General features: G+C 71.4%; 46 protein-coding genes. 17 read left to right on the top strand and 29 right to left on the bottom strand.

The window, feature by feature from the left end; translation table 11 throughout:
* Nucleotides 1-52 precede the first annotated feature (52 nt).
* Nucleotides 53-715: a helix-turn-helix transcriptional regulator gene (locus AVW11_RS08120; RefSeq protein WP_007267191.1), complete on the top strand. Its 663-nt coding sequence runs from the start codon at nt 53-55 to the stop codon at nt 713-715.
* A gap of 125 nt (nt 716-840) precedes the next feature.
* Complete coding sequence (locus tag AVW11_RS08115; RefSeq protein WP_030847660.1) at nt 841-2,124, top strand: HRDC domain-containing protein; 1,284 nt, start codon at nt 841-843, stop codon at nt 2,122-2,124.
* Between the two features lie 39 nt (nt 2,125-2,163).
* On the opposite strand, the gene AVW11_RS08110 is transcribed toward AVW11_RS08115, so the two are convergent.
* Nucleotides 2,164-3,357, bottom strand: a complete 1,194-nt coding sequence (locus tag AVW11_RS08110; RefSeq protein ID WP_079250554.1) for an alpha/beta hydrolase — start codon at nt 3,355-3,357, stop codon at nt 2,164-2,166.
* A 331-nt stretch (nt 3,358-3,688) separates the two neighbouring features.
* On the opposite strand from AVW11_RS08110, the gene AVW11_RS08105 reads away from it, so the two are divergent.
* From AVW11_RS08105 to AVW11_RS08095, 3 genes are all read left to right on the top strand, one after another.
* On the top strand, nt 3,689-4,915 hold the full coding sequence (locus AVW11_RS08105; RefSeq protein ID WP_030847655.1) for a thiolase family protein: 1,227 nt from the start codon (nt 3,689-3,691) through the stop codon (nt 4,913-4,915).
* The gene (locus AVW11_RS08100; RefSeq protein ID WP_076043628.1) at nt 4,912-7,041 is read left to right on the top strand and encodes a 3-hydroxyacyl-CoA dehydrogenase NAD-binding domain-containing protein; all 2,130 of its coding nucleotides are present in this window, start codon (nt 4,912-4,914) and stop codon (nt 7,039-7,041) included. Before AVW11_RS08105 ends, AVW11_RS08100 begins: the two co-directional genes overlap by 4 nt.
* 92 nt (nt 7,042-7,133) lie before the next feature.
* Complete coding sequence (locus AVW11_RS08095; protein ID WP_060179838.1) at nt 7,134-8,174, top strand: LCP family protein; 1,041 nt, start codon at nt 7,134-7,136, stop codon at nt 8,172-8,174.
* A 97-nt stretch (nt 8,175-8,271) separates the two neighbouring features.
* On the opposite strand, the gene AVW11_RS08090 is transcribed toward AVW11_RS08095, so the two are convergent.
* The 6 genes from AVW11_RS08090 to AVW11_RS08065 form a co-directional block, all read right to left on the bottom strand.
* Nucleotides 8,272-9,759: an amino acid permease gene (locus AVW11_RS08090; protein ID WP_030847647.1), complete on the bottom strand. Its 1,488-nt coding sequence runs from the start codon at nt 9,757-9,759 to the stop codon at nt 8,272-8,274.
* Between the two features lie 117 nt (nt 9,760-9,876).
* Entirely contained in the window at nt 9,877-11,793 is a 1,917-nt protein-coding gene (dxs, locus tag AVW11_RS08085; protein ID WP_030847644.1) for a 1-deoxy-D-xylulose-5-phosphate synthase, read from the bottom strand.
* Nucleotides 11,794-12,055: 262 nt separating this feature from the next.
* The gene (locus tag AVW11_RS08080) at nt 12,056-13,342 is read right to left on the bottom strand and encodes a sugar ABC transporter permease (protein ID WP_030847639.1); all 1,287 of its coding nucleotides are present in this window, start codon (nt 13,340-13,342) and stop codon (nt 12,056-12,058) included.
* A 26-nt stretch (nt 13,343-13,368) separates the two neighbouring features.
* Nucleotides 13,369-14,157, bottom strand: a complete 789-nt coding sequence (locus AVW11_RS08075; RefSeq protein WP_030847635.1) for an ATP-binding cassette domain-containing protein — start codon at nt 14,155-14,157, stop codon at nt 13,369-13,371.
* A gap of 161 nt (nt 14,158-14,318) precedes the next feature.
* Nucleotides 14,319-15,431: a sugar ABC transporter substrate-binding protein gene (locus AVW11_RS08070; protein ID WP_060179839.1), complete on the bottom strand. Its 1,113-nt coding sequence runs from the start codon at nt 15,429-15,431 to the stop codon at nt 14,319-14,321.
* Nucleotides 15,432-15,548: 117 nt separating this feature from the next.
* Nucleotides 15,549-16,763: an ROK family transcriptional regulator gene (locus tag AVW11_RS08065; RefSeq protein ID WP_076043627.1), complete on the bottom strand. Its 1,215-nt coding sequence runs from the start codon at nt 16,761-16,763 to the stop codon at nt 15,549-15,551.
* Nucleotides 16,764-17,348: 585 nt separating this feature from the next.
* Between AVW11_RS08065 and mgtA the strand changes: the two genes are divergently transcribed.
* The gene (mgtA, locus tag AVW11_RS08060; protein ID WP_107423250.1) at nt 17,349-20,069 is read left to right on the top strand and encodes a magnesium-translocating P-type ATPase; all 2,721 of its coding nucleotides are present in this window, start codon (nt 17,349-17,351) and stop codon (nt 20,067-20,069) included.
* 204 nt (nt 20,070-20,273) lie between these two features.
* Complete coding sequence (locus tag AVW11_RS08055; RefSeq protein WP_076043626.1) at nt 20,274-21,158, top strand: hypothetical protein; 885 nt, start codon at nt 20,274-20,276, stop codon at nt 21,156-21,158.
* 11 nt (nt 21,159-21,169) lie between these two features.
* On the opposite strand, the gene AVW11_RS08050 is transcribed toward AVW11_RS08055, so the two are convergent.
* The 5 genes from AVW11_RS08050 to AVW11_RS08030 all read right to left on the bottom strand — a co-directional run bounded on the left by AVW11_RS08050 (nt 21,170) and on the right by AVW11_RS08030 (nt 28,750).
* Nucleotides 21,170-22,096 (bottom strand): carbohydrate ABC transporter permease, encoded by a 927-nt coding sequence (locus AVW11_RS08050; protein ID WP_076043625.1) that lies wholly within the window; start codon nt 22,094-22,096, stop codon nt 21,170-21,172.
* Nucleotides 22,097-22,109: 13 nt separating this feature from the next.
* Nucleotides 22,110-23,054: a carbohydrate ABC transporter permease gene (locus AVW11_RS08045; protein WP_030847621.1), complete on the bottom strand. Its 945-nt coding sequence runs from the start codon at nt 23,052-23,054 to the stop codon at nt 22,110-22,112.
* A gap of 41 nt (nt 23,055-23,095) precedes the next feature.
* Nucleotides 23,096-24,520, bottom strand: coding sequence for an N-acetylglucosamine/diacetylchitobiose ABC transporter substrate-binding protein (gene ngcE / locus AVW11_RS08040; protein WP_030847619.1), 1,425 nt, complete (start codon nt 24,518-24,520; stop codon nt 23,096-23,098).
* A gap of 324 nt (nt 24,521-24,844) precedes the next feature.
* Nucleotides 24,845-27,562: an aconitate hydratase AcnA gene (gene acnA / locus AVW11_RS08035; protein WP_076043624.1), complete on the bottom strand. Its 2,718-nt coding sequence runs from the start codon at nt 27,560-27,562 to the stop codon at nt 24,845-24,847.
* 324 nt (nt 27,563-27,886) lie between these two features.
* Nucleotides 27,887-28,750: a haloalkane dehalogenase gene (locus AVW11_RS08030; protein WP_076043623.1), complete on the bottom strand. Its 864-nt coding sequence runs from the start codon at nt 28,748-28,750 to the stop codon at nt 27,887-27,889.
* 96 nt (nt 28,751-28,846) lie between these two features.
* On the opposite strand from AVW11_RS08030, the gene AVW11_RS08025 reads away from it, so the two are divergent.
* From AVW11_RS08025 to AVW11_RS07990, 8 genes are all read left to right on the top strand, one after another.
* The gene (locus tag AVW11_RS08025) at nt 28,847-29,335 is read left to right on the top strand and encodes a MarR family winged helix-turn-helix transcriptional regulator (protein WP_060179842.1); all 489 of its coding nucleotides are present in this window, start codon (nt 28,847-28,849) and stop codon (nt 29,333-29,335) included.
* Between the two features lie 114 nt (nt 29,336-29,449).
* Nucleotides 29,450-30,979, top strand: a complete 1,530-nt coding sequence (locus AVW11_RS08020; RefSeq protein WP_030847610.1) for a helix-turn-helix domain-containing protein — start codon at nt 29,450-29,452, stop codon at nt 30,977-30,979.
* A 435-nt stretch (nt 30,980-31,414) separates the two neighbouring features.
* Nucleotides 31,415-32,011 (top strand): hypothetical protein, encoded by a 597-nt coding sequence (locus tag AVW11_RS08015; protein ID WP_076043622.1) that lies wholly within the window; start codon nt 31,415-31,417, stop codon nt 32,009-32,011.
* 214 nt (nt 32,012-32,225) lie between these two features.
* Nucleotides 32,226-33,104: an AraC family transcriptional regulator gene (locus AVW11_RS08010; protein ID WP_076043621.1), complete on the top strand. Its 879-nt coding sequence runs from the start codon at nt 32,226-32,228 to the stop codon at nt 33,102-33,104.
* Nucleotides 33,105-33,229: 125 nt separating this feature from the next.
* On the top strand, nt 33,230-33,748 hold the full coding sequence (locus tag AVW11_RS08005; RefSeq protein ID WP_076043620.1) for a GNAT family N-acetyltransferase: 519 nt from the start codon (nt 33,230-33,232) through the stop codon (nt 33,746-33,748).
* Between the two features lie 273 nt (nt 33,749-34,021).
* Complete coding sequence (locus AVW11_RS08000) at nt 34,022-35,494, top strand: cytochrome P450 (protein WP_076043619.1); 1,473 nt, start codon at nt 34,022-34,024, stop codon at nt 35,492-35,494.
* Between the two features lie 24 nt (nt 35,495-35,518).
* Nucleotides 35,519-36,238, top strand: a complete 720-nt coding sequence (locus tag AVW11_RS07995) for a hypothetical protein (RefSeq protein WP_143568820.1) — start codon at nt 35,519-35,521, stop codon at nt 36,236-36,238.
* Nucleotides 36,239-36,249: 11 nt separating this feature from the next.
* On the top strand, nt 36,250-36,762 hold the full coding sequence (locus AVW11_RS07990) for an FBP domain-containing protein (RefSeq protein ID WP_030847592.1): 513 nt from the start codon (nt 36,250-36,252) through the stop codon (nt 36,760-36,762).
* Nucleotides 36,763-36,794: 32 nt separating this feature from the next.
* On the opposite strand, the gene AVW11_RS07985 is transcribed toward AVW11_RS07990, so the two are convergent.
* On the bottom strand, nt 36,795-38,357 hold the full coding sequence (locus tag AVW11_RS07985; RefSeq protein ID WP_030847589.1) for an MFS transporter: 1,563 nt from the start codon (nt 38,355-38,357) through the stop codon (nt 36,795-36,797).
* Between the two features lie 83 nt (nt 38,358-38,440).
* On the opposite strand from AVW11_RS07985, the gene AVW11_RS07980 reads away from it, so the two are divergent.
* Entirely contained in the window at nt 38,441-40,498 is a 2,058-nt protein-coding gene (locus AVW11_RS07980; protein WP_076043617.1) for a S9 family peptidase, read from the top strand.
* Between the two features lie 315 nt (nt 40,499-40,813).
* Here AVW11_RS07980 and AVW11_RS07975 read toward each other — a convergent pair whose 3' ends face one another.
* A complete protein-coding gene (locus tag AVW11_RS07975; protein ID WP_076043616.1) occupies nt 40,814-41,164 on the bottom strand; it encodes a DoxX family protein in 351 nt (116 codons plus the stop codon).
* Nucleotides 41,165-41,260: 96 nt separating this feature from the next.
* On the opposite strand from AVW11_RS07975, the gene AVW11_RS07970 reads away from it, so the two are divergent.
* Nucleotides 41,261-41,692, top strand: coding sequence for a winged helix-turn-helix transcriptional regulator (locus AVW11_RS07970; RefSeq protein ID WP_076043615.1), 432 nt, complete (start codon nt 41,261-41,263; stop codon nt 41,690-41,692).
* Nucleotides 41,693-42,057: 365 nt separating this feature from the next.
* Here AVW11_RS07970 and AVW11_RS07960 read toward each other — a convergent pair whose 3' ends face one another.
* The 15 genes from AVW11_RS07960 to AVW11_RS07890 form a co-directional block, all read right to left on the bottom strand.
* A complete protein-coding gene (locus tag AVW11_RS07960) occupies nt 42,058-42,378 on the bottom strand; it encodes a hypothetical protein (RefSeq protein WP_143568819.1) in 321 nt (106 codons plus the stop codon).
* Nucleotides 42,371-43,753: a hypothetical protein gene (locus AVW11_RS07955; protein ID WP_063898575.1), complete on the bottom strand. Its 1,383-nt coding sequence runs from the start codon at nt 43,751-43,753 to the stop codon at nt 42,371-42,373. The genes AVW11_RS07960 and AVW11_RS07955 overlap by 8 nt, the downstream gene beginning before the upstream one ends.
* Before the next feature lie 5 nt (nt 43,754-43,758).
* Entirely contained in the window at nt 43,759-44,100 is a 342-nt protein-coding gene (locus AVW11_RS07950) for a hypothetical protein (protein ID WP_037833678.1), read from the bottom strand.
* A 120-nt stretch (nt 44,101-44,220) separates the two neighbouring features.
* Complete coding sequence (locus AVW11_RS07945; RefSeq protein WP_060179853.1) at nt 44,221-45,225, bottom strand: ABC transporter ATP-binding protein; 1,005 nt, start codon at nt 45,223-45,225, stop codon at nt 44,221-44,223.
* On the bottom strand, nt 45,222-46,220 hold the full coding sequence (locus AVW11_RS07940; RefSeq protein WP_030849564.1) for an ABC transporter ATP-binding protein: 999 nt from the start codon (nt 46,218-46,220) through the stop codon (nt 45,222-45,224). The genes AVW11_RS07945 and AVW11_RS07940 overlap by 4 nt, the downstream gene beginning before the upstream one ends.
* Nucleotides 46,220-47,206: an ABC transporter permease gene (locus AVW11_RS07935; RefSeq protein ID WP_060179855.1), complete on the bottom strand. Its 987-nt coding sequence runs from the start codon at nt 47,204-47,206 to the stop codon at nt 46,220-46,222. The genes AVW11_RS07940 and AVW11_RS07935 overlap by 1 nt, the downstream gene beginning before the upstream one ends.
* A complete protein-coding gene (locus AVW11_RS07930; RefSeq protein ID WP_060179856.1) occupies nt 47,203-48,168 on the bottom strand; it encodes an ABC transporter permease in 966 nt (321 codons plus the stop codon). The genes AVW11_RS07935 and AVW11_RS07930 overlap by 4 nt, the downstream gene beginning before the upstream one ends.
* 22 nt (nt 48,169-48,190) lie before the next feature.
* Complete coding sequence (locus AVW11_RS07925; protein WP_076043613.1) at nt 48,191-49,933, bottom strand: ABC transporter substrate-binding protein; 1,743 nt, start codon at nt 49,931-49,933, stop codon at nt 48,191-48,193.
* Between the two features lie 198 nt (nt 49,934-50,131).
* A complete protein-coding gene (locus AVW11_RS07920) occupies nt 50,132-51,151 on the bottom strand; it encodes an arylamine N-acetyltransferase family protein (RefSeq protein ID WP_078095309.1) in 1,020 nt (339 codons plus the stop codon).
* Between the two features lie 203 nt (nt 51,152-51,354).
* Nucleotides 51,355-52,065 carry a GntR family transcriptional regulator gene (locus AVW11_RS07915; RefSeq protein WP_037833669.1) on the bottom strand — a complete coding sequence of 237 codons (711 nt, stop codon included), beginning with the start codon at nt 52,063-52,065 and terminating at the stop codon, nt 51,355-51,357.
* Nucleotides 52,066-52,136: 71 nt separating this feature from the next.
* Nucleotides 52,137-53,045, bottom strand: a complete 909-nt coding sequence (locus tag AVW11_RS07910) for an ornithine cyclodeaminase family protein (protein WP_030849550.1) — start codon at nt 53,043-53,045, stop codon at nt 52,137-52,139.
* A gap of 83 nt (nt 53,046-53,128) precedes the next feature.
* Nucleotides 53,129-54,148 (bottom strand): proline racemase family protein, encoded by a 1,020-nt coding sequence (locus tag AVW11_RS07905; protein ID WP_060179859.1) that lies wholly within the window; start codon nt 54,146-54,148, stop codon nt 53,129-53,131.
* Nucleotides 54,145-55,149 carry a proline racemase family protein gene (locus tag AVW11_RS07900; RefSeq protein WP_030849548.1) on the bottom strand — a complete coding sequence of 335 codons (1,005 nt, stop codon included), beginning with the start codon at nt 55,147-55,149 and terminating at the stop codon, nt 54,145-54,147. Before AVW11_RS07900 ends, AVW11_RS07905 begins: the two co-directional genes overlap by 4 nt.
* Before the next feature lie 20 nt (nt 55,150-55,169).
* On the bottom strand, nt 55,170-56,084 hold the full coding sequence (locus AVW11_RS07895; RefSeq protein WP_030849546.1) for a dihydrodipicolinate synthase family protein: 915 nt from the start codon (nt 56,082-56,084) through the stop codon (nt 55,170-55,172).
* 75 nt (nt 56,085-56,159) lie between these two features.
* Nucleotides 56,160-57,590, bottom strand: a complete 1,431-nt coding sequence (locus AVW11_RS07890; protein WP_076043650.1) for an FAD/NAD(P)-dependent oxidoreductase — start codon at nt 57,588-57,590, stop codon at nt 56,160-56,162.
* Nucleotides 57,591-57,671: the final 81 nt, after the last annotated feature.

Raw genomic sequence — 57,671 nt, 5'->3', positions numbered from 1 at the left:
ACCGGCTTCCTTCCCCGAGCCGGCCGTCCCGCCACTCCCCCAGGAGGCCTAGGTGTCCGTTCTTCTCGAGCAGCCCGCAAGCCTGGTCGCCTACCGCCCGAACAAGCCGACGGCCATGGTCGTCGTGGCCGACCCGCGCGTCCGTTCCACCGTGACCCGCCATCTGTGGGCCCTCGGAGTCCGTGATGTGATCGAGGCGTCGTCCATCGCGGAGGCCCGCCCCCGCGTCGGCAGCCCGCGCGACATCTGCGTGGCCGACGTACACCTGCCCGACGGTTCCGGTCTCACCCTGCTCTCCGAGACCCGCGCCGCAGGCTGGCCGAACGGCCTGGCCCTGTCCGCCGCCGACGACATCGGCGCCGTGCGCAACGCCCTCGCGGGCGGCGTGAAGGGCTACGTCGTCACCGGTACCCGGACCAACATCGGGCTCCCCACCCGGCCCGGCGCCGCCCCCATCGGCGCTGCCGCCGCCCGCATGCACCGCCGCCCCCCGGGTGCCCCGAGCCACCCGGGCGGCTACCGGGAGCTCTCCGGCCGCGAGGTCGAGGTCCTGCGCCTCGTCGCGGAGGGCCAGTCCAACAAGGCCATCGGCGTCTCGATGGGCCTGTCCGCCCTGACCGTCAAGTCCCACCTCGCCCGCATCGCCCGCAAGCTGGGCACCGGTGACCGCGCCGGAATGGTCGCCGTGGCCCTGCGGACCGGGATCATCCACTGAACGCGGGCCGGAGCGCACGAATACACGTCCGGCAATACCCACGGAAAACTTCCCGCGTACTCACCGCGCCCGTCGACGGAACGTTCCGGCGACGGGCGCGTCGTATACACGGATACCCTTGACCGGTGACCGACGCCCAAGAGACCGCAGCAGACCTGCGCACCACCACCGGGGGCGGCCCCCCGGACGACGTCGTTGTTCCGCCCGGTGGGGTGCCGATTCCTTTGCTGGAGCCCCGTGAGGGGATTCCGCCGGTGGTCGCCGACGCGGACGCCCTCGCCGAGGTGGTCGCCGCCTTCGCCGCCGGCACCGGCCCCGTGGCCGTCGACGCCGAACGCGCCTCCGGATACCGCTACGGCCAGCGCGCCTACCTCGTGCAGCTGCGCCGCGAGGGTGCCGGGTCCGCCCTGATCGACCCGGTGGGCTGCCCCGACCTGTCCGCGCTGGGCGAGGCCCTCTCCGGCACCGAGTGGATCCTGCACGCCGCCACCCAGGACCTGCCGTGCCTGCGCGAAATAGGCATGGTTCCCACCTCGCTGTTCGACACCGAGCTGGCGGGCCGGCTCGCCGGCTTCCCGCGCGTCGGACTCGGCGCGATGGTCGAGAGCGTTCTCGGCTACGCCCTGGAGAAGGGCCACTCCGCCGTCGACTGGTCCACCCGCCCGCTGCCCGAGCCGTGGCTGCGCTACGCCGCCCTGGACGTGGAGCTGCTGGTGGACCTGCGGGACGCCCTGGAGAAGGAGCTGGACCGGCAGGGCAAGCTGGAGTGGGCCCGGCAGGAGTTCGACGCCATCGCCGCCGCTCCCCCGGCGCCGCCCCGCAAGGATCCGTGGCGCCGTACGTCCGGGATGCACAAGGTGCGCCGCCGCCGGCAGATGGCCGTCGTACGGGAGCTGTGGGAGTCCCGGGACCGGATCGCGCAGCGGCGCGACGTGTCGCCGGGCAAGGTGCTGGGCGACGCCGCGATCGTCGAGGCCGCGCTCGCGCTGCCCGCGAACGTGCACACCCTCTCGGCCCTGCCCGGCTACGGGCAGCGGATGGGCCGCCGCCAGCTCGACCAGTGGATGGCCGCCGTGGACCGGGCGAAGGCGCTGCCCGAGAACGAGCTGCCGCAGCCGGGCGCGACCCCGGCCGGACCGCCCCCGCCGCGCTCCTGGGCCGACAAGGACCCGGCCGCCGCGGCCCGGCTGGCCGCGGCCCGCACCGCGGTCTCGGCGCTGGCGGAGCAGCTGAACCTGCCCCAGGAGAACCTGATCACCCCGGACACGGTCCGCCGCCTGTGCTGGGAGCCCCCGCAGCGGCTGGAGGCCGACGCGGTGGCCCAGGCCCTGGCCCTGCACGGCGCCCGGCCGTGGCAGATCGAGCAGGTGACCCCGGTCCTGGTCACGGCCCTGGCCGCGACGGCCTGACCGGGCCGCGGCCGACGCCGAGCCGGACCGGCGGGGTCCTCACTCCTGCGAAGTGAGGACCCCGTCCTCGTCCCGGTAGAAGCTCCCGCCCTTCTCGCCGAACACCTTGCCGTTCTTGAGCCATTGCTCCGACATGGCGTGGAGGTGGGTCGCCGCCCGCTCCCAGACGATCTGGTGACCCGCGCAGGCGAGCCGGAACATCAGCTTCTTCTTCCCTGGGATCAACCGGTACAGCTCGGGCACCGAGAAGTACAGCAGCCCCAGGTCCGGCGCCGTGTTCACGATGGAGTCGTGCTCCCCGTACACGAGGCAGACGGGCACCGTCTGGCCGAGGACGTTGTGCAGCGGCACGGTCGTGGAGTTCCACCCCCACCAGTACGAGTTCCGCACCCTGACGAACCCTGTCGGTGCTCCGGGCGTCGGACCGCCCCACGTGGCACCGAGCGCGTCGACGTCCTGGATCGCCTTCCACACCTCGTCGAGCACACCGTTCTCACGCTGGTCCGGACACTTCAGGTCCCTGGCCCACGACGCCGCGAGCCCGTTCTTCGAGGTGACGGACATCGGGTAGCCGAAGGCCGCCGCCGGGGTGCCCACCGGCATGTCCACCGGCGCGCCGAAGTCGGTGTTCTCCTTGCTGGCCCTTCCGTTGGGCGGGAAGATCGGCGCCGCCAGAAAGAGGCTCTTGACCTTGTCGGCGTGCTGGATCGTGTACGGCCCGAGCTGCTGCGCGGCCGCGGACCAGCCGATCAGGTCGATCTTGGCCGTGGGATCGCCGATCTCCTTGCGGATGTACTCGACGACCGTGTCGACCTCGTCCCAGTCGCTCTGGGAGTTGTTCAGCTGGTGGGGGTACTTCGCGGGGGTGTCCGGGGTCGGCAGGTCGGCCGGGGGGATCGGGTTGGGCGAGAGCAGCGGGCGCTGCACGGGGCTGACGTTGAGCGGTTCGTCCATCACCGCCGGATGGGCCGACAGGCCGGACCCCTGGAGCTCCATCACGAAGACGTCGTAGCCCGCCCTGGCGAGTTGCTCGGCCCAGCTGTAGTTCTTGTTCGGGGGGTCGAAGCCCGCCACGGCCGGGACGCTGCGGCCGTGCAGCATCAGGACGGGCTTGCGCGGGCCGCTCACGGGCCTGCGCTCCCGTACGAAGAGCTTGACGATCTGCCCGTCGTTGACCGGGATGCTCGACCTGTGGTCGACGTAATGGTCCTTGGAGGTTGTCTGGAACGCCATCGATGGCTCCGTTTTCGCCGGTGGGTCCCGGGCGGGCGCCCGGGCCGCCCCAGCGTTCGCCCGGGCCCGGGCCCGACGCCACCGACGTGACCGGGCCGGCGCGGCCGGCGACCCGTACGAGTGCGCCCCGCATGCCGATCGGCCGGGCGCACTACGGGGGCGCGAGGGGCTCACGGGATCGTCCGGCGGTGTGACCTTCGCCGCTCCTCGGGGAGGGGGTGTGCACATTGGTTACCCGCAAGTAGCATGGTCGGGTGAGCGGGCGCTCAGCAACGTATGCCGAACGCGCCCCCGCGCAGCAGTGCCATCCCGCACCTGGAGGAGAGCCAACGTGCCTCGTACCGTCAGGGACGTCGTCTTCGTCGACGGCGTCCGCACCCCGTTCGGCAAGGCGGGCCCGAAGGGCATCTACAACGAGACCCGCGCCGACGATCTCGTCGTGAAGGCGATCCGGGAGCTGCTGCGCCGCAACCCGGATCTGGACCCCAAGAAGATCGACGAGGTCGCCATCGCCGCGACCACGCAGATCGGCGACCAGGGCCTGACCCTGGGCCGCACGGCCGGCATCCTCGCGGGCCTCCCGCAGTCCGTCCCGGGCTACTCCATCGACCGCATGTGCGCCGGCGCGCTGACCGCCGTGACCGCCGTCGCGGGCGGTGTGGCCTTCGGTGCGTACGACGTCGCCCTCGCCGGCGGTGTCGAGCACATGGGCCGCCACCCCATGGGCGAGGGCGTGGACCCGAACCCGCGCTTCGTCTCGGAGAAGCTGGTCGACGAGTCCGCCCTGTTCATGGGCATGACCGCCGAGAACCTGCACGACCGGTACCCGACGATCACCAAGCTCCGCGCCGACGAGTACGCCGTGCGCTCGCAGGAGAAGGCCGCCAAGGCGTACGCCGACGGCAAGATCCAGCAGGACCTGGTCCCGATCTCGGTGCGCAACACCAACGAGGCGGCGGGCGAGACGGGCTGGGGCCTGGTCACCACCGACGAGCCGATGCGCCCGGGCACCACGCTGGAGAACCTGGCGAACCTGAAGACCCCGTTCCGTACGCACGGCCGGGTCACCGCGGGCAACGCCGCCGGTCTCAACGACGGTGCCACCGCCGCGATCATCGCGTCCGAGGACTTCGCCCGCGAGAACAACCTCCCGGTCAAGATGCGCCTCGTCTCCTACTCCTTCGCGGGTGTCGAGCCGGAGGTCATGGGCTACGGCCCGATCCCGGCCACCGAGAAGGCCCTGGCCCAGGCCGGTCTGACGATCGACGACATCGGTCTGTTCGAGATCAACGAGGCCTTCGCCGTGCAGGTGCTGGCCTTCCTGGAGCACTACGGCATCGCCGACGACGACGCCCGCGTGAACCAGTACGGCGGCGCCATCGCCTTCGGCCACCCGCTGGCCTCCTCCGGCGTGCGCCTGATGACGCAGCTGGCCCGCCAGTTCGAGGAGCAGCCGCACGTCCGCTACGGCCTGACCACCATGTGCGTGGGCTTCGGCATGGGCGCCACGGTCATCTGGGAGAACCCGAACTTCAACGCCGAGGGAGACTCCAAGTGAGCACCACCGCTGAGCTCCTGAAGGGCGCGGCCGAGCTGTTCCCGGACGAGGTCGTCACGTCCGCGCACGTCCGCCACCTGGACCTGCCGTTCGGCGCCGGGCGCTTCGCGCTCATCACGCTGGACAACGGCTTCGACCACACCAAGCCGACCACCTTCGGCCCGCAGTCCCTCGCCAACCTGAACGCGGCGATCGACCAGGTCGAGCAGGAGGCCGCCGCCGGCACCATCGTCGGTGCGGGCATCACCGGCAAGCCGTTCATCTTCGCGGTCGGCGCCGACCTCAAGGGCGTCGAGCTGCTGAAGAAGCACGACGAGGCGCTCGCCATCGGCAAGGGCGGCCACGACGTCTTCAAGCGCCTCTCGGCGCTGGCCGTCCCGACCTTCGCGTACTACAACGGCGCGGCGATGGGCGGCGGCGTCGAGGTCGGTCTGCACTGCAGCTACCGCACCGTGTCCAAGGCCATCCCGGCCTTCTCGCTGCCCGAGGTCTTCCTCGGCCTGGTTCCCGGCTGGGGCGGCTGCGCCATCCTGCCGAACCTGATCGGCGCCGAGCGCGCGGTCTCGGTCATCATCGAGAACTCGCTGAACCAGAACCGGCAGCTGGGGGGCAAGCAGGTCTTCGAGCTCGGTATCGCCGACGCGATCTTCGAGGGCGCGGACTTCCTGGAGCAGTCGCTCCTGTGGACCGCGAACGTCCTGAACGGCACCACCGAGGTCGTCCGCGCCGAGATCGACCGCGGCGAGGCCTGGGACGCGGCCGTCGCCAAGGGCCGCTTCATCGCGGACTCCAAGGTGCACGGCGCCGCCCCGGCCGCCTACCGCGCGCTGGACATCATCGCCGCTGCCAAGGACGGTGACCTCCAGGCCGGCTTCGACGCCGAGGACACGGCCCTGGCCGACCTCATCATGGGCGGCGAACTGCGCTCGGGCATCTACGCCTTCAACCTGGTCCAGAAGCGCGCCAAGCGCCCGGCCGGCGCCCCGGACAAGTCCCTGGCCCGCCCGGTCACCAAGGTCGGCGTCGTCGGCGCGGGCCTGATGGCCTCGCAGCTGGCGCTGCTGTTCCTGCGCCGCCTGGAGGTGCCGGTGGTCCTCACCGACATCGACCAGGAGCGCGTGGACAAGGGCGTCGGCTACGTCCACGCCGAGATCCAGAAGCTGCTCGGCAAGGGCCGCATCAACCAGGACAAGGCCAACCGCCTGACCGCCCTGGTGAGCGGTGTCCTGGACAAGGCCGAGGGCTTCGCGGACGCGGACTTCATCATCGAGGCCGTGTTCGAGGAGATGTCCGTCAAGCAGAAGGTGTTCGCCGAGGTCGAGGCGGTCGCCCCGGCGCACGCGATCCTCGCCACCAACACCTCCTCGCTGTCGGTGTCGGAGATGGCCTCCAAGCTCCGCAACCCGGAGCGCGTGGTCGGCTTCCACTTCTTCAACCCGGTCGCGATCCTCCCGCTGCTGGAGATCGTGCGCGGCGAGCAGACCGACGACGCCTCGCTGGCCACGGCCTTCGGTGTCGCCAAGAAGCTGAAGAAGACCGCGGTGCTCACCAAGGACGCCCCGGCGTTCGTCGTGAACCGCATCCTGACCCGCTTCATGGGCGAGATCCAGAACGTCATCGAAGAGGGCACCCCGGTCGCCACGGCGGAGAAGGCCATCGAGCCGCTCGGCCTGCCGATGTCCCCGCTGGTGCTGCTGGAGCTCGTGGGCCCGGCGATCGGCCTGCACGTCTCGGAGACCCTGAACCGCTCCTTCCCGGAGCGCTTCACCGTCTCGCCGAACCTCAAGCGCGTGGTCGAGGCGGGCAAGCGCGGCTTCTACGTCTACGATTCCGGCAAGCCGGAGCTGGACCCCGAGGTCGCCGCGCTCCTGGTCCAGGGCGACTCCGTCCTGACCGAGGAGCAGGTCCGGATCCGTGTCCTGGACGCGGTGGCGCAGGAGATCGGCCTGATGCTGGAGGAGGGTGTCGTGGCCGAGGCCCAGGACATCGACCTCTGCCTCATCACCGGCGCCGGCTGGCCCTTCCACCTGGGCGGCATCACGCCGTACCTGGACCGTGAGGGCGTCTCGGAGCGGGTGAACGGCAAGAAGTTCCTCGCCCCCGGCATCGCGAGCGTCCCGGCCTAGTCCGGACCGCAGGCGGCTGTTCGACAGCCGGGGCCCGCTCCCTCCGGGGAGCGGGCCTCGGCCGTTCGAATACCTGTCTAAGATTCACCCCCATGACGGAAACGCACGCGCGGCCCGGGCGCCGCCGACGCCGCATTCTGCGGATCACCCTGCTGCTGGTCGCCGTGCTGATCCTGGGCGCGGCCGGAGCCGGCTGGTGGACCTACAGCCACCTCAACGGCAACATCGACAGCGTCGACCTGGACCAGGCGATCGGGGACAACCGGCCCGCCAAGGTGGCCGCGAACGCGCAGAACATCCTGGTGCTCGGCTCCGACTCGCGGGCCGGGGCCAACGGCGACCTCGACCACGGATCGGTCAGCGGGGCCCGCTCGGACACCGCGATGCTGGTGCACATACCCGAGGGCCGGGCCAGGGCCACCGCGGTGAGCATCCCCCGCGACACCCTGATCACCCGGCCCGAGTGCAAGGACCGCGACGGCAAGTCGGTGCCGTCCGCGAAGCGGGTCATGTTCAACTCCGTCTACGCGCTGGCCGGCCCGGCCTGCGTGGTCAACACCGTCGAGCAGATGTCCGGTGTGCGTGTGGACCACTTCGTCGAGGTGGACTTCGCCGGCTTCAAGGGCCTGGTGGACGCCCTGGGCGGGGTCACCGTCACCCTGGACAAGCCGATGAGCGGCGCCAAGGGCGGTCTGAAGCTCGACGCCGGTACGCACCGGCTGAACGGCACCGACTCGCTGAAGTTCGTCCGTACCCGGTACGGCTACGGCGACGGCAGCGACCTCGGACGCATAGGCCTGCAGCAGCAGTTCATGCTGGCGATGCTGGCGGAGATCAAGAAGCAGGACGCGCTCGGCAACCCGGCGCGGCTCTACAAGCTCGCGGACGCCGGCACCAAGTCGCTGACCACCGACTCCGATCTGGCCTCGCTGACCGCGCTGTCGGACTTCGCGCAGAGCATGAAGGGCGTCGACCCGGAGACGATGGAGACCATCATGCTGCCGGTCGCCTACGACAAGGTGGATCCCAACCGTGTGGTGGTGGCCGAGCCGCAGGCCACCCAGCTGTGGGACGCCCTGCGCAAGGACGAGAAGGTTCCCGCCTCCGCGAAGGAGTCCCCCGCCAAGGGCTGACGGGACCCCTGGGCGGACACGGAGCCGGCTGTACGGGTGAACCCGTACGGCCGGCTCCGGCGTTCGCGCGTCCGCGCCGTATGGCGTAACCGCGCGGTCAGTACGTGGCGTCCGCGCCGACCTTCCCGAGACGGCTGTGCTGGCGTCCGTAGAGGAAGTAGACGACGACGCCGATGGCCATCCAGATGCCGAAGCGCAGCCAGGTCTCGGCCGGCAGGTTGAGCATCAGCCACAGCGAGGCCGCGATCGACAGGATCGGGATGAACGGCACCCACGGGGTCCGGAAGGACCGGTGCAGGTCGGGGCGGGTCCGGCGCAGGACGATCACGCCGAGCGCGACCACCACGAAGGCGAACAGGGTGCCGATGTTGACCAGTTCCGCGAGGCTCTCCAGGCTGGTGAAGCCCGCGACGATCGCGATGATCCCGCCGAGCAGGACGGTCGCCCGGTAGGGGGTGCGGTACTTCGGGTGGGTCACGGAGAAGACCCGGGGCAGCAGTCCGTCACGGCTCATGGCGAAGAACACGCGGGTCTGGCCGAGCAGCAGGATCATGCAGACCGTGATCAGGCCGACGGACGCTCCGAGACTGATGGCGCCCGAGAAGAACGGCTGGTTGACCGATTTGAAGGCCTCGGCGAGCGGCGCGGTCGGCGACATCTCCGAGTACTTCTGCATGCCGGTGACCACGAGGGTCACCGCGACGTAGAGCACGGTGCAGATGAGCAGCGAGCCCAGGATGCCGCGCGGCATGTCCCGCTGGGGGTTCTTGGTCTCCTCGGCAGCCGTCGCCACGACGTCGAAGCCGATGAAGGCGAAGAAGATGAGCGAGGCCGCCGTGAAGATGCCCATCACGCCGAAGTTGGTGGGCTCGTAGCCGAACAGCAGCTGGACCAGTGGCGCGTGCCAGCCGCTGACGCCCTCGGCCTGGGGCTGGGCCGGCGGGATGAAGGGCGAGTAGTTGTCGGCCTTGATGAAGAACAGGCCGGCGATGATGACCAGCAGCACGACGGTCACCTTGATGGCGACGACGACCGCGGTGATGCGCGCGGAGAGCTTCGTCCCGACGACCAGGATCCACGTCAGCACCAGGACCAGCAGGAAGGCCAGCAGGTCGAAGTGGCCGCCGGCATCGGGGCCGGACAGGGAGGTCGGCAGGGTCCAGCCCAGGTTGGTGTCCATGAGGTGGCGCACGTAGCCGGACCAGCCGACGGCGACCACCGCGGTGCCGAGCGCGAACTCGAGCACCAGGTCCCAGCCGATGATCCAGGCGGGCAGCTCGCCGATGGAGGCGTAGCTGAAGGTGTACGCCGATCCGGCCACCGGCACGGTGGACGCGAACTCGGCGTAGCAGAGCGCCGCGAGGGCGCAGACGATGCCCGCTGCCACGAAGGCGAGGGCGGTGGCGGGTCCGGCGTTGTTCCGGGCCGCGATGCCCGTCAGGACGAAGATGCCGGTGCCGATGATGACACCCACACCGAACACCGTCAGGTCCCAGGCGGAGAGCGACTTGCGGAGCGCGTGTTCCGGCTCCTCCGTGTCGCGGATGGACTGCTCCACCGTCTTGGTGCGGAAGGGGCTGTTCATATCCCTACTCACCGACGCACCTCCGAACAGGTGTCGACGCACGCGAACGGGCCGGGAGGCCCACTTCTCAAGAGTGATCTCCCGGCCCGTGACGTGCAACCGCGCGACGACCCAGCGTCAGTCGACGGTGGCGGCCGGCTCGCTGTCGTAGCGGCCGTCCAGCTTGGCGACCAGGCCGGTGACCTGCCGGGCGATGTCCGGTGCGGTCAGACCGATCTCGGCCAGGATCTCCTTGCGGAGGGCGTGGTCGAGGAAGCGCTGCGGGATGCCGAAGTCGCGCAGGGGTACGTCGACGCCCGCGTCCCGCAGGGCCTGCGAGACGGCGGAGCCCACGCCGCCGGCGCGGCCGTTGTCCTCGACGGTGACGACGACGCGGTGCCGGTCCGCGAGCGGGGCCAGGGCCTCGTCCACGGGCTTGACCCAGCGGGGGTCGACGACGGTCGTGGAGATGCCCTGCTTGTCGAGCAGGTCGGCGATGTCCAGGCACATCGGGGCGAGTGCGCCGACCGAGACGAGCAGTACGTCCGGCCGGGTGACCTCGGCGCGCGGGGCGCGCAGGACGTCCATGCCGCCGATGCGGCCGACGGCCGGTACGGCCGGGCCGACGACGCCCTTGGAGAACCGGACCACGGTCGGGGCGTCCTTGACCTCGACGGCCTCGCGGAGCTGGGCGCGCAGTTGCTCGGCGTCGCGGGGTGCGGCGAGGCGCAGGCCGGGGACGACCTGGAGGATGGACATGTCCCACATGCCGTTGTGGGAGGCGCCGTCGTCGCCAGTCACGCCGGCCCGGTCCAGGACGAAGGTGACACCGCACTTGTGCAGGGCGACGTCCATCAGGACCTGGTCGAAGGCGCGGTTGAGGAAGGTGGCGTACACCGCGAAGACGGGGTGGACGCCGCCGGTGGCCAGGCCCGCCGCCGAGGTGGCGCCGTGCTGCTCGGCGATGCCGACGTCGTAGATGCGGTCCGGGAAGGCCTCGGCGAACTTGTTCAGGCCGACCGGGTGGAGCATGGCGGCGGTGATGCCGACGATGTCCTCGCGCTCGTGGCCGATCTTGACCATCTCGTCGGCGAAGACGGAGGTCCAGCTGGCGGCCGCGGTCTTGACCGGCAGGCCGGTGTCCGGGTGGATCACGCCGACCGCGTGGAAGCGGTCCGCCTCGTGTTCGAGGGCCGGGGTGTAGCCGCGGCCCTTCTGGGTGAGGCAGTGGACGATGACCGGGCCGCTGAAGCGCTTGGCGCGCTGCAGGGCGGACTCCAGGGCCTCGATGTCGTGGCCGTCGATGGGGCCGATGTACTTCAGGCCGAGGTCCTCGAACATGCCCTGCGGGGCGATGAAGTCCTTCAGGCCCTTCTTGGCGCCGTGCAGGGTCTCGAAGAGCGGCTTGCCGACGACCGGGGTGCGCTCCAGGAGCTCCTTGCCGCGGGCGAGGAAGCGCTCGTAGCCGTCCGTGGTGCGCAGGGTCGCCAGGTGGTTGGCGAGGCCGCCGATGGTGGGGCCGTAGGAGCGCTCGTTGTCGTTGACGACGATGACGAGCGGGCGGTCCTTGGCGGCGGCGATGTTGTTGAGCGCCTCCCAGGCCATGCCGCCGGTCAGCGCGCCGTCGCCGATGACGGCGGCGACGTGGTGGTCCTCGCGGCCCAGCACCTCGTTGGCCTTGGCCAGGCCGTCGGCCCAGCCGAGCACGGTGGAGGCGTGCGAGTTCTCGATCACGTCGTGCTCGGACTCGGCGCGCGAGGGGTAGCCGGACAGGCCGTTCTTGGTGCGCAGGCCGGCGAAGTCCTGGCGGCCCGTGAGCAGCTTGTGGACGTAGGCCTGGTGGCCGGTGTCGAAGAGGACCTTGTCCTTGGGCGATTCGAAGACCCGGTGCAGGGCGATCGTCAGTTCGACCACGCCGAGGTTGGGGCCGAGGTGCCCGCCGGTCTTGGAGACGGCGTCGACGAGGAAGGACCTGATCTCTGCGGCGAGCTGGATCAGCTCCTCCTGGCTGAGCCGGTCCAGATCGCGCGGTCCCTTGATGCGGGTCAGCAGCACCCGTGCCTCCTTGCAGTTGCTTGCTGGTCTGTCGAGTCTAATGTTCCGCTCGCGGGCGCGGTCATCGGGCCGCCCCGGCGGAGTCACAGCTTTGTCATACATGTGCACGCCGCCGCCCGGCCACACATCACATACGGGCGTATACCCGCACAGGAGTACCCGCCTTTGTACGCACGGATGCCCGGCGCCACACGAGGTGGCGCCGGGCACTGTGACCGTTCTTACCGCCGCGATGCGCTCCGGCGGGCGGTCGGACGCGCGGTCAGGCGCGTCCGGCCGTCTTCTGGGTCTTGCGGGTGACCGAGTCGATCACCACGGTGGCCAGCAGGACCGCGCCGGTGATCATGTACTGGATCGGCGTCGCGATGCCCTCCAGGGCCAGACCGTACTGGATCGAGACGATGACCATGACGCCGAGGAGGGCGTTCCAGGTCCGGCCGCGGCCGCCGAAGAGGCTGGTGCCGCCGATGACGGCCGCCGCGATCACGTTCATCAGCAGGTCGCCGGCGCCGGCGCTCTGGTTGGCCGCCGCGATCTTGGAGGCCCAGAACAGGCCGCCGATGGCGGCGAAGGTGCTGGAGATCGCGAAGACCGTGATCCGGATCCGGGTGACGTTGATGCCCGCACGGCGGGAGGCCTCGACGCTGCCACCCAGTGCGAAAACGTTTCGCCCGAAGGTCGTGCGGCGCAGCAGGAAGTCCGTGACGACCAGGGCCAGCAGGAAGAGCACCACCGCGAGCGGCAGGCCCTTGTACTGGTTGAACAGCACGGCGGGGCCGAAGGTGCACAGCGCGAGCAGGCCGGTGCGCAGCAGGATCTCGGCGAGCGGCCGGGAGGGCATCCCGGCGGCCTCGCGGCGCCTGGCGTCGAGGAAGGCCGCGAGGAAGTAGCCGGCCACCGCGAGCGCCGCCAGCCCGTAGGCGACGGCCACGTCCGAGAAGAAGTACGTGGTCAGCTGGCCGACCACGCCGTCGGAGTCGATGTTGATCGTGCCGTTGCTGCCGAGGATCTGCAGCATCGCGCCCAGCCAGAAGAGCAGGCCCGACAGGGTGACCGCGAAGGCCGGGGCGCCCACCTTGGCGAAGAAGAAGCCGTGGATGGAGCCGATCAGGGCGCCGCCGACGATGGCCGCGAGGATGGCCAGCCACTCGTTCACGCCGTGGGTGACGGCGAGGACGGCGACGATGGCGCCCGAGACACCGCTGACCGAGCCGACCGAGAGGTCGATCTCACCGAGGAGCAGCACGAAGATGATGCCGATGGCGATCATGCCGGTGCCGGTCATCGTGATCGCGATGTTGCTGAGGTTCTCCGGGGAGAGGAAGTTCGAGTTCAACCCCTGGAAGATGGACCAGATGACGATGAGACCGATGACGACCGGGAGGGAGCCCAGGTCGCCGGCCTTCATCTTGCGCTTGAACTCGCCCACGTAGCCGGCGAGGCCTTCCTCGCGGACGAGCAGGCGGGGGTCCACGGCCGGGATCGCGTCGTGCGCGGCCGCCGGGTTGACCGGGTCGATGTGCTCGTGCGCGGCGGCGCCCTTGTCCAGTGGATCGGTGGCAGGGTTCTGGGTGCTCACTTGCCGGCCTCCGAGGTGCGGGCCGCCCGGCGGGTCACGGCGTTGTCCGTGGCACCGGTGATGGCGGAGATGATCTCTTCCTGCGAGGTGTCGGCGACGTTGAAGACACCGTTGTTGCGGCCCAGCCGCAGGACCGCCACCTTGTCGGCGACGGCCTTCACATCGGCCATGTTGTGGCTGATGAGGATGACGGCGTGGCCGCGCTCGCGCAGCCGCTCCACCAGGTCGAGCACCTGTGCGGTCTGCTCGACGCCGAGGGCTGCGGTGGGCTCGTCGAGGATGACGAGCTGGGGCTCGCCCAGCATGGAACGGGCGATCGCCACGGTCTGGCGCTGACCGCCCGACAGCGAGGCGATGGGGATCCGGACGCTGGGGATCCGGATGGACAGGGTGGTCAGGAGCTCGCGGGCGCGCCGCTCCATCTCCACCTCGTCGAGGACGCCGAACTTCTTGAGCTCTCGGCCGAGGAAGAGGTTGCCGACGACATCGATGTTGTCGCACAGCGCCAGGTCCTGGTAGACCGTCGCGATGCCCAGGTTCTGGGCGTCGTGGGGCTTGCCGATGGAGACCGGGCGCCCCTCCCACTCGATGACGCCTTCATCGATGGGGTGCACGCCGGCGATCGTCTTGACCAGCGTGGACTTACCGGCACCGTTGTCGCCCACGAGGGCGACCACTTCACCGGAGTGGATCTCGAGTTCTACGTCGGTGAGGGCCTGAACGGCGCCGAACCGCTTCGAGACCCCTCGCAACGCCAGCACGGGCGCAGCGGACACATGAACCATCTCCTTCGCCGCCTGACCGGCGGGGATGTCGTGCAAAAGAGCAGGAGCGGGACGAATAGGGGAGGAACGTTTCTGCCCGGCGCCCCGCCCGGTGGCGGGGATGGAGGGGAGGGGCGCCGGTCAGGCACGGGGGCCGCCTCTCGGGGAGGCGGTGGGGGCCGCTACTTCAGGCCGATGGCGGCGCAGGCGGCCGCGTACTTCTCGGTGCAGATCTCGTCGACCGTGTAGACGCCGTCCTTGACGACGGTGTCCTTGATGTTGGCCTTGGTCAGCGAGACGACCGGGATCAGGACGGCTGCGACGCCCTTGGTGGTGGGGCTGTCGACCGTGGAGGTGCTGCCTTCGGCCTTCCCGCCCTTGGCGAGGGCGACGGCCATCTTCGCGGCGGCCTCGGCCTCGGGGGCGTACGGCTTGTAGACGCTCATGAACTGCTCGCCCGCGACGATGCGCTGCACGCCGGCGAGTTCGGCGTCCTGGCCGGTGACCGGGGGCAGCGGGGAGACGCCGGCGGCCTTGAGGGCGGTGATGATGCCGCCGGCCATGCCGTCGTTGGCGGAGTAGACGCCGACGACCTTGTCCTTGCCGAGCGCGGAGAGCGCGGCCGCCATGTTGGTGTTGGCGTTCTCCGGCTTCCACTCGACGGTGTCGTACTCCTTGCCGATGTTCACCTTGCCGTCGAGCTCGGAGTGGGCGCCGGCCTTGAAGAGCTTGGCGTTCGGGTCGGTGACCGAACCGTTCATCATGACGATCTGGCCGTCCTTGGCCTTGTCGCCCAGCGCCTCGAGCAGGGCCTTGCCCTGGACCTTGCCGACCTCTTCGTTGTCGAAGGAGGTGTAGGCGTCGATCGGGCCCTCGGCCAGGCGGTCGTAGGCCACGACCGGGATGCCGGCGTCCTTGGCCTTCTTGACCGAGCCGGCGATGGCCTTGGAGTCCACCGCGTCGATGATCAGGACGTCCACCTTGTTGGTGATCATCGTGTCGACCTGGGAGTTCTGCGTGGTCGCGTCCTGCTTGGCGTTGGCGTAGACGACCTCGCCCTTGCCGCCGGTGAGCTCGGCGACCTTCTTCTCGATGAGCGGCTTGTCGAACTTCTCGTACCGCGCGGTCTGGTTCTCCGGCAGGAGCAGACCGACCTTGATCGCGTCGCCCTTGGCCGCGCCGGAGGACTCCTTCGTCTTGTCGCCGGCCTCCTTGGCGCTGCCACAAGCGGCAAGGGAAACGGCCATGGCGCCGGCGGCAACGGCTACGGCGGCTCTGCGCATACGCGTGTTCATTACTTGAACCTCCCTGACGAGGCCGCTACGCCGCGGCCGAGGTGGATGTGAGTCAACCCCGGCCGCGTTTTGCCGTCAAGGAGTGAATTCTTAACGAGATGACAACGGTGCCATTCGTTATCTACCTGAAGGCAAGACGACTGGAGCGCGCACTCCACTTCCATGATCTGACAAAAGTGTCGAATCGCCCATCTCGCTCAGCACGAGGGCCAGTGCGCCCAGCACCTCGGCCCGGCCGCCCAGGGACCCCGTCAGCACCGACAACTGCCGCGCCGCGCTGGGAATCGCATACCTCCCCACTGATTCACGGATGGGGGCGAGGACCAGTTCACCCGCCTCCGCCAGTGAGCCGCCCAGCACCACCCGGCTGGGGTTCAGCAGGTTGCACAGGCTGGCCACCCCGCTGCCGATGTGGCGGCCGACGTCGGTGATCACCCGGCGGCAGCCGGGGTCCCCGTCGCGGGCCAGCTCCACCACCCGCTCCATCGTCAGCTCCGGCCCGTGCGTGCCCTGGAGCAGCGGCAGGACGTACCGGGCCGCGGCGAAGGTCTCCAGGCAGCCGCGGTTGCCGCAGCGGCAGACCGGGCCCGACTCGTCCAGGGTGATGTGCCCGATCTCGCCCGCCGTGCCGCCCGGGCCGCGGTAGATCTGGCCGTTGATCACCAGGCCGGCGCCGACACCGCTGGCCACCTTGATGTAGGCCAGGTCCTTCACTCCCCGGCCACTGCCCCAAACGAGTTCACCGAGGGCGCCGAGGTTGGCGTCGTTGTCCACGTAGACGGGCACGCCGAGGCGCTGCGAGAGCTCCTGGCGCGGATTGATCCCCGCCCAGCCCGGCAGGATCGCGGTCGAGCCCAGGGTCCCGGACTCCACGTCGATCGGGCCGGGGACGCCGAGACCGACGCCGATGACCTTGTCGAGCCCGACTTCTATGCCCGCGATCAGGCGCCCGACCAGCGCTTCCGCCCGGTCGAAGCCGTCCGCCCAGGAGGCGTCGACGTCCAGCGGTTCGGACTCCTCGGCCAGCACCTGGTGGGCGAGGTTGCCGACGGCCACCCGCAGGTGGGTGTGGCCGAAGTCGACGCCGATCACGATGCCCGCGTCACCGCTGAGCGACACGCTCCGTGCCCGCCGGCCGCCGGCCGAGGTGTCGGTGACCTCGACCGTCCCGCCGTCCTTCAGCTCCCGGACGATGTTGGAGACCGTGGCCGCCGACAGTCCGGTGGTACGGGCGATCTCCGCCTGGGTCAGCGACCCCGCGAGCCGCACCGCCCGTACGACCCGTTCGAGATTCGCGCGGTGCAGTGACGACTGCGATCCGGGAGTCTGCACGACTCATCCACTCCTGCCCATTAGCGACGGCCAGCCGTCGCCCCCCGGCCGGGACACATCTCGGCTTCGCGCTCCGAGACCCCGGCGTCTCTCCAACTTGTGAACCTTAAGTCGAGCCTTTGCGCATCCGCACGTCAAGAGGCTGACACGACATGAAACGGGCCTATCGGCCGAAAGGGGGAGGGAGCGGCCCACCGGATCGTGTTACGGTCGCTGAGGCGCCGGTCCTCTGCGGCCTTTCCGGCCGGACCGGGCGCCAGCCATGTCAGCGCGACGCGAGGAGGTGTTCGGGATGAGTCCCGATCGAAGTCCTCGCAGCGCTCTTCGCGGCTGACCCGCCGAACGGCTGATCGGCCGACCTCTCCATGAGTGCGCACGGCAGCGGTGCCCCGCTGTTCCCGTGCGCTGCTGCGCGCCTCTCGCGTTCCCTTCTTCTGGTACGACCGGACGGCTCCGTCCGGCGTGCGCCATCCCTGTCCGTCGGTATCGGCGACGGCCCGCGCGGCCGCCGCACGCCGACTCCTGATCACTCCACGTGACCGTTCGGCTTCGTGCTGCCCGGAAACGTGGAAGGAGGTATGTGCCATGACCATGCTCACCCCGCGCACTCCGACCACGCTCGCGCCGCCGGGCCGGTCCCGCCGCGAGCGCAAGGCCGCCGAGCTCGCATCCCGCACCCGGCTCGCCGGCGAGCGCCTCGCCGGCATCAGCGCCGCCCCCGGCGTGCGGGCCCTGCAGTCCGTGGACGCGTCCCCGAGCGGCCTCACCCACGCCGAGGCCGCGCTGCGCCTGGAGCGCCACGGCGCCAACGCCGTCGCCCAGGAGCGCGCCCCGCGCTGGTACGTCCAGCTCGCGAAAGCCTTCCGGAACCCCTTCATCGCCGTTCTGGTCTTCCTCGCCGCCGTCATGTACTGGCAGGACCCCGCCGACCCGGGCGTCGTCATCCTCTCCGTGATGGTGGGGATCAGCGGGCTGCTGCGGTTCTGGCAGGAGTACCGCTCCGGCCGCGCCGCCGAGGCCCTGAAGCAGCTGGTCACCACCACCTGCGCGGTCCAGCGCCGGGCCGGCAGCGGCTGCGCCCCCACCACCTTCGAGGTGCCCATGGACCAGGTGGTCCCCGGCGACGTGGTCAAGCTGGCCGCCGGCGACCTGATCCCGGCCGACCTGCGGCTGCTCACCGCCAAGGACCTGATGATCAGCCAGGCCGCGCTCTCCGGCGAGTCCCTGCCGGTGGCCAAGGCCGACACCCGCACGCAGGATCTCGGCCAGCAGGCCACCACCGACCCGGTCGAGGCCGACAACCTGGCCCTGATGGGGACCTCGGTCACCTCCGGCACCGCCACCGGGGTCGTCGTCGCCACCGGCTCCGACAGCTATTTCGGCTCGATGGCCGGCTCGCTGGTCGGCGAGCGCCCGCAGACCAGCTTCGACACCGGTGTGCGCAGGGTCAGCTTCCTGCTGATCCGCTTCATGCTGGTCATGGTCCCCGTCGTCTTCATGATCAACGGGCTGACGAAGGGCGACTGGGACGAGGCCTTCCTCTTCGGCATCGCCGTCGCCGTCGGCCTGACCCCCGAGATGCTCCCGATGGTGGTCTCCGCCAACCTGGCGCGCGGCGCGGTCGCGATGTCCCGGCACAAGGTGGTCGTCAAGCGGCTGGGCGCGATCCAGGACCTGGGCGCGATGGACGTGCTCTGCACCGACAAGACCGGCACCCTCACCGAGGACCGCATCGTCCTGGACCGCTACCTGGACGTGCACGGCGACGAGGACGGCGAGGTCCTGGAGTACGGCTACCTCAACGCGCACTTCCAGACCGGCCTGCGCAACCTGATGGACCAGGCGGTCATCGACCGTGTGGGCGAGGCCGAGGAGGTTGTCGTCGACGCACGGTTCTCGATGGTCGACGAGATCCCCTTCGACTTCGCCCGGCGCCGGATGTCCGTGGTACTGGCCCGCAACCCGCTCGCGGACGGCTCCGCACCCGGCGAACACGTCATGGTCACCAAGGGCGCGGTCGAAGAGGTCCTGGCCCTCTGCACGCACATGGCCGACCGCGGCGAGAGGGTGGAGCTGACCGGGCAGCTGCGCCGGCACGCCACCCGGATCGCCGAGGACAACAACCGGAAGGGCCTGCGGGTCCTCGCCGTCGCCACCCGCACGCTCGACTCCCCGCGCGAGACCTACTCCGTGGCCGACGAGGACGGGCTGACCCTGGTCGGCTTCCTCGCCTTCCTCGACCCGCCGAAGGCCGACGCCGCCCGGGCCCTGGAGGGCCTCGCCGACAAGGGCATCGCGGTGAAGGTCGTCACCGGCGACAACGACCTCGTCGCCGCCCGGGTCTGCGCGGACGTCGGCATCGACGTGGCCACCGTGGTCCTCGGCCCCGACACCGACGCCCTCGACGACACCGAGCTGCGCGCGCTGGCCGCCCGTACGACGGTCTTCGCCAAGGTCAACCCGGTCCAGAAGGCCAGGATCGTCCGGGCCCTCCAGGCCGACGGGCACACCGTCGGCTTCCTCGGCGACGGCATCAACGACGCGGCCGCGCTGCGCGACGCCGACGTCGGCATCTCCGTGGACACCGCCGTCGACATCGCCAAGGAGTCCGCGGACGTCATCCTGCTGGAGAAGGACCTCACCGTCCTGGAGCAGGGCGTCCTCCAGGGCCGGACCACCTTCGGCAACACGATCAAGTACATCAAGATGACGGCGTCCTCGAACTTCGGCAACGTCTTCTCGGTCCTGGTCGCGAGCGCCTTCATCCCCTTCCAGCCGATGCTCGCCATCATGCTGCTGGTCCAGAACCTGGTCTACGACATCGCCCAGCTGGCGACCCCCTGGGACCGGATGGACGAGGAGTACCTGCGCAAGCCCCGCAACTGGGACGCCAAGGGCATCGGCCGCTTCATGCTCACCATCGGCCCGATCAGCTCGATCTTCGACATCGCGATGTTCCTGATCATGTGGCACGTCTTCGCCGCGAACAGCGAGGCGAGCCAGTCCCTCTTCCAGTCGGGCTGGTTCGTCGAGGGCCTGCTCTCGCAGACCCTGGTCGTCCACATGATCCGCACCCGGAAGATCCCGTTCCTCCAGTCCCGCGCCTCCTGGCCGGTGATGGCCATGACCGTCCTCGCGGTACTGACCGGCCTCTGGCTGCCGTTCTCGCCGCTGGCCCCCTCGCTGGGCTTCGTCGCCCTGCCCGCGGGCTACTTCCCGTGGCTGATCGGCGTGCTGCTCGCATACTGCACGCTCACCCAGCTCGTGAAGACCTGGTACATCCGCCGCTTCGGCACCTGGCTGTAGGAGCCGGGGCCGGGCGCCCGAGGTGGCGGTCGGCGGCCTCTCGCCGGATCCGCCGGCTGTCGGCGGATCCGGCTGTTCGGCGACCCCCTCGGGAAGCGGACCCGATGAATGAATTGAACGCGTTCAGCCCGGCTGGCACTATGGATCCAGGATTCGCCGGCCGGGCGGACCCGTCGGTCCGCCCGGCCGCGAGGGGGGTTGAGCATGCATCAGAAACGTTCCTACGGCCGCGTGCTGGTGGTCTCGACGCTGGTGGGGTGCCTGGAGGTCGCGCTCACGGCCGTGGTGGTCCTGCTGTACGTGCAGACGCAGCCGCCGCCGGACACGCCCCCCGACTGGGCCGCCATCGCGGGGAGCCTGGTCGCGCTCACGCCCCTCGTCGGCCTCGTCTCCTTCCTGCTGTCGCTGGTCTTCGTGCTGCCGGCCGTCGCGCTGGCCGACCTGATCGTCCGCGGGCTCCGCAACCGCGCGGCCCGGTGGGCGGCGCTGGCGGCCCCGCCGGTGGTGGCGGCCCTGCTGGCGCCGCCCGTCCTGATCTTCGCCACGTACAACGACACGGAGACCGGTTCCACGCTGGCCTTCTGGGCCTCGGCCACGGCCTCGCTCTCCCTGGGGGCGCTGATCGCCCTCCCGCGCGGCGAGGGCCTGCTGCGGCGGGTGGCGCTGTGGGGCGCGGCGGTGGTGGCGGGGACCGCCGTGTTCGGCGCGCTCGGACTCGCCGTCGGCCTGCTGCCCCCGTACGAGCCGCCGAGGATCGGGCCCGAGACCATGACCGGCACCTGGACCGACCACACGAGCGGAACGCTGGTCTTCACCGCCGACGGCCGCGTCGAGGCCTCCGGCGTGGGCGTGCACCGCCCCGGCGACCACCCCGACGACCCCTCACGGCGCTGCTCGGGCTCCGGCACCTGGGCGTACGAGCCGGGGCGGGACGTGTGGTCGCAGGAGGTCCGCGTGGAGATCCCCGAGTGCCCCTGGCAGGCCTGGGGCGTCGACGGCACCGGGCAGGAGCCCCGGATCAGCCAGGCCGTCGGCGACCCGGGGTCCGGTCAGCTGTACAGGCTGCGGAAGGCCTCGGACCGCCCCTGACCGGGAGGCCGCTACTTCAGCGTCGCGGAGGTCAGCCCCGCCTGGATCTGCCGCTGGAAGGAGAGGTAGACCACCAGCATCGGGATCATCGCGATGGTCACACCGGCGAAGAGCACGGGCAGGTCGGTCTCGTAGCCCTGCTGCTGCTGGAGTTGGATCAGGCCCTGGGTGAGCAGGTAGCGCTCGGGGTCCGATCCGGTCTGGGGCTGCATCAGCACCGACGGCAGGATGTACTGGTTCCACTGGCCCAGGACGTTGAAGATCCCGACGCTGATCAGGCCGGGCCGGGCCATCGGCACCATCACCTGGAAGAAGATCCGGGTGTCGGAGGCGCCGTCGATCACCGCGGCCTCGTGCACCGCCGTCGGCAGCGTGCGGAAGAACGAGTGCATGAAGAAGACGGTGAACGGCATCGAGTACGCCACGTACACGAGGATCAGGCCCTGGTAGGTGTTCAGCATGTCGAACCGCTTGACCATGAAGAACAGCGGGACGAGCGCGAGGAAGACGGGGAACATCGCCCCGCTGACGAAGAAGTAGTAGAGGAAGCGGTTGCCCGGGAAGGGGTAGCGGGCCAGGACGTACGCCGCCATCGAGCCGAGCAGCATGGTCAGCGGGACCGAGAACACCATCACGATGAGGGTGTTGGCGAAGTAGTCGCCGGTGCCCTTGTCCCAGGCCCGCCCGAAGGCGTCGAAGTTCCAGTTGGAGGGCCAGCTGAGGGCCGAGCCGCCGATCTGCGCGTCGGTCTTGAAGGAGCCGAGTGCCAGCCAGATCAGCGGCAGCACGATCAGCACCGCCCAGAGGACGAGGAAGCCGTGGGAGAAGACGTTGAGGACCATGCCCTCGGAGCGTCCCGCGCCCCGTTCCCCGCCGGTGCCGGCTCCGCCGGACCGCTCCGCGGCGGATTCACCCGGAGCCTTGATCACTGTGGTCATGACGGTCTCCGGCTCAGAACTCGATGCGCTCGCGGCGGGTGGCGCGCAGCGTGATGACGGAAAGGATCATGGTGAGGACGAGCATGACCACGCCCATGGCGCAGGCGTAGCCGCTCTTGCCGAAGTAGAGGAAGTTCCTCATCAGCACCGTGGCCATGACCTCGCTGTGGTGGTCGGGGCCGCCGCCGAACTGACCGGAGGTCATGGTCGACACCAGGACGAACATGTCCATGGCGGCGATGCCCAGGTAGACCGCGGAGGTCTGTACGGAGTCCCACAGCAGGGGCAGGGTGACCCGGAAGAAGGTCTGGGCGCGGCCCGCCCCGTCGAGGAGGGCCGCCTCGTAGATGTCCTTGGGGATGGACTGCATGGCCGCGGAGAAGAGGACGAGGTAGAAGCCCACACCGTGCCAGACCACCACGAGGAGGAGGCACCACAGGACGAGCCTCGGCTCGTTCAGCCATTCGATCGGGTGCATCCGGTCGACGATGCCGAGCCGGATGAGGACGCCGTTGAGCAGGCCGCCCTCGTCGGTGCGGTACACGGCGCCGAAGAGCACCGCGAGGATGGCGAGGGAGAGCACCTGCGGGAAGAAGTAGACGACCTTGTAGAGGCGTGAGCCCGCCACGCCCTGCACGCCGCCGGCCCCGCCCCGCCCGCCCGCGTTCACCATGAAGGCGAAGAAGAGGGCGAGCAGGATGGTGACGGCCGGGACGAACACCAGGAGCAGCAGGTTGTTCCAGAGGGCCCCGCGGAAGACCTCGTCCTTCATCAGGGCGGAGTAGTTGTCCACGCCGACGAAGTCGAACGTCGGGGACTGTCCCGTCCAGTTGGTGAAGGAGTAGCCGAACGTCTGTACGTACGGCCAGATGACGAAGGTCAGATACAGCGCGAGGGGTGCGAGGAGGAAGCCGGCGATGAAGCCGGCCCGTCCCCTGCCCTGGACTACTTGGCTCATGGTGTCCGTCCCTGGTGTGCCGGTGACCGGTGGGGCGTGCTTCAGCTGCGACGGTTGTTCTTGGCGTTGGGGTCCTGCGCCGCCTTGTTGACCGCCGCCTGGGCCCGCTTGATCCACTCCTTCGGCTGAATCCGCTTGGCCATGAGCTCGTTGGACGCGTCCTGGATCGCCGTGTCCATCTCGCTGTACCAGTCGGGGTAAAGGTAATTGAAGGTGTTCGTTCCCGCCGCCTTGAGGGCGGTCACCGCCGACTGGGTGCCGGGACGCAGTTTCACGCCCGGGTCCACGCCGTCCTTGACCACGGTGAGCGAGTTGGCCTGCTGGGCGAAGATGGTCGACCATTCGCGGGACAGCATCGAACGGATGAACTCCAGGCCGCCGGGCTTGTTGGCGGCCTTCTCCGGGACGATGAAGGGCTCGCCGGCGCCGGCCCGGATGGCCTCGAAGGGCAGCTTGCTGTCCGCGAGCACCGGGACCGGCAGGAACTGCATGTCGAAGTCGTCGGGTGTCTGCTTGAGCTGCTCGTTCTCCAGCCAGGAGCCGGACGGGATGAAGGCCGCCTTGTACTGGTTCCAGGCGGTCTGGGACTCGGTGTGGGTCAGGCCGTTCGTGCCCGGCAGGAGCAGGTCCTTCTCGACCACCTCGTAGACCGCCTCGACGGCGGCGAGGGCGGCCGCGCTGCCCTCGAAGGCGTTCGGCTCCAGGTTGTCGATGGCCTTCATGGCCTCCAGACCGCCCTTCTTGGCGATCAGGTCCATGATGACGACGTTGATGTAGTACGGGTACTTGCCCTGGTGGGCGAGGCCGCCGAGGCCGGCCTCCTTGGCCTTGGCGCAGATCGCGAGGAACTCGTCCCAGGTCTTGGGCGGCGTCCAGCCCTTCTCCTTGAAGAGCTTCCCGGAATACCAGAAGCCGTAGACGGTGTAGACGTAGTTCAGCGACACGAACTTGCCGCCCTGCGTGCCCTGTTCGATGGTGCCCGCGATGAGCGTGTCACGGACCTTCTTGCTCGGGTCGTCGAGGGAGGGGGCGTCGAGCACGGGGGTGAGGTCGGCGAGCTGGTTGCTCTTGAAGAGCACGTCCAGCTTGATCCTCTGGGCGCCGGAGTTGTCGACGACGTCCGGCGGGTTGCCGCCGTTGAACCGGGTCTGGAGCTTGCCGGTGATCTCCTGGGTGCCCAGGTGGGAGCTGGTCGTGCCCCACTTCTTGTCGAAAGCGGCCTCCCAGGCCTTCGCGTAGTCGTCGCCGAAGCCGCCCTTGAAGACGACGACGTCCATCTTGCCGCCCTTCGAGACGCCGAAGGGGTTCTCCTTGGAGACGGCGGCCTTGTCGGGGCCCTTCGTCGTGTCCCCACCGCCGGAGGCGCAGGCGGACAGGAAGCTCATCGTCGGCACGCTGATCAGTCCGAGCGCTGCGGAACGCTTGATCAGATCACGGCGGCCGAGGCCCTCACCGGTGGATCCCATGCTCATGTCCTCGCCTTCGTCAGGAGTGTGAAGGAGGCCGGAAATCGCGGCAGTTGCCGTGCACGCGGGCATGACCGCAGGTCCCCCCGGCATCCCCCGGCCCGGGACCGCTCGTTCACGCAGCGGCCCGGACGGGCACAGGTATAGTCCACTTCCGCTCGGCTGAGCAAGATCGTGCACAAGGATCGTCCCCGGCTTTTCCGAGTTGAGACCTGTCCGTCACCTGGGACCGCCGCCGCACGAAGCGACAAGGGCCGCACCCCCTCGTCGGGGGTACGGCCCTATGGTGCCGACAGACGGCGGATCGCTCCGCCTGGCGCGCCCTTAGCCGCGGATGAGGTTCCGCAGGACGTACTGCATGATGCCGCCGTTGCGGTAGTAGTCGGCCTCACCCGGCGTGTCGATGCGGACGACCGCGTCGAACTCCACACCGGTGTCCGTGGTGACCTTGACCGTGCGCGGGGTGGTGCCGTTGTTCAGCTCCTCCACACCGGTGAAGGAGAAGGTCTCCTCGCCGGTGAGGCCCAGCGAGGCCGCGGTGGCGCCCTCGGGGAACTGCAGGGGCAGGACGCCCATGCCGATCAGGTTGGAGCGGTGGATGCGCTCGTAGGACTCGGCGATGACGGCCTTGACGCCGAGCAGCGCGGTGCCCTTGGCCGCCCAGTCGCGGGACGAGCCGGAGCCGTACTCCTTGCCGGCCAGGATGACCAGCGGGATGCCGGCGGCCTGGTAGTTCTGCGAGGCGTCGTAGATGAAGGAGACCGGGCCGCCCTCGACGGTGAAGTCGCGGGTGAAGCCGCCCTCGGTGCCCGGCGCGATCTGGTTGCGCAGGCGGATGTTGGCGAAGGTACCGCGGATCATCACCTCGTGGTTGCCGCGGCGGGAACCGTACGAGTTGAAGTCGCGGCGCTCGACGCCGTGCTCGGTGAGGTACTTGCCGGCCGGGGTGTCGGCCTTGATCGCACCGGCCGGGGAGATGTGGTCGGTGGTGACCGAGTCGCCCAGCTTCGCCAGCACGCGGGCGCCGGCGATGTCGGAGACCGGGGTGGTCTCCATCGTCATGCCCTCGAAGTAGGGGGGCTTGCGGACGTAGGTGGACTGCGGGTCCCACTCGAAGGTGTTGCCGGTCGGGATGGACAGCGCCTGCCACTGGGCGTCGCCCGCGAAGACGTCGCTGTAGGACTTGCTGAACATGTCCTCGCCGATGGCGTTCGCCACGACGTCGTTGACCTCGGCCTCGGAGGGCCAGATGTCCTTCAGGAAGACCGGGTTGCCCTCGGTGTCGATGCCGATGGCCTCGGTGGTGATGTCCACCTTCATGGAGCCCGCGATGGCGTACGCGACGACCAGCGGCGGGGAGGCCAGGTAGTTCATCTTGACGTCGGGGTTGATCCGGCCCTCGAAGTTGCGGTTGCCGGAGAGCACCGAGGTGACCGCGAGGTCGTGCTCGTTGATCGCCTTCGAGATCTCCTCGTCCAGCGGACCGGAGTTGCCGATGCAGGTGGTGCAGCCGTACCCGACGAGGTTGAAGCCCATCTTGTCGAGGTACGGGGTCAGGCCGGCCTTGTCGAAGTAGTCGGTGACGACCTTCGAGCCGGGGGCCAGGGTGGTCTTGACCCACGGCTTGCGGGTCAGGCCCTTCTCGACCGCCTTCTTCGCCACGAGCGCCGCGGCGACCATGACGTAGGGGTTCGAGGTGTTGGTGCAGGAGGTGATCGCGGCGACGGTGACGGCGCCGTGGTCGATCTCGAAGGAGGTGCCGTCGGCCAGGGTGACCAGGGTGGGCTTCGAGGGGCTGCCGTTCGGGTGGTTCGCCGGGGCGTCGGAGGCCGGGAAGGACTCCTTGCCCGCCTCGTCCACGTCGTCGACGTAGTTGCGCACGTCCTGGGCGAACTGCTGGGCGGCGTTCGCGAGGACGATGCGGTCCTGCGGGCGCTTCGGGCCGGCGATGGAGGGGACGACCGTGGAGAGGTCGAGCTCCAGCTTCTCGGAGAAGTCCGGCTCGGCGGCCGGGTCCAGCCACAGGCCCTGCTCCTTGGCGTACGCCTCGACGAGCGCGACCTGCTGCTCGGAGCGGCCGGTCAGGCGCAGGTACTTCAGGGTCTCGCCGTCGATCGGGAAGGTGGCGGCGGTGGAGCCGAACTCCGGCGACATGTTGCCGATGGTGGCGCGGTTCGCGAGGGAGGTGGCGGCGACGCCCTCACCGTAGAACTCGACGAACTTGCCGACGACACCGTGCTTGCGCAGCATCTCGGTGATGGTCAGCACCAGGTCGGTGGCGGTGGTGCCGGTGGGCAGCTCGCCGGTCAGCTTGAAGCCGACGACGCGCGGGATCAGCATGGAGACCGGCTGGCCGAGCATCGCGGCCTCGGCCTCGATGCCGCCGACGCCCCAGCCCAGCACGCCGAGGCCGTTGACCATGGTGGTGTGCGAGTCGGTGCCGACGAGGGTGTCGGGGTAGGCCTGGCCGTTACGGACCATGACCGTGCGGGCCAGGTGCTCGATGTTGACCTGGTGGACGATGCCGGTGCCCGGCGGGACGACCTTGAAGTCGTCGAAGGCGGTCTGGCCCCAGCGCAGGAACTGGTAGCGCTCCTTGTTGCGGCCGTACTCCAGCTCGACGTTCTGCGCGAAGGCGTCCTTCGTGCCGAACTTGTCGGCGATGACCGAGTGGTCGATGACCATCTCGGCGGGCGAGAGCGGGTTGATCTTCGCCGGGTCGCCGCCGAGGGCCTTCACGGCCTCACGCATGGTGGCGAGGTCCACGACGCAGGGGACGCCGGTGAAGTCCTGCATGATCACGCGGGCCGGCGTGAACTGGATCTCCTGGCTGGGCTGGGCCTGGGAGTCCCAGCCGCCGAGCGCCCGGATGTGGTCGGCGGTGATGTTCGCGCCGTCCTCGGTGCGGAGCAGGTTCTCCAGCAGCACCTTCAGGCTGTAGGGCAGGCGGGCGGAGCCCTCGACCTTGTCCAGCCGGAAGATCTCGTACGACTCGTCGCCCACCTGCAGCGTGCTGCGGGCGTCGAAGCTGTTCGCCGACACGACAGTCTCCTTCATGCATGAATTCGCGCGTTTACCGCATCCTGCCGCCACGCCCCTTGGCCAATCCGCTAAGGTAAGGCTAAGTTAGGTAACCCTTACCAGCGGGGGCGGCTGCGGTACGCCTTCGGCAGATATCTCGATGTCGAGATAACTCTAGTACATGTCCGGGTGCGACGACGAGGCACGCACCCGCGCCCGGAGGGGCGAAGGGCGGGGAGGCCGTTTCCGCATACGCCGATCCGGCCCGCGGGACGGCGGACGGAGCCCTCGGGGGGAGGGCCTGTCGAGAGGGCGGAGCGAGGCGGGGCCCGAGGCGCGAGGCGGTCATTCGGCCAGGGCGTGGCGGGCGGCCCAGGCGTTGACGGCCGCGGCGATCTCCTCGGGCCGGTCCTCCGGGCAGAGGTGGGCCGCGGGCCCGCAGTACATGCGCTCCAGCGCCGAGATGTTCCGCTCGCACCAGGCGGCCGCCTCGGGGCCGATCATCAGGGTGGGCGAGCCGTCGAAGGTGAGCAGGAGCTTGGGCACCTCGGGGCTTTCGGCCAGCCAGGCGTCGTACCGCTCGACGACGGCGACGACGTCGGCCGGTTCCCCGCCGATCGGCAGCGAGCGGGCCCACCGGAGCATGGGCAGCCTGCTCTCGCGGGTGGGGTAGGGGGCGCCGTAGACGGCGCGGTCGGCCTCGGCGATGGGGGCGAGCACGGTCTTCAGGATGCTGTCCTCGATGAAGATGTTCCGGTCGAGGACCATCTCCTCCCCCGTTCCCGGGGTGCGTATCGCCTCGAACCGGGCACGCGCGGCGGGCGGATACTCGTCCCAGCCCATCGGGCGCACGATCGTCTCCATGAAGGCGATCCCGCGGACCCGCCCGGGGTGGCGGGCGGCCCGATCGAAGGCGAGCGCACCGCCCCAGTCCTGACCGACCAGGACCACCTCGTCGAGTCCGAGGGCGTCGAACCAGGCGTCCAGGTAGCGCGCGTGGTCGGCGAAGCGGTACTCCCCGCCCGGCTTTCCGGAGCGGCCCATGCCGATGAGGTCGGGGGCCAGGGTGCGGACCGGGCCCTCGACACGGGGCAGTACGCCGCGCCAGAGGTGGGAGGAGGTGGGGTTGCCGTGCAGGAAGACGAAGGGCACGCCCTCGCCGCGGTCCTCGTAGTACATCGTCGAGTCGAGCACGTCGATCGCGGGCATTCCAGGCCCCTCCCAGAGTCATTGGTGCAACTAACGTTCGTGACACCAATGAAGCTATATCGTTAGTGACACCAACGCAAGCGGTAGCATCCCCCCATGACCACGGGAGAGAACGGGGGCGCGGCCGTCCCCGCGCGACTGCGCGAACTGCCCAGCCGGCTACTGGGCCAGGCGTCCACCCACGCACAGCGCCTGGTGACCGAGGCCCTCGGCCGGGCAGATGCGCATAAATGGCACTATGCAGCCATGGTCGCCCTGGAGGAGTCCGGACCGGTGAGCCAGGCCGCGCTCAGCGACCGCACCGGCATCCACCGCAGCGACCTGGTCGCCGTCATCAACGAACTCGCCGAGCGCGAACTCGTCGAGCGGGCCCCCGATCCCGACGACCGCAGACGCAACGTCATCACCCTCACCCCGCTCGGCCGGCGCCGGCTGCGCCGACTGGAGCAGATCCTCGACACGGCCCAGGACGAACTCCTGAGCCCGCTGTCGGCGGCGGAGCGCGCACAGCTGACCCGCCTGCTGGGCCGGATCGTCGAGCACCACGCGTACGGCGCCTCCGCCATGGGACCTGACGGCCAGTAACGCGCGTGAGGGCGCGGCGGGACGCGCCCGACACGCCGGTCGACACGCCGGTCGACACACCCGCCTGCCCCACCCGACGCAGGAGTCATCTCATATCTGAGATACGGTGCCCCCATGGCAGACGACTACCTCGTACGCATCGGCAAGCTCATCCGTGACGCCCGGCAGCATCGGGGCTGGACACAGAGTCAGCTCGCCGAAGCCCTCGGCACCAGCCAGAGCGCAGTGAACCGGATCGAGCGCGGCAATCAGAACATCAGCCTTGAGATGATCGCCCGAATCGGTGAAGCTCTCGACAGCGAGATCGTCTCTCTGGGCTACGCCGGCCCGATGCACCTGCGCGTGGTCGGCGGCCGCCGGCTGTCGGGCGCCATCGACGTCAAGACGAGCAAGAACGCGTGCGTCGCACTGCTCTGCGCCTCGCTGCTCAACAAGGGCCGCACGGTCCTGCGCCGTGTGGCCCGTATCGAGGAGGTCTACCGCCTCCTGGAGGTCCTGAACTCCATCGGCGTCCGCAGCCGCTGGATCAACGACGGCGTCGACCTGGAGCTGGTCCCGCCGGCCCGCCTCGACATGGAGGCCATGGACGCGGACGCGGCCCGCCGGACCCGGAGCATCATCATGTTCCTGGGCCCCCTGCTGCACCGCATGGAGACCTTCCGCCTCCCCTACGCCGGCGGCTGCGACCTCGGTACCCGCACCATCGAGCCGCACATGATCGCCCTGCGCCGCTTCGGCCTGGACATCACCGCGACCGAGGGCATCTACCACGCGAAGGTCGCGGTCGGCGTTTCCCCCGACCGCCCGATCGTGCTGACCGAACGCGGGGACACGGTCACCGAGAACGCGCTGCTGGCGGCCGCCCGGCACGACGGCGTCACCGTCATCCGCAACGCCTCCTCGAACTACATGGTCCAGGACCTGTGCTTCTTCCTGGAGGCGCTGGGCGTCAAGGTCGAGGGCGTCGGTACCACCACGCTCACCGTCCACGGCGTCCCGAACATCGACGTGGACGTGGACTACTCCCCCTCCGAGGACCCGGTCGAGGCGATGAGCCTGCTGGCCGCGGCGGTCGTCACGGAGTCGGAGCTGACGATCCGCCGGGTCCCGATCGAGTTCATGGAGATCGAACTCGCGGTGCTGGAGGAGATGGGCCTCGACCACGACCGCTCGGCGGAGTACTCGGCGGACAACGGCCGCACCCGGCTGGTCGACCTCACGGTCCGCCCCTCGAAGCTCGAAGCGCCGATCGACAAGATCCACCCGATGCCCTTCCCCGGGCTGAACATCGACAACGTGCCCTTCTTCGCGGCCATCGCCGCCGTCGCCCAGGGCCAGACCCTCATCCACGACTGGGTGTACGACAACCGCGCGATCTACCTGACGGACCTGAACCGCCTGGGCGGCCGCCTCCAGCTGCTGGACCCCCACCGCGTCCTGGTCGAGGGCCCCACCCGCTGGCGCGCCGCGGAGATGATGTGCCCGCCGGCCCTCCGCCCGGCGGTGGTCGTCCTCCTGGCGATGATGGCGGCCGAGGGCACCTCGGTGCTGCGCAACGTCTACGTGATCAACCGCGGCTACGAGGAACTGGCCGAACGCCTCAACTCGGTGGGCGCCCAGATCGAGATCTTCCGCGACATCTGAGTCGGCCCGTGGCTCGGGGCCCGGTCAACTGCCGGGCCCCGTCCGGAGAAGGAGCAGGTCACCGCCGTTAGACTCGCCCCATGGGGGATTTCGCGAGCAGGGGCCGCACAGTCCTGTGCGCATGGTGCAACCGGCAGATTCCGCAGGAACGGCGCTGGTTCCCACGCCGGTACTGCAACCGCCGGCACAAGTGGCGACACCGGATCACGGAAACGATCGGCAGCATCCTCGACAGCGCCTGAGGCCCTCCGCGCCACGGCCGGATGGGCGGGCGAGCCGGGCGGCACGCCGCGCGGCTCAGCCGCTGCCGCCGCAGGCGCCGGACGCACGGTGGCCCATCGGGCACCGAGGCGGGAACACTATGCTCGGAAGATCTGCTCGCCTGCCCACAGGGGTGGCGCGGTTGCCCGGCACGGACCGCCCGGAGGACACGGCGTGACCCTCACGATCACCCCGGCCCGCGCCTTCCGGGCCGCGCGGCTGGTCACCGACGGGCTCGATCCCAAGACCTGGATCATCGCCGACACCGTGCTGATCGGCTGGCACACCGGCCGCCTCGCGGGCGTCGGATGGGGGCTGCTCGGCTGCCTGTTCGCCGCGGGCATTCCGCTCGCCTTCATCACGTACGGGATCCGCCGGGGCCGTTGGGCCGACCGGCACGTCGGGGCACGGCCGCAGCGCATCCTCGTGATGGCCTTCGCCAGCGCCTCCGTGGCCACCGGCACCCTGCTGATGTGGGCCTTCGGCGCTCCCCGGACGATGATCGCGCTGATCGCGGCGATGCTGGCCACCCTGGCGGCCCTCCTCGCCGTGACCCCCGCATGGAAGATCAGCGTGCACGCGGGGGTGTCCTGCGGGAGCGTGGCCCTGCTCGCCATGACGTACGGGGCGTGGGTGCTCCTGGCCTGCCCCGTCGTCGCCGTCGTCGGCTGGTCCCGGGTCCGGCTCCGCGACCACACCCTCGCGCAGGTCCTCGCGGGTGCCGCGGTCGGCGGGGCCGTCGCGGCCGGCACGTTCGCACTGGCCCGTTAGGGGGAGCGCACGCAGGGACGCCGCCGGTCTCGACCGGCGCCACCGCACCTACGGCGGCTGGATACCGCCCACCGTGGCCGCGCTGCTCCCGGAGTACCGCACCTCCGCGTCCTGCGACACGACGCGGCCGACGCGGCGACTGACCGGACCGGTTCGCAGCGGTCGGGTGCGGCAGGGGCGTCCGCTGCCAGGGTGGGAGTCGAAAGGAGGCCTCGTGATCTCTGCACTCAACCGGCTGGTCGACCTTGTCGAGGAGCACCTCGCCGACGAGCCCGACGTCCGGGGGCTGGCGGGCACGCTCGGCACGACCGAATACCACCTGCGCCGGATGTTCTCTTCCTTGGCCGGCATGCCGCTGTCGGAGTACGTGCGGCGCCGGCGCATGACCGTCGCCGCCGCCGACGTCGTCCGCGGCGAGGCGGATCTGCTGAGCATCGCGGTCCGGTACGGATACGGCTCGGGCGAAGCGTTCGGACGCGCCTTCCGCGCGGTCCACGGCGCCGGACCCGGTGAAGTGCGCCGCGCCGGAGGCCCCTTGCGCACACAGCCACAGCTCAGGTTCCGCCTGACCGTCGAAGGGAACACCCCCATGGACACCCGCCTCGTCAACCGGCCCGCCTTCCGCCTCGTCGGACACGCCGCCCGGGTCCCACTCATCCACCGGGGCGTCAACCCGCACATCCGGCAGCACATCGCGGCGCTGCCGCAGGAGGAGCACCTGCGGCTGAAGGCCTTGAGCGACACCGAACCGGGCGGCCTGCTGCAGGTCTCCGACGGCGTGGATCCCGACGGCACGGAGGGCAGCGAACTGACCTACCTGCACGGGGTCGCACTCGACCGGGACACTCCGGCCCCGGACGGCCTCGACGCCATCGAGGTGGCGGGCGGGATGTGGGCGGTCTTCCGTACCAGCGGACCGCATCCGCAGGCCCTGCAGACGGCCTGGGCGGCGACCGCGACCGACTGGTTCCCCTCCAACCCGTGGCGCCTGCGACCGGGCCCGTCGATCGTGGCCACCCTCGAACGCGCGGCTGACTTCAGCACCGCGACGTGCGAGCTGTGGCTCCCGGTCGAACCGGCCCAGGGGGTGTAGCGCGCACCACCGCCCTGCGTCTTCGCCCCGTTCGCCCGCGTCTGGGCACCGGCGCCGATCACCGCCGCCACCATTCCGCCGGTAATCGGTGGTCCGGTGCGCGGGGCGTGGCCTACGTTGGCGCGATGGTGCGCGTACGTGAGATGGACGCGGCGGACGTCGAGGCCGTCTCGGCGGTCCGGGTCCGGGGCTGGCAGGCGGCGTACGCCGGCATCGTTCCCCAGGCCTACCTGGACGCGATGACGGTCGAGGACGACGCCGACCGGCGGCGGCAGCGGCTGCTCGACCCCGGGCGGGAGTCCTGGGACCTCGTGGCCGTCGGCGACCGCGGCCCGGTGGGGTGGGTCTGCTGCGGGCCCTCCCGCGGTGAGGTGTCCGGCGGGACGGGGCCGGTGGGTGAGGTCTACGCCCTGTACGTGGCGCCGGACCTGATCGGCACGGGCATCGGCCGCCGGCTCCTCGGTGAGGCCCACGCCGCGATGAGGCTCCGGGGCTTCAAAGGATCGGCCCTGTGGGTCCTCGAGGACAACCTCCGGGCCCGGCGCTTCTACGAACGGGCCGGCTACGGCCCCGACGGTGCGACGCAGGACGACGTCTACGCCGGGGTCACCCTCTCCGAGCTCCGCTACCGGCGGGCGCTCTGACGCCGTGTTCGACTACCACGGGCGGGTCCCCGGGACCGTCGCAGCCCGGAGCACGGAGATCGCCGGTCCGGTCTGCTCGACCTGCCGGTGGACGAGCGGCGAGTTGTTCCTCCGCGTCGGCGGCTTCCGCGACCACCGAGACCGCGAAGTCCTGGACCTCTTCGGCGAGGTCGGCCGCCGATTCGGGCCGATGGGGCACGCGGGTCTCGCCAGGAGGGGACGCGGACCGGCAGAATCGGGCTCCGGCAGGGGAACGAGGGGACGGGCATCGGCATGGCATTCGGCAGGAACGCAGGCGGCGCAGAGGCGGGTACGGAGGTTCCGGTGCTCCCCGGGGCACCGCTGCTCGGATCGCTCCACGACCTGAAGTCGGACTCCCTCGGCACCTACCTGCGGGCGCAGCAGCGGCGCGGTGACGTCGTGCGGGTCTCGGCCGGGCCGCCCGGGATGCGGGCCGACCTGTACTGCGTGTTCTCCCCCGAGGGCGTCCAGCAGGTGCTCGCCTCCCAGGCGGCCAACTTCCGCAAGGACAACGCCTTCTACCAGGAGGTCCGGGACTCCTTCGGCAACGGCCTGCTGACCAGCCAGGACGAGGACTACCTGCGCCAGCGCCGGCTCGTGCAGCCGCTGTTCACGCGACGCCGGGTGGACGGGTACGCCGGGGCTGTCGCCGCCGAGACCGCCTCCGTCGTCGCCGCCTGGGAGGAGGCCCTGGACGGCGTAGTCGACGTCTCCGACGAGATGACACACCTCGCGCTGCGCGCGGTCGCCCGGATCCTCTTCGGCACCGACGTCGAGGCCACCGCCGACGTCGTGGCCCGCTGCTTCCCGGTGATCACGGACTACGTGCTGCGCCGCGGTTACTCCCCCGCCAACATCCCGCGCCACTGGCCGACCCCGGGCAACCGGCGGGCGGCTGCCGCGCTGGACGAGCTGTACGGGGTCTGCGACCAGATCATCGGCCGTCGGCGGCAGGCCGGTGCGAGCGCCGCGGGCCCGGGCGGGGACGCCACGGGCGAGGATGCCGCGGGCGACGACGCGTCCGCCGAGGGCGCTCGCGCCGCAGACGCCTCCAGTGAGGACCTGCTGACGCTGCTGGCCGCCGCCCGCAGTTCCGACGACGGGGAGTTCGACGCAGCCGAGCTCCGCGACCAGGTGCTGATCTTCCTGCTCGCCGGGCACGAGACGACCGCCACCTCCCTCTGCTTCGCCCTGCACCTGCTGTCCCGCCACCCCGAGCAGCAGGACCGGGCCCGCGAGGAGATCACCCGCGTCCTGGGCGACCGTACGCCGCAGGCCTGCGACCTGGACCGGCTCCCGTACCTCTCGCAGGTGGTCAAGGAGGCCATGCGGCTGTATCCGGCGGCTCCGGTCATCGGCCGCAAGGCCGTGGCCGCCACCCGGATCGGGGAGCACGCCATCCCGGCGGGCGCGGACGTGATCCTGGCCCCGTGGGTGACGCACCGCCATCCGGAGCACTGGCCCGACCCGGACCGCTTTGATCCGGAGCGCTTCACCCCGGAGGCGGAGGCCGGGAGGCCGCGCTACGCGTGGTTCCCCTTCGGCGGCGGTCCGCGCGCCTGCATCGGGCAGCACTTCTCGATGCTGGAGTCGGTGGTCGCGCTGGCGATGATCCTGCGGGCGTACGCGTTCGAGGCGGTGGACGCGGAGATCCCGGTCGGCGCGGGTATCACCCTGCGGACGGAGGGTCCGGCGCGCTGCCGGGTCCGTCGCGTGGACCGGTAGCGGCCGCCCGGCCATCATGGCCGGATGGACGAGGAGATTCCGGGCCGTCTGTCGCCGTACGTACGCAGGCCGGAGCGCGGGTTGCTGCCCGGCTCGCCCGCCCCGCTGCCGCTGCGGCGCCGGATCGGCGGCTTCTTCCTCTTCCGGTTCCTGGCCGCGCTGCCCGACGACCTCGCCGACGCCGTGGCCGCGCTGCTCGACCCCTTCGAACGGGCTGCCCGCCTGGCCGGGCGGCTTCTCCACGGGCCGGCCCTGCGCGGCGCCTGGTCCAGTGGCGCCGGCCGCTTCGCGCTGGCCCTGCACGGCTTCCACTGGACGCGCTGGCAGGCCGAGACCGCGGGCCCCGGGGGCATGTTCACCGCGCGGCGCGGCGACGGGCCGGGGGCGGCGGGCACCGTCACCGCCCGGCCGCCGTGGGGCCGCGGCGACCCGGCGCGCGGGGCGCACACGTCCGCCTGCGCCCTGCGCCGCGTACCCCGGCTGCGCCGCAGGCCGGCCCGGGTGGACCTGGTCTTCGCCGACGGCTCGTGGCTGGCCCTGCGGATGGACACCCGGGCCGACGCGGCGCGGCTGCGTGCCGCGCTCGGGCCCGCGCGGAGCACAGCCGTGCCGGGCGCGGCACCAGCATCGGCACCGCCACCGGCATCGGCACCGGCATCGGCACCGCCACCGGGCTGCCCGCCCGGGCAGGCGCCCGGGCCCGGGCCGGATATCGGGGTGCGGGCCGGCCGGGGCACGCCATAGGGTCGATGCCCGTGGAACCACTCAGTGAGAAACAGATCCGTGCGTCCTTCGTGAACTGCACCAAGGGCGAGGCCGCGCGCATGCGCCTGCCCCTCGACTTCGCCGACCTGCCCTGGCAGGACCTCGCCTTCCTGGGCTGGGTGGATCCCGGCGCGCCGCTGCGCGCGCATCTGGTGGTGCCCCGGGAAGAGGGCCCGTTGGGGATCTCCCTGCGCGTGCCGTCCGTGGGCCGCACCAGCGCGGTCAAGTCCAGCCTGTGCCAGATCTGCCTGACGGGCCACGCCTCCTCCGGAGTCACGCTGCTCGCCGCGCCGCTGGCGGGCGCCCGCGGCCGCGAGGGCAACACGGTCGGCACGTACGTGTGCGCGGACCTGGCCTGCTCCCTGTACGTGCGCGGCAAGCGGCAGCCGAAGCTGCGCGCCGGCCGGCAGGAGGAGTCGCTGACCGTGGACGAGCGCCTCGCGCGCATGGAGGCCAACCTGAACGGCTTCGTGTCCCGTGTCACCGGGGTCCCGGTGGCCTGAGCCGGGGTCACCCGTGCGCGGCGGCCGACGGCTCAGATGCGGTCGGCCGCGGGTTTGTGGTTGCCTTGGAGGCGTTCGAGGTCGGAGGGGCGGACCTGGATGACGAAGAGCGCGATCACGGCGCCGACCAGGGTGAACAGGGCCGCGACGACGAAGGCGGTGCTGATGCCCGAGGTCAGCACCTGGTCGCTCCAGGGCTTGGGGAGCCGGCCGGTGCGTTCGAAGAGGGCCCTCTGCACGGGGCCGGCCGTGGCGAGGAAGTCGGGCACCTGCTCCTTGGCCTCGTTGCGGCTGGCCGTGCCGTAGACGGTCACCAGGATCGACAGGCCGAGCGAGCCGCCCACCTGCTGCATCGTGTTGAGCAGTCCGGACGCCGCTCCCGACTCGCGGTCGGGGACGTTGGAGAGGGCCATCAGCGTCAGCGAGACGAACTGCAGGCCCATGCCGAGGGCGAAGAACAGCATCGGGCCCAGGATGCTGCCGAGGTAGGTGGAGTGGACGTCGATCCGGGTCAGCCAGGCCAGCCCGACCGCCGAGGACAGGGCGCCGCAGACCATGAACGGTTTGGGCCCGAGCTTCGGCAGGAGTTTCGCGGTGAGGCCGGCGCCCACCGCGATCACCGCGCTGACGGGCAGGAAGGCCAGGCCGGCCTGGATGGGGGTGAAGCCGAGCACGATCTGCACGAAGAGGGTCAGGAAGAAGAACATGCCGAAGATCGCGCAGGCGAGCATGAGCATGATCCCGTAGGTCCCGGCCCGGTTGCGGTCGGCGAACATGTGCAGCGGGGTGATCGGCTGCGGCGATCGCCGCTCGTTGAGGATGAACAGCGTCAGCAGCACCACGGCGGCGCCGAAGGAGCCGAGGGTCACCGGGTCGCGCCAGCCTTCCTGGGAGGCCCGGATGAAGCCGTAGACGAGCGCGACCATACCCGCGGTGGACAGCAGCGCGCCCGCGAGGTCGAAGTGTCCCGGGTGGCGTTCGGACTCGCGCAGGACCTTCCGGGCCAGTACGGCGATCACCAGCGCGATGGGGACGTTGACGAAGAGGACCCAGCGCCAGTCGAGCCACTCGACGAGGATGCCGCCCGCGAGGAGGCCGATCGCGCCGCCGGCCGCCGAGACGCCCGCGAACACGCCGAACGCCCGGTTGCGGGCGGGGCCTTCGCGGAAGGTCGTGGTGATCAGCGCGAGGGAGGTCGGCGAGGCGATGGCGCCGCCGACGCCTTGGAGGGCCCGCGCGGCCATCAACTGGCCCTCGTTCTGGGCGAGTCCGCCGAGGAGCGAGGCGAGGCCGAAGAGCAGGACGCCGAAGATGAAGACCCGTTTGCGGCCGAGGATGTCACCGGTGCGGCCGCCGAGGAGCAGCAGGCCGCCGAAGGCGAGGGTGTAGGCGTTGACGACCCAGGAGAGGCTCTCGGTGGAGAAGTCCAGCGCGGTCTGGATGTGCGGCAGGGCGATGTTCACGATCGTGATGTCGAGGACCACCATGAGCTGGCAGGACGCGATGACGAACAGGGCGAGTCCGTTGCCGCCTCCCCGGACCGCGCCGTCCTTGCCGTCGGTCCGTCTGCTGCTCGGTGTCGCGTTCGGGTCCACCCTCCCGACGCTAAGCCCGTGCCCGGGGGGTCACCACTCGAACGGCCTAGTGCCGGTGACATTTCACATGTCACACTACGATCATGGATGACTTCCTCAGGCTCTCCGCGCGCACGGCCCGATTCACCCACGGCGCCCCGCGGGCACTGTCCTTCGGGGACGACGGCCGGCTGCTGTGGTTCCTCCGGTCGACCGGACCCGCCGACCCCTTCGACAGCCTCTGGGTGCTCGATACCACCACCGGCGCAGAGATCCGGCTTGCCGATCCCCGCGAGCTGTGCCCCGAGCCCGGCCCCCTCCCCGCCGCCGAGCGCCGGCTGCGCGAGCGGACCCGGCTCGTCGCGGCCGGGATCGGCTCCTACGCCCTCTCCGGCGACGGGCGCCGTGCCGCCTTCGCGCTGTACGGACGGCTCTACGAGGTCACCGCCGACGGCGCCGGCACCCTCAGGGAGATCCCCGCCGCCGGCCCCGCGCTGGACCCGCGGCCCAACTCCGACGGCTCGCGCACCGCCTACGTCGCCGACGACGTCCTGTACGTCGCCCCCGGCGGCCGGATCAGCCCCGACGACGGCGCCCGCTGGGGCCTGGCCGAGTTCGCCGCCGCCGAGGAGCTCGGCCGCTCCCGGGGCCACTGGTGGTCCCCCGACAAGATCACGCTGCTCGCCGCCCGCGTCGACGAATCCGCCCTCCAGCGGCGGTGGTTCGCCGACCCCGCCCACCCCGAGCTGCCGGCCGAGGACTTCGCCTACCCGGAGGCGGGCGGCCCCAACGCCGACGTGCAGCTGTGGGTGCTGGGCCCGGACGGGCCCCGTACCCGGATCCGCTGGGACGCCGAGGCCTTCCCGTACGTCTCCGACGCGGGCTGGGAGTCGGCCGGGGAGATCCTGCTGACGGTCCAGGACCGGCTCCAGCAGACCGTGCTGCTGCTCTCCGCCGACCCGGCCACCGGCCGCACCCGCGAGCTGTCCCGCACCACGCACCCCCGGTGGGTGGACCCCCTGGTCCCCGGCACCCCGGCCCGCCTGCCCGACGGCCGGATGCTGACCTCGGCCGACACCCCCGGCGCAGCCGCCCGGGCCCTCGCCGTGGACGGGGTCCTCCTCACCGGCGACGGCGTCCAGGTCCGCGGGGTGGCCGGGGTCCACGAGGGCCGGCTGCTGATCGAGGCCGGACTGCGCGACCCGGCCGAGCAGCAGGTGCTGCTGCTGGACACCGCCACCGGCGAGACGACCCCGCTCGCCGACGGGCCCGGCGTCCACAGCGTGTCCGCCTCCGCCGGGTTCCTGCTGCTGACCTCCGCCGACGCGGACGGCGTGCGACGCGTCGTACGCACCCCCGACGGGCGGGAGCTGAGCCCCGCCGACCTGTCGCAGCCGCTGCCGTACCGGGTGGCCCCGGTCCTGGAGCGGGTCACGGAGCACGGCGTCCCCACCGCGCTCGTGCTGCCCCGCGGGCACGTCCCCGGCCGGAAGCTGCCCGTCCTGATGGACAGCTACGGCGGCCCCGGCGCCCAGGACATCACCGCCGACCCGCGCCGCTGGCAGCACCGCCAGTGGTGGGCCGACCAGGGCTTCGCGGTGGTGACCGTCGACAACCGCGGCACCGCGTACGTCTCGCCCGCCCACACCCACGCCATGTACCGCGGCTTCTCCGACGTCACCCTGGACGACCAGGTCGCGGCGCTGCACGCGCTGGCCGCCCGCCCCGGCGACCTCGACCTCGGCCGGGTCGGCATCCGCGGCTGGTCCTACGGCGGCTACCTGTCGGCGATGGCCGTGCTGCGCCGCCCCGACGTCTTCCACGCCGCGGCCGCCGGGGCCGCGCCGACCGACTTCCGGCACTACGACACCGCGTACACCGAGCGCTACCTCGGCCTGCCGCAGGACCACCCGGACGTCTACGAACGGGACTCGCTGCTGCCCGACGCCCCGAAGCTGTCCCGGCCCCTGCTGCTGGTCACCGGACTGGCCGACGACAACGTCCACCCCTCGCACACCCTGCGCCTGTCCCAGGCCCTGACGGACGCGGGCCGCCCCCACCGGCTGCTGGCCCTGCCGGGCGTCACCCACATGACCCCGGGCGGCACCCGCGAGAAGATCATGGCGCTGGAACTCGACTTCTTCCGCCGCGAACTCGCCTAGTACAGCGGCTGTAGATCGGATCTTCATGGTTGTTGGGTGGCTTGTCGCCGGTAGTGGCTCGTGCACGGGCGGGGTGAGTAGGTTGCGTCGCGCGGCGCTCAGGTACGGGTCGCCGCCGTAGACCTCACCACCGGTGACCCACCTTCCCCGGACTCCGGCGTCCAGGGCCTGGGCGATCATCTCGGTGGCCAAGGCGGGCTTGGCAGGTCCGCGAGCAGCCCCAGCACGAACGCCCCTGCTCGGCGGCGGGGTTCACCCGGGCGAACCGTCCCGCCACCTTGCCCATCAGGCCCGCGTCAGACCGGTTGTCCGCTGTCAGAGGGTGGCAGCACGCAGCACGATCAGGGCGACGGAGGCCATAGTGAGGACCACCGCAGGAGACGCGCCTTTGCGGTCGCCGGCGCGCAGGTGGAAGGCGACCGCCCCGGCGAAGTAGAGCGTCAGGCCGATCGCGGCGGCGATTCCGACGGGTCCCCACCGGAGTCCGGCTATCACACCGGCCGCGCCCGCGATCTGAGCGCCGATCAGGAAAGCCATCATGCTCTGCGGCACTCCGAGGGCGGACATCTGCTCGGTGATGTGCCGCGTCCGCAGAGACTTGGCCCCGGCCGATACCAGGAGAAGCGCCGACATGAACACGGTGACGACGGCAAGGGAGACGAACATGGCTGAAACCTCAATCGTGCGAGATGCGAGTAAGGGGGCGTGCGCACCTCGACGACGATAGGCGGCCGTCAGGTACCTCCAGGTAACCTTCGGGGCATGAGCCTGCGACCCGGAATTGCCTTCCTCGCCGACTGTCCCGCTCTCCTGGCCATGGAGATCATCGCCAGCAAGTGGTCCATGGTCACGCTCTTCGCGCTGACCGACGGCCCGATGCGCCACGGCGAGCTGGTCGAGCTGAGCGGTGGCATTTCGCGCAAGGTACTGACCCAGACGTTGCGTCGGCTCCAAGCCAACGGGCTCGTCGAGCGGCACGCGTACGCCGAGGCGCCGCCGCGCGTGGAATACGGCCTGACCGATCTCGGGCGAACCCTGGAGGAGCCCATCAGGATGCTCACCGCATGGGCGCGGGAGAACGGCGAGGCGGTCGTCACCTTCCGGGAAGCAGCCGAGGCGGCCAGGACCATCGAGGCGGATCAGGCGGCCCCGGGGAAGACCCCTCATGTTGATGAGAACCCGAGCCGTTTCTGAGCAAGAGAAGAGGCTGGACCTGTAGACGCTGCCGTCGCCGGAGACTTGGCCATCCTCGTGATCGGGGCCCTCCTGCAAGGGCCCGACGACGACCGTCACCTCAGGGTCAAGCCCCTGGTCCTGAAGGCGCTCCCGCAACCGAACCCAGAGGGCGCTCGCACCAGTCCGCAGATACTCGGTGTACTGGAGACGATGCTCGAAGCCACGAGCTCAGCCTTCCAGTCCGCCCGGCGCAGCAGCACGGATGAGGCCACCCGTGATCGACGACGGGCGGCGGCAACGACAGGCCGCTCCGCGCAGTGATCAAGAACTACAGCTGGAGCACAGGACCATCCGCCGTGTCCGTCCTGTCCGTCCGCGGGCGGTCAGGGCTGCGGGGCGAACACCATGCGCACCACGGCGACGGCGACCAGTACCGCCGCCGGCGCGTACCACCAACGCCCCAGCCGGCCCGTGTTGACACCGGCCGCCGTCCCCGCGAGGGCCATCAGCTCCACCGCCAGCCCGAGCCCCGCCATCAGCCGCGCGGTGCCCGTCACCGTACGGTCCCAGGGGCCTTCGGACGCGGTGAGCCACGCGCCCAGCACGAAGAACCCCGCCAGCGCGTGCAGTCCCACCAGCGCGGCCGCCCATGCGGCCGTGGCCGCGTGGGCGCGCACGGCCCGGGCTGTCCGCCGCTCAGTCATTCAGGGCCCGCCTCGCGTTGTCGATGTTCGCTCCGAAGCCACGACCGTAGGCCTGCGCCTCGTCCGTGCGCCAGCCCGGTCCGCCGTTGTACCTGGCGGCCAGTTCCCGGTAGTGGGCGGGGGTCATCTCCTCGGCGGGCACGTTCGCGAACGAGCTCTCCGCCTTGAGCTGGGCGAGGTACTCGGAAGCGATGTAGATGTTCGTCGAGGGATTCTGCGTCGCCTTCTGGATCTCGTCCCGCTGGTCCCGCGTGAGGTTCTCCGGGTCGTAGCCGAGCACTTCGGCGGAGCGGCGGAGCTGGATGGCGATCGGCCCCATGGACGTCTGGTCCGCCTCGCCCGACAGGCCGGCCTTGTCCGCCGCCCACTGGAACTCCGGCCAGACCTCGTACTGGCTCCGCCGGTAGTTCACCGCGATGTTGTCGGCCCACTTCGGGTCGCCCTGGACCTCCTTCCAGGCGATTCCCGCGATCATGTCGGCCGGCAGGCCCGTGTACGCGGCCGCGTCCCTGATGTGCGCGCGGTTCGCGCGGATCCACTCGCGCCGGTCCTCGTCCGAGTCCGACGGCAGCCACTTGTTCTGGTCCATGGCGTCCGGGAGTCCGGCCAGCCGGGACCGGATCTCCCGCAGCTTGGGGGAGACGGTGTCGTCGCCGACGTTCGCGGCGATGCCGTCGACGCGGGGGCCGCCGCCGGGCAGCACGGCGTGGGGATCGTGCGCGGCCTCTCCCACCTCCTGCCGCAGGGCGGGCATCCCGGCGAGGAGCACCGACGGGTGGGGCAGGTCGCCGCGGAAGTCGGGCAGGTTCTTGAGGGCCTTGCCGAGCTCGGCCACGCACAGGGTGCGCGCCTCGTGTTCGATGCGCTCGGCGTCGCCGAAGGCGTGCTCGGCACTGCTGTAGTGCCGCTCCGCCTCCTCGCGGATCTCATCGACGTCGATCGTGATCTCCGCCAGCCAGTCGAGGACTCCGGTGCGCTTGCGCAGGTCCTCCCACTGCCTCATCGGCTCGGCCCGCTGGGCGGTCTCGGTCACCGGGCTCGCCACCCGCGCCATGACCCCGGAGAGGGCGCGCTCGCTCGACAGGCCGCTCTCGTAGCGCCCCTTGGCGCGGCCCACCGCCTCGGCGTAGTCGACGAGCGCCGCGTGGACGCTGCGGAAGGCGCCCGACAGGGCGGTGGCCAGCTTCTCCGCCTCGCCCAGGCGCTTGACGTACAGCTCCTCGGCGTCGCTCACCCACTGGGTCCGCGTCGCCTTCAGGAAGGCGGAGTCCGCCGAGTCCAGGAGCAGGTGGAGCCGGCGGTACTCGTGGGCGGTGCGCTCGATGAGGGGAGGGCTGCACAGTTCGAGGAACTCGACCTCGGTGCGGTAGGCCATGCCGGTCACCGGTCCTCGGCCGGTATGAACCGACCCTTTTCGAGCACGGTACGGAAGGCGTCCTCCGTGGCGGAGTCGGTCTGCGCGTAGTCGCCGCCCGCCACCTTGAGTTTGGTGGCCAGCGCGGCCAGGAGCGACACCGTGTCCAGGTACTGGTCGTTGCCGAACCGCGCGAAGGAGTCCAGGGCGGCGGACACGTCCTGGTGGGACCGGGGCACCCTGGCCATGACCGCCGTCTCGCCGTCGGGCCGCCCCGCGTACAACAGGCCCGCCAGCTCCACGAGAAGATGAGAACTTCCGTTGATGGAAGCGGCGTTCGCCTCGAAACCACCGCTACTCGATGTCATGTCCACCCCTAGATCATGTGTGGGGGGTGATGCTACGCGGGACCAGGGGTGATACCGGGCAGCGGAAGGACCCGGGGCCGATCGTGTCGGCCCCGGGTCCCCCTCTTCCCGTGATCCCCGTCAGTCACCCGGGAAGTGGCACGCCACCTCTCGCGAGGCGGCAAGACGCAGCAGCGGGCGTTCCGTGCGGCAGACCTCCTGGGCCTTGGGGCAGCGCGGGTGGAAGGTGCAGCCCGGAGGTGGGGCGACCGGGCTCGGCGGGTCGCCGAGCAGCACGATCCGCTCCCGCCGCCGCTCCGCCGCCGGGTCCGGCAGCGGTACGGCGGACAACAGCGCCCTGGTGTAGGGGTGCTGGGGGTTCTCGTAGAGGGACGCCTTGTCCCCGATCTCCACGATCCGGCCGAGGTACATGACGGCGACCCGGTCGCTGACCCGTTTGACCACCGACAGGTCGTGCGCGATGAACACGTACGCGAGGCCCAGTTCCGTGCGCAGCCGCTCCATCAGGTTGACGATCTGCGCCTGGACGGAGACGTCGAGCGCGGAGACCGGTTCGTCGGCGACGATCAGCCGCGGTTCGGTGGCCAGCGAGCGCGCGATGCCGATGCGCTGGGCCTGGCCTCCGGAGAACTCGTGCGGGTAGCGGTCGATGTGCTCGGGGATCAGACCGACGAGCTCCATCAGGTCGGCGGCGCGGCGGCGGGCGTCCCCCGCACTGCGGCCCTGTACCAGCAGCGGTTCGGAGATGATCCGGGCCACGGTCTGGCGGGGGTTGAGCGAGGAGTGCGGGTCCTGGAAGACCATCTGGATGTTCCCGCGCAGCGGGCGCAGGGCTCCCTGTGACATGCGGCTGATGTCCTGGCCCTCGAAGGCGATCCGGCCCGAGGTGGGCTCCAGCAGCCGTACGAGCATCCGTCCGGTGGTGGACTTCCCGCAGCCCGACTCCCCGACGAGGCCGAGGGTCCGGCCGGCCTCGAGGTCGAAGGAGACCCCGTCGACGGCGCGCACGGGCGCCCCCCGGCGCCCGGTCGCCGACCGCCGGCCGGGGAAGGTCATGGTGAGGTCCTTCACGGACAGCAGTGGTACGCCGGTGCGCTTGACCGTGTCGGTCGTGGGCTCGGTCATCGGGCCGCCTCCTCGACGGCGGGGACCCCGGCGAAGTGGCAGGCGACGGTCCGCCCGGGGCCGTCCCCGTACGCGGCCGGCTCGGGCCGCTCGGCGGTGCAGCGTTCGGCCGCCCGGGGGCAGCGCGGTGCGAAGGCACAGCCGGGGGCCGGTGCGAGGAGGGACGGCGGGGAGCCGGGGATGAAGGGGAGCGGTTCGTCGTCGGCGGTGTCGAGGCGGGGCAGCGAGTCGAGCAGCCCCCGGGTGTAGGGGTGGGCGGGTTCGGCGAAGAGCGCGTCGACGGGAGCCTGTTCGGCGGCGCGGCCGCCGTACATGACCAGGACCTCGTGGGCGACGCGGGCCACGACACCCAGGTCGTGGGTGATCATCACGACGCCGAGGCCGCGTTCCTGCTGGAGCCTCGCGATGAGTTCGAGGATCTGCGCCTGCACGGTGACGTCCAGGGCGGTGGTCGGTTCATCGGCGATCAGCAGGTCGGGTTCGCAGGCCAGGGCCATGGCGATCATCGCGCGTTGGCGCATGCCTCCGGAGAACTGGTGCGGGTACTCCCCCGCCCGGCGGGCCGGTTCCGGGATGCCGACCTCGCCGAGCATGTCGACGGCGCGCCTGCGCGCGGCGGCCCGCCCGGCCTTGAAGTGGACGCGGAAGTGTTCGGCTATCTGCTCGCCGACGGTGTAGTAGGGGTGCAGGCTGGAGAGCGGATCCTGGAAGATCATGGCCATCCGGCGGCCGCGGACCGTGCCGAGCTCGCGCTCGCTCAGACCGATGAGCGGTCGGCCGGCGAGCGCGACGGAGCCGCCGACCTCGACGGCGCCGCGGTGCAGGCCCATGACGGCGAGCGAGGTGACGGACTTGCCGGAGCCGGATTCGCCGACGATGCCGAGGGTGCGGCCGGACTCGACGGTGAAGCCGACGGAGTCGACGGCGCGGACGGCGCCCCGAGGGGTGGTGAAGGTGACGTGCAGGTCGCGTACTTCGAGGAGCGGAGCGGCCATCAGTACCTCACTCTCGGGTCGATGACGGCGTACAGGAGGTCGACGACGAGGTTGGCGACGACGATGAAGAAGGCCGCGAGGAGGGTGACGCCGAGGACGACGGGCTGGTCGGAGTTGACGAGGGCGCCGTAGAAGAGCCGTCCGATGCCTGGGAGGCCGAAGATGGACTCGGTGATGACGGCGCCGGCGAGCAGACCGCCGAGGTCGATGCCGAAGATGGTCAGGATCGGCGTCATCCCGGAGCGCAGGCCGTGTTTGACGACGACCGTCCGCTCGGGCAGGCCCTTGGCGCGGGCGGTGCGGATGTAGGGCTCGGCCATCGCCTCGATCATCGAGCCCCGGCTCTGGCGGGCGTACATGGCGGCGTAGAGCAGCGCGAGGGCGGTCCAGGGCAGGAGCAGGTTCGAGGCCCAGCCGAGCGGGTTGTCGGTGAAGGCCTGGTAGGTGGGGTAGGGCAGCAGGCCGGCGATGCGGATGACGCCGTAGATGAGCATCACCGAGGTGAAGTACACGGGCAGCGAGGCGGCGGCGACGGCGCCGACCATGAGGGCCTTGTCGGTGGCGGTGTCCTTGCGCAGGGCGGCGGTGACGCCGGCGCCGAGGCCGAGGAGCAGCCACAGCACGGCGGCGCCGAGGGCGAGGGAGGCGGAGACCGGCAGGCGGTCCATGAGCAGGTCCCACACGGGCAGGGAGCTCTCGTAGGAGTAGCCCAGGCAGGGGAAGTCGCAGGCGACGGCGTACTGGCCGGTGCCGAGGGTGCGGCCGGTGAAGATGCCGGTCAGGAAGTCGGCGAACTGCTTCCACAGGGGCTGGTCGAGCCCCAGGTGGATGCGTACGTCGGCCAGTCGTTCGGCGCTGCAGGTCTTGCCGCACGCGGCGGCGGCCGGGTCGGCGGGCAGGACGTAGAAGATGAGGAAGGTGACGGCCGCGATGGCGAGGAGCACCCCGGCGAGGGCGAGGAGCCTGCGGGCGAGGTAGACGATCATGTGCGGCCGCCCCTCGGGTCGAGGATGTCGCGCAGCGCGTCGCCGAGCAGGGTGAAGGCGAGGACGGCGAGGAAGAGGAAGACGCTGGGGATGACGAAGTACATGGGGTCGGTCTCGTAGTAGGCGACGGACTCGGCGATCATCTGGCCCCAGGAGGGGGTGGGCGGGCGGACGCCCACGCCGAGGTAGCTGAGGGCGGCCTCGGTGCTGATCATTCCGGGGATGAGCAGGGTGGTGTAGGCGATGACCGGGCCCGCCACGCCCGGCAGGATCTCGCGGGTGAGGATCCGCCAGGGGCCGGCGCCGCCGACGCGGGCGGCGTCGACGTACTCGCGGTGCTTGAGGGAGAGGGTCTGGCCGCGGACGACGCGGGCGATGCCGGGCCAGCCGAAGATCCCGATGACGGCGGTCATGAGGACGATCCGGTTGACGTCCTTGGCCACGGACAACAGCGCGATCATGAAGATGAGGGAGGGGAAGGACATGGTCAGGTCCATGAGCCGGGACAGGACCGTGTCGGTGCGGCCGCCGAAGTAGCCGGCGGCGATCCCGGCGGCGGTGCCGGCGAGGACCACGATGGCGGTGGCGGCGAAGGCGATCAGGAGGGAGACCTGTGCGCCGTGGACGACGCGGGCGTACAGGTCGCGGCCCGTGACGGGTTCGACGCCGAGCCAGTGCTCGGGGCTGATCCCGCCGAGGGCGCCGAGCGGCTGGCCGCCGAGGTACGGGTCGACGGCGCTCTTGTCGAACTCGTGCGGGGACCAGCCGCCGAGCGCGCCCAGCCAGGGGGCGCCGGCGGCCATCAGGACGAAGACGGCGACGATGGCGAGGCTGACGCGGACGGCGGGGCGGCGGCGCAGTTCCCGCCGGGCGAGCTGCCAGGGGCTGCTGCCGGGTGCCGCCGCGGGCCGGTCCGCGGCGGCGTCGGCGGCCGTGTCGGTGGCCGGTGCTGTGGTGGTCATGGCGTCGAGGGCTCCGGGTTCCTCAGCCCTGGCTCTTGGAGGGGTCCTTGAGGCCGACGGTGGCGTAGTCGATGGTGCCGGTCCACACGGGGTGGCCGAAGGCGCCCGCGATGTTCGTGCCGACGAGGAGCGGCTTGCGCTCCAGCAGGATCGGAACGTTGGGCGACTTGGCCATCAGGGTCGCGTCGAGGTCGATCCAGGCCTGGTTGGCCTGCTTGGCGTCGGCCATGGCGTTGATCTCGTCGATGCGCTTGATGACCTCCTCGTCGCGGAACTGGCTGTAGTTGCCCTGGTTGCCCTTCGGCTTGATGGTGCGTCCGTCGAAGACGAAGGGGATCCAGGTGGAGCCGGAGGGGTAGTCGGGGCACCAGCCGGTGAGGGTCATGTCGGGGGTGGTGGACAGGTCGCCGATGACGTCGTAGTAGGCGCCGGGGTCGACGGTGTCGATGACGACCTCGATGCCCGCGCGGGACAGGCCCTGCTGGATGGCCTCGGCCTTGCCCTTGTCGCCGGTGGAGACCGAGAGGGAGACCTTCAGGGACTCCTTGCCGGCGGCCTTGAGGAGTTCCTTGGCCTTGGCGGGGTCGCCCGCCGGGGGGATCTTCAGGGTGTCGGCCTGCTTGCCGCCGGAGAGGGCCGGGGGCAGGTAGGCGGTGGCGATCTCGTTGAGGGCGGGTCCGCCGCCCGCGGTGACGACGGCCTCCTTGTCGACGGCGTACTGCATGGCCTGGCGGACCTTGGGGTCGTCGAAGGGGGCGCGTGAGTTGTTCAGGTGGAGCATCTCGGTGCAGCCCTGCGACTCGGCGAGCAGCCGGGACTTGACCTCGGGCTTGGGCAGGACCTTGGGGGCGCTTTCGGGGCGCATGTCGGAGTACTGCACCGTGGAGGCGTCGGCGCCCTCGCCGGCGATGATCCGGTCGTCGATCTGGCCGCCCTTGAGGCCCATGACGACCACGAACTTGTCCGGGTAGGCCTTGCGGACGGTGTCGGTGCCCGGGTCCCAGTGCTCGTTGCGGACGAGGACGAGCTTCTTGTCGCGGTCGTACGACTCGATCTTGTAGGGGCCGGAGGAGAACGGGCGGGCGTCGTACTGGGTGCCCTTCTCCTGGGACTGGGGCACGGGGGCGAAGGTGGGCAGGGTGGCGGTGGCGGAGAACTCGGCGACGGGCCGCTTCAGTTGGAAGACGATCGTGCGGTCGTCGGGGGTCTTGACCGAGTCGAGGTGCTGCCCCTGGAGGGGCCCCTTGTAGCCCTCGGTGCCGGCGAGGTACTGGGCGGCGTAGTCGGGGCCGCCGGTGAGGTCGGGGGCGAAGGACCGCTCGACGTTGTACTTGATGTCCTGGGCCCTGACCGGGCTGCCGTCCTCGTACTTGACGCCCTCCTTGAGGGTGAAGGTCCAGGTGCGGCCGCCGTCGGAGGGGGTGCCGAGGTCGGTGGCGAGGTCGGGGACCAGCTCGCTGCCGGCCTTGCCGGGTTCGGCCTTGAAGGTGACGAGCGTGCGGTAGAGCAGGCGGGTGCCGAAGTCCATGGTCGGCATGACCCAGTTGCGGGCGGGGTCGAGGTGCGCGAAGTCCTGGTTGGACAGGACGGTGAGGGTGCCGCCCTTGACCGGGGTGCCGCCGAGGATCTTGCCGTCGTTGGCGGCGGCCGGGTTCTCGCCGCCGGCGCCGGTCTGGCCCTTCGTCGTCCCGGAGCAGCCCGAGGCGCCGAGTGCGAGTGCGGCCACCAGGGCGGTGGCGAGGGCGAGTTGGGTGCGCTTGGTCATGGGTCACTCCAGGGAAGGGCACGCTCAGCGGCTCTACGATGTGACCGGTAACATAGTAATGTGAAATTGCACTGACAAGGGTTTGGGTTCCCCGTTATCCAGCCGTGTCCAAATCCCTTGGCCCCGGGCCCCGTTGGCGGGAACGGCCCGCCGCCCGCGCCTCCCGGTTGCGGCGGGGTGCGCGGGCGGCGGCGGCCTCTACGCCGTTCCGGCCGGTCGGCGGGCGGCGATCTCGTGGAGCTCCTCCTGGGTGAGGGCGATGCCGAACACCTCGCGCAGGGTCCCGTCCAGGGCCTGCGGGGCGATCTGCCCGGTGGTGCTCGTCCCGTCCGGGAGGGTGGTGACGAGCGTCAGGTCGTCCAGGCTGTGGTGGGCTGCGGGGGTCATCCGCTGGGCGAAGAGCCGGCGGACGAACGGGGAGCGGGCGTGGGTGCCCACGAAGTGGCTGCCGACGACGTAGTCGATGGGGTATTGGGCGGTGAGGGTGAAGGTGTGCCGGTCGATCCACGGGCTCGGGGCCCGCCCGGGGTCGCCGTCCGGTCCGGACGGGCGGGGTGAGGCCTGGTACAGCCACCACTGGTCGATGCCGTGGGCGCCGGGCCGCCGCTGCAGCAGGTGCCGCCAGCCGTCGTACGCGACGTGCGCTCCGTCGGCGAGTTCGATCGGCCCGAGCGGACCGGCCCCGAAGCCGACGTCGCACAGCCACTCGCGGTCGTCGTCGCGGGCGGTCACGGCGAGCAGGCCGTGGGTGGCGGGGAGGACCTTGGGCGCGCCGAGGCTGACCCGTCCGATCATGCCGGTGACGTGGAACCCGAGGCGTTCGAGGGCGGCGGCGAAGAGCAGGACGTGCTCGAAGCAGTAGCCGCCGCGGCGGTCGCGGACGAGGCGGGCCTCGATGGAGGGCAGGTCGAGCGGCAGGTCCCGGCCGAGGACGGCGTGGACGTTCTCGAAGGGGATGCCGGTGGTGTGGGCGCGCTGGAGCCCGCGCAGGACGGCGAGGGTCGGCTCGCGCGGGCCGTCGTACCCGATCCGGGCCAGATAGGCGTCGAGGTCGAGGAGTTCACCGGACCACCGGTCGGGTCGGTGGTCGGTCGGGCTCGGGTCGGGCACGGGCGTGAAGTCCGCGGGGCGGCCCGCGGCGCGCGCCGCGGGGGTCGGGAGGTCGGTGGCGGGGGCGGCGCTCGGGACGCCCCCGGTGTCGGCTGGCCGGATGCTCATGATCCCAGCCTCCCCCCTCGACCCGCATCGAGGTCAAGCCGGGCTGCGGATCCCTCGCGCGCCGCGCCGAGGCCGCCGCGCCGGGCTGCGGCCGGGGCTGCCGGGCCCTGTCCGCCGCCGCGCCGGGGGGCCTTCCCGTGCACGGCCTGCCGTGCAGGACCGTCCGGCCCGGCACGGCAGGTCCGCCGGGAGGGAGAACCGGCCTAGCGGACCGGGCCCAGGCCGCCGGCGGTGCGGCCCACCGGTTCGTCGCGGCCCTGGGCCCAGAGGGAGCGGACGTGGCCCAGGTGGCGCTGCATGCAGGCTTCCGCCGCCTTCGCGTCGCCGCTGATCATCAGGTCCAGCAGCTCTAGGTGCTCCTCGGCGGAGGAGACCAGCTTGCCCGCCTCGTCCAGGCCGGTCAGGCCGTACAGACGGGAGCGCTTGCGCAGGTCGCCGACGGTCTCCACGAGCCGTTCGTTGCCCGAGAGGCCCAGCAGCGTGAGGTGGAAGCGGCGGTCGGCCTCCAGGTAGCCGATGAGGTTGTGCTCGCGGGCACTGGTGACGATCTCCTGCGCGATGGGGCGCAGTTCCTCCAGCTGGTCGGCCGTGGCCGTCTTCGTGATCCGGCCGATGGTCGGCACCTCGATCATGGTGCGCAGCTCGGTGTACTGGTCGAGGTCGCGCTCGCTGACCTCGGTGATCCGGAAGCCCTTGTTGCGGACCGGCTCGACCAGGCCCTCCCGAGCCAGGTCGAGCATGGCCTCGCGCACCGGGGTTGCCGAGACGCCGAGTTCGGCCGCGAGGCCGGGGGCGGAGTAGACGCTGCCGGGGCGCAGCTCACCCGCTATCAGAGCGGCTCGGAGGGCGTGCCCGACCTGGTCGCGGAGTCGTTCCTGGGCCTTGATGAGACTGTGCTGCTTCAGGTCACCCATTGCGTTTCCTCCGAGACCCTTTTCACCTGCCGACGAGCAGACGCCCAGCGTACAATGTCACGTTGCGCTGCTCATATCTGAGCGGCCTCGTACAGCGCGACCGCCACGGCAAGATCTTCCCAGGCCATGCCCACGCTCTTGAAGAGCTGTGGACAACCACGCTCGCCTCCCGCCGGCAGCCGTCCGGCGACCAGGTCCGCGAGCGTGCCCGTGATGTGCCCCGCCCCGACGGCCCCCTCCGCCTCCGGGACCAGCAGATCACCGGCCTCCCGCAGCGCCGCCGCACGCGACTCCACGTACACCGCCGCCCGTCGCACGAGGGCGGTGTCCGTCTCCCGGGCGGTCGGCTCGTGCGATCCGACGGCCACGACCACCGCGTCCGGCCGGACCAGCCGCCCGTCGAAGAGCGGTACGCGGGCCGTGGTGCAGCAGACGACCAGATCGGCGTCGGCCACGTCCGCAGGGGTGCCGGTCCGCGCGGCCGGTCCCAGGGTGCGGGCGTGCGCGGCGAGGCGCCCGGCTCCCCCGCGGCTCCGGGCGACCACCGCCACCGACTCCACCTCCCGCTCGGCGACGACCGCTTCGAGGTGCCCGTACGCCTGCGGGCCGGAGCCGAAGAGCACCATCCGCAACGGCCGCCCGGCCGGCGCCAGGTGGCGCAGCGCGAGGACCGAGACCGCCGGGGTGCGCAGGGCGGTCAGGGCCGCGCCGTCGAGCAGGGCCAGCGGGCGCAGGGTGGGCCCGTCCAGCAGCAGGTAGGAGCCGGTGATCCGGGGCAGCCCGCGCGCCGGGTTCCCGGGCGCGACCCCGGCGATCTTCACCCCGGCGTACGCGCCGGACGCGGCCGGCATCAGCAGCAGTTCGCCGTCGCCGGGCACCCCGATCGAGGAGCGCGGGGGGCAGGCCTCCGGGTCGAGGCCGCCGCGCAGGGCGGCGGCCAGGGCGTCGGCGGCCGCGGCCGGGCCGAGCAGGGCGGCCATGGCCGCCGCGCCGAGCTGGGGTATCGCCGCAGGCGTCGCGGCCGGTGTCGCGGCCGGTGTCGCGGCCGGTGTCGCGGCCGGCGTCACAGCAGGAACCCGGTGCCGAGGGCGTCGTACGGGTCCACGGCGAAGGCGTGTTCACCGGTGCGGTAGGCGCTGCCGGTCACCTCGGTGACCCCGCCGTCCAGCATCCGGCCGGTGAACACGGTGCCGGTGACGGACTCGCTCAGCAGGTCCTCCCCCGGCCCGAGCCGTCCGTCCTCGGCGAGCAGCGCGAGCCGCGTCGAGGTGCCCGAGCCGCAGGGCGAGCGGTCGACCTGCCCGTCGGCGAAGACGGTCACGTTGCGCTGGTGCGGCCCGAACGGGGTGTCGGGCAGGTCCTCGTGGAGGATCACCCCGTAGACCCCGGACAGGAGCGGGCCGTCGGGGTGCCAGGTGGCGGGGTGGGTGGCGAGGGCGGCCCGGATCTCCTGGCCGGCGCGCACCAGTGCGGGCAGTGCGGCGCGCGAGACCTCCAGGCCGAGGTCGCGGGCGCGGACGGAGGCGTAGCAGGCGCCGGCGTGCGCGATGTCCGCCTCGGCCAGTCCGAGCGAGGTGGCGACGGGCACCTTGCGGGCGCCCACCCGGGCCGGCACGTTGCGGAAGGTGACCCCGGTGGTGCGGCCGCCGCCGCGGTGGACGGTGGCGGTGACCCGCCCGGACGGTACGTCGATCCGCACCGGGGCGTCCCCGTCGTCCGGGGCGGGGACCCGGCCGCTGTCCACGGCCCAGGCCCCGAGGGCCATGGTGCCGTGGCCGCACGCCGTGGAGTAGCCGTCCTTGTGCCAGAACAGGACGCCGAAGTGGGCCCCGTCGTCGTCGGCGGGGACCACGAAGCCGCCGTACATCCCGGCGTGTCCGCGCGGCTCCTGCACGAGCATGCGCCGTACGTCGTCCAGCGGGCCCCGGCGCGGCGCGGTCCCCGATCCGCCGGGGCCGATGGCGGTGGCACAGCGCTCGGCGACGGTGTCTCCCGGGACGGGCGGCATGCCCGCGGCGGCGGTGTCGACGATCCGGAAGGGCTCTCCGGCGGTGTGGTAGTCCACCGTTCGGACGGTGATCACAGGAGGAAGCCTCCGGGGAAGGGGTCGGACGGGTCGAGGAAGTACTGGGCGGTGCCGGTGATCCAGGCCCGGCCGGTGACGGTGGGCACCACGGCGGGCAGGCCGCCGACGGTGGTCCGCTCGACCAGCCGGCCGGTGAACTCGGTGCCGATGAAGGACTCGTTGACGAAGTCCGCGCCGAGTTCGAGCAGGCCGCGGGCGTGCAGCTGGGCCATCCGCGCGCTGGTGCCCGTACCACAGGGCGAGCGGTCGAACCAGCCGGGGTGGATGGCCATGGCGTGCCGGGAGCGGCGGGCGTCGGAGCCGGGCGCGGCGAGGTAGACGTGCTTGACGCCGGCGATGGAGGGGTTGTCGGGGTGGACGGGCCGGTCGGGGCCGGCGTTGACCGCGTCCATGACGGCCAGTCCGGCGGCGAGCAGGTCGTCCTTGCGCGCCCGGTCGAAGGGCAGTCCGAGGGCTTCGAGTTCGACGAAGGCGTAGAAGTTGCCGCCGTAGGCGAGGTCGTAGGTGACCGTGCCGTGGCCGGGCACGTCGGCCTTGAGGTCGAGGCCGACGCTGAAGGAGGGGACGTTGGTGAGGGTGACGGCCGTGGCCGCCCCGTCCTCCACCCTGACGTCGACGCTCACCAGCCCCGCCGGGGTGTCGAGCCGGACGGTGGTGACCGGCTCGACGACGGGCACCATGCCCGTCTCGACCAGGACGGTGGCCACCCCGATGGTGCCGTGCCCGCACATCGGCAGCAGGCCCGACACCTCGATGTAGAGGACGCCGAAGTCTGCGTCGGGGCGGGTCGGGGGCTGCAGGATGGCGCCGCTCATCGCGGAGTGCCCGCGCGGCTCGTACATCAGCAGGGTCCGTACGTGGTCCATGTGCTCGATGAAGTGGAGCCGCTTCTCGGCCATGGTGGCGCCGGGGATCACCCCGACTCCCCCGGTGACGACCCGGGTCGGCATGCCCTCGGTGTGCGAGTCCACCGCGTGGTAGACGTGGCGCGTGCGCATCAGGCGTCCCCTCCAGCTGGTTAGTTGAGGCCCTCGGCCAGGGCCTTCTCGGTGGCGGCGCGGACGGCGGCCTCGGTGTCGCCGGTGAGCGGGAAGCGCGGCGGGCGGGTGGCGCCGCCGGGGCGGCCCGCCAGGTCCATGGACAGCTTGATGGCCTGGACGAACTCGGTCTTGGAGTCCCAGCGCAGCAGGGAGTGCAGGGACTTGTAGAGCGGCAGGGCGGTCTCCAGGTCGCCGGCGACGGCGGACCGGTAGAGGGTCGCGCAGGCGTTCGGGAGGGCGTTGGGGTAGCCGGCGATCCAGCCGACGGCCCCGGCGAGGGCCAGTTCCAGCAGGACGTCGTCGGCGCCGATGAGCAGGTCGAGGCCCGGGGCGAGCTCGGCGATCTCGTAGGCGCGTCGCACGTCCCCGCTGAACTCCTTGACGGCGACGACCGATCCGTCGGCGTGCAGCCGCGCGAGCAGGGACGGGACCAGGTCCACCTTGGTGTCGATGGGGTTGTTGTACGCCACGACGGGCAGCCCGGCGCGGGCGACCTCGGCGTAGTGGGCGCGTACGGTCTCCTCGTCCGCGCGGAAGGCGTTGGGCGGCAGCAGGAGCACGGAGCCGGCGCCGGCCTCGGCGGCCTGCTCGGCCCAGCGGCGGGCCTCGGCGCTGCCGTAGGCGGCGACGCCGGGCATCACGCGGTCGCCGTCGCCGGCGGCCTCGACGGCGGTACGCACGACGCGGGCCCGCTCCTCGTCGGTGAGGGTCTGGTACTCCCCGAGGGAGCCGTTGGGGACCACGCCGTCGCAGCCGTTCTCGATCAGCCAGGCCACGTGCTCGGCGTAGGCGTCGTAGTCGACGGTGAGGTCCTCGCGCAGGGGGAGCGCGGTGGCGACCATGATTCCGTGCCAGGGACGGGTGCGGGGCGCGGGGGTGTGCGCGTTGGTCATGAGAGGCTCCCTAGTGTGGTGTGTGACATTTTACTAGTGGGTGTGGTGCGGCCACAAGGGCCGGGACACCCCTGATCAGCGGTCGGTGGCGGGAAGTTCGGCGAGGTCGCGCAGCGGGACCGGGCAGGAGAAGGGGCGGCGGTCCGCCGCGGGCTCCGCTCCGGCGAGGGCGGCGACAGCGGGTCCGCACATGCGGCCCTGGCACCAGCCCATGCCGGCCCGCGTGAGGAGTTTGACCGTACGGGCGTCCCGCGCCCCGAGGTCCCCCGCCGCCTCGCGGATCCGGCCGGCCGGGACCTCCTCGCAGCGGCACACGACGGCGTCGTCCCGGAGCCAGCCGGTCCAGCCCTCGCCGGGCCGGTGGGCGGCGGCCATCGCGTCGGCGAAGGCGCGCAGCCGGGCGCGGCGGCGGGCGAGGCGTTCGGGTCGGCCGGTGCGGGGGGCGTCCGCCGCGGGCCGCAGCGCGGCCGCGACGGAGTACGCGGCCAGCTCGCCCTCCGTCAGCGCCAGGTGGGCCCCGCCGACACCGCCGGTCTCCCCCGCGGACCAGACGCCGGGGACGCTGGTGCGCTGTTCGGCGTCGAGGACGAGGGCCACGGTCCCGTCGGGGCCGGGCCGGGTGGCGCAGCCGAGTGCGGTGGCGAGTTCGAGCTGCGGCACCAGCCCGTGGCCGACGGCGAGCGCGTCGCAGGGGATCCGGCGGGCGGTGCCGGGCAGGGGGCGCCAGTCGCGGTCGAGGCGCGCCACGGTGACGGCCTCGATCCGGCCGGTGCCGTGGGCCTCCGTGACGGCGTGCCGGGTCAGCAGCCGGACGTGGTGGCGGGCCAGGGCACCGCCGTAGGACGCGGCTTCGAGGAGCTTGCCGGGGTTGCGCAGCAGGGCGGGCACCTGCCCCGCGTACGCGGTGTAGGCGGCGGCCTCCACCACGGCGGGCACGGTGGCTCCGGCGGCGGCCAGCGACCCGGCCACCGCGAGCAGCAGCGGGCCGCTCCCGGCGACGACCACGCGCCGGCCGGGCAGCACCAGTCCGCCCTTGAGCATGGCCTGCGCCCCGCCGGCCCCGACCACTCCGGGCAGGGTCCAGCCCGGGAAGGGCAGGTGGCGCTCGTAGGCACCGGTGGCGATGAGCACGGCACGTGCCGTGACGGCCGCGGCCCGCTCGTCGGGGGCGTAGCCGGCGACGGCGTGCAGGACCCACCCCGCGGTGGGCACGGCGCCGCCCGCTCGGCCGGACCCGGTACACCCGGGGCCGGCTTCGGCCGCCCCGGCCCGGACGACGGTCCACACGTGGTGGTGCGGCAGGTACCGGATCCGGCCGGCCTCGACGTGCTCGCGCAGGGCGGCTTCACGGACCGCGAACTCGGCCCAGCCGTGGTGCAGGGCCTCGGGGCGGGCCGCGCCGAGGCCCGGCGCGGGGTGGCGGTAGTACTGCCCGCCGGGGCGTTCGCCCGCGTCGAGCACGGCCACCCGGAGCCCGAGCCCGGCGGCGGTGACGGCGGCCGCCAGCCCGGCCGGCCCGGCCCCGACGACCGCGAGGTCGACCGGGCCCGCCCCGACAGACCCGCCCGCCGCGGCCCGATCGGCGGG

It is taken from the genome of Streptomyces amritsarensis, assembly GCF_001953875.1.
In the GTDB taxonomy this organism is placed as follows: Bacteria; Actinomycetota; Actinomycetes; order Streptomycetales; family Streptomycetaceae; genus Streptomyces; species Streptomyces amritsarensis.
Note: the sequence above shows the minus strand (reverse complement) of the source record. Positions and strands in the feature narration are given on the sequence as shown.

Coding starts and splice junctions, on each gene's coding strand:
- AVW11_RS07970 (WP_076043615.1), top strand. CDS start 41,261: ATGAGCCTGCGACCCGGAATTGCCTTCCTCGCCGACTGTCCCGCTCTC.
- ngcE (WP_030847619.1), bottom strand. CDS start 24,520: ATGGGATCCACCGGTGAGGGCCTCGGCCGCCGTGATCTGATCAAGCGT.
- AVW11_RS08030 (WP_076043623.1), bottom strand. CDS start 28,750: ATGCCCGCGATCGACGTGCTCGACTCGACGATGTACTACGAGGACCGC.
- AVW11_RS07915 (WP_037833669.1), bottom strand. CDS start 52,065: ATGGGTGACCTGAAGCAGCACAGTCTCATCAAGGCCCAGGAACGACTC.
- AVW11_RS07950 (WP_037833678.1), bottom strand. CDS start 44,100: ATGACATCGAGTAGCGGTGGTTTCGAGGCGAACGCCGCTTCCATCAAC.
- AVW11_RS08045 (WP_030847621.1), bottom strand. CDS start 23,054: ATGAGCCAAGTAGTCCAGGGCAGGGGACGGGCCGGCTTCATCGCCGGC.
- AVW11_RS08000 (WP_076043619.1), top strand. CDS start 34,022: ATGGCATTCGGCAGGAACGCAGGCGGCGCAGAGGCGGGTACGGAGGTT.
- AVW11_RS07910 (WP_030849550.1), bottom strand. CDS start 53,045: ATGGCCGCCCTGCTCGGCCCGGCCGCGGCCGCCGACGCCCTGGCCGCC.
- AVW11_RS08090 (WP_030847647.1), bottom strand. CDS start 9,759: ATGAACAGCCCCTTCCGCACCAAGACGGTGGAGCAGTCCATCCGCGAC.
- AVW11_RS07920 (WP_078095309.1), bottom strand. CDS start 51,151: ATGAGCATCCGGCCAGCCGACACCGGGGGCGTCCCGAGCGCCGCCCCC.
- AVW11_RS07960 (WP_143568819.1), bottom strand. CDS start 42,378: ATGACTGAGCGGCGGACAGCCCGGGCCGTGCGCGCCCACGCGGCCACG.
- AVW11_RS08025 (WP_060179842.1), top strand. CDS start 28,847: ATGACCACGGGAGAGAACGGGGGCGCGGCCGTCCCCGCGCGACTGCGC.
- AVW11_RS07900 (WP_030849548.1), bottom strand. CDS start 55,149: ATGCGCACGCGCCACGTCTACCACGCGGTGGACTCGCACACCGAGGGC.
- mgtA (WP_107423250.1), top strand. CDS start 17,349: ATGACCATGCTCACCCCGCGCACTCCGACCACGCTCGCGCCGCCGGGC.
- AVW11_RS07980 (WP_076043617.1), top strand. CDS start 38,441: ATGGATGACTTCCTCAGGCTCTCCGCGCGCACGGCCCGATTCACCCAC.
- AVW11_RS07945 (WP_060179853.1), bottom strand. CDS start 45,225: ATGACCGAGCCCACGACCGACACGGTCAAGCGCACCGGCGTACCACTG.
- AVW11_RS08005 (WP_076043620.1), top strand. CDS start 33,230: ATGGTGCGCGTACGTGAGATGGACGCGGCGGACGTCGAGGCCGTCTCG.
- AVW11_RS07940 (WP_030849564.1), bottom strand. CDS start 46,220: ATGGCCGCTCCGCTCCTCGAAGTACGCGACCTGCACGTCACCTTCACC.
- AVW11_RS08050 (WP_076043625.1), bottom strand. CDS start 22,096: ATGACCACAGTGATCAAGGCTCCGGGTGAATCCGCCGCGGAGCGGTCC.
- AVW11_RS07955 (WP_063898575.1), bottom strand. CDS start 43,753: ATGGCCTACCGCACCGAGGTCGAGTTCCTCGAACTGTGCAGCCCTCCC.
- AVW11_RS07975 (WP_076043616.1), bottom strand. CDS start 41,164: ATGTTCGTCTCCCTTGCCGTCGTCACCGTGTTCATGTCGGCGCTTCTC.
- AVW11_RS07895 (WP_030849546.1), bottom strand. CDS start 56,084: ATGACCAACGCGCACACCCCCGCGCCCCGCACCCGTCCCTGGCACGGA.
- AVW11_RS08070 (WP_060179839.1), bottom strand. CDS start 15,431: ATGAACACGCGTATGCGCAGAGCCGCCGTAGCCGTTGCCGCCGGCGCC.
- AVW11_RS07930 (WP_060179856.1), bottom strand. CDS start 48,168: ATGACCACCACAGCACCGGCCACCGACACGGCCGCCGACGCCGCCGCG.
- AVW11_RS07925 (WP_076043613.1), bottom strand. CDS start 49,933: ATGACCAAGCGCACCCAACTCGCCCTCGCCACCGCCCTGGTGGCCGCA.
- AVW11_RS08095 (WP_060179838.1), top strand. CDS start 7,134: ATGACGGAAACGCACGCGCGGCCCGGGCGCCGCCGACGCCGCATTCTG.
- AVW11_RS07935 (WP_060179855.1), bottom strand. CDS start 47,206: ATGATCGTCTACCTCGCCCGCAGGCTCCTCGCCCTCGCCGGGGTGCTC.
- AVW11_RS07995 (WP_143568820.1), top strand. CDS start 35,519: ATGGACGAGGAGATTCCGGGCCGTCTGTCGCCGTACGTACGCAGGCCG.
- AVW11_RS08075 (WP_030847635.1), bottom strand. CDS start 14,157: ATGGTTCATGTGTCCGCTGCGCCCGTGCTGGCGTTGCGAGGGGTCTCG.
- AVW11_RS08110 (WP_079250554.1), bottom strand. CDS start 3,357: ATGGCGTTCCAGACAACCTCCAAGGACCATTACGTCGACCACAGGTCG.
- AVW11_RS08055 (WP_076043626.1), top strand. CDS start 20,274: ATGCATCAGAAACGTTCCTACGGCCGCGTGCTGGTGGTCTCGACGCTG.
- AVW11_RS08020 (WP_030847610.1), top strand. CDS start 29,450: ATGGCAGACGACTACCTCGTACGCATCGGCAAGCTCATCCGTGACGCC.